Source organism: Tropicimonas sediminicola (assembly GCF_900188335.1).
Taxonomy (GTDB): domain Bacteria; phylum Pseudomonadota; class Alphaproteobacteria; order Rhodobacterales; family Rhodobacteraceae; genus Tropicimonas; species Tropicimonas sediminicola.
The window spans coordinates 57,257-113,423 of sequence record NZ_FZOY01000004.1 but is presented as its reverse complement, the minus strand read 5'-3'; the positions used below and the strand labels follow the sequence as shown (position 1 = coordinate 113,423).

52 protein-coding genes (1 of these 52 only partly in view) are annotated in these 56,167 nt (G+C 66.6%); 23 read left to right on the top strand and 29 right to left on the bottom strand.

Translation table 11 applies throughout. The features are described from left to right. Positions 1–21: 21 nt before the first annotated feature. The 4 genes from fcl to parA form a co-directional block, all read right to left on the bottom strand. Positions 22–984 (bottom strand): GDP-L-fucose synthase, encoded by a 963-nt coding sequence (gene fcl, locus CHB86_RS11490; protein ID WP_089233201.1) that lies wholly within the window; start codon positions 982–984, stop codon positions 22–24. A 10-nt stretch (positions 985–994) separates the two neighbouring features. Beyond that, positions 995–2,116, bottom strand: a complete 1,122-nt coding sequence (gene gmd / locus CHB86_RS11485; RefSeq protein WP_089233200.1) for a GDP-mannose 4,6-dehydratase — start codon at positions 2,114–2,116, stop codon at positions 995–997. Positions 2,117–2,131: 15 nt separating this feature from the next. Continuing rightward, positions 2,132–2,872 carry a glycosyltransferase family 2 protein gene (locus tag CHB86_RS11480; protein ID WP_089233199.1) on the bottom strand — a complete coding sequence of 247 codons (741 nt, stop codon included), beginning with the start codon at positions 2,870–2,872 and terminating at the stop codon, positions 2,132–2,134. A gap of 168 nt (positions 2,873–3,040) precedes the next feature. Then, the gene (gene parA / locus CHB86_RS11475) at positions 3,041–3,679 is read right to left on the bottom strand and encodes a ParA family partition ATPase (RefSeq protein ID WP_089233198.1); all 639 of its coding nucleotides are present in this window, start codon (positions 3,677–3,679) and stop codon (positions 3,041–3,043) included. 259 nt (positions 3,680–3,938) lie between these two features. Here parA and CHB86_RS11470 point away from each other — a divergent pair, with 259 nt between their 5' ends. Beyond that, positions 3,939–5,816, top strand: coding sequence for an autotransporter assembly complex protein TamA (locus CHB86_RS11470; protein ID WP_141134881.1), 1,878 nt, complete (start codon positions 3,939–3,941; stop codon positions 5,814–5,816). Then, positions 5,816–10,348 (top strand): translocation/assembly module TamB domain-containing protein, encoded by a 4,533-nt coding sequence (locus CHB86_RS11465; protein ID WP_089233196.1) that lies wholly within the window; start codon positions 5,816–5,818, stop codon positions 10,346–10,348. The genes CHB86_RS11470 and CHB86_RS11465 overlap by 1 nt, the downstream gene beginning before the upstream one ends. Positions 10,349–10,372: 24 nt before the next feature. On the opposite strand, the gene uraH is transcribed toward CHB86_RS11465, so the two are convergent. Beyond that, positions 10,373–10,726, bottom strand: a complete 354-nt coding sequence (uraH, locus tag CHB86_RS11460; RefSeq protein ID WP_089233195.1) for a hydroxyisourate hydrolase — start codon at positions 10,724–10,726, stop codon at positions 10,373–10,375. A gap of 101 nt (positions 10,727–10,827) precedes the next feature. Here uraH and puuE point away from each other — a divergent pair, with 101 nt between their 5' ends. Then, a complete protein-coding gene (gene puuE, locus CHB86_RS11455; protein ID WP_089233194.1) occupies positions 10,828–12,246 on the top strand; it encodes an allantoinase PuuE in 1,419 nt (472 codons plus the stop codon). After that, the gene (locus CHB86_RS11450; protein ID WP_089233193.1) at positions 12,243–12,734 is read left to right on the top strand and encodes an ureidoglycolate lyase; all 492 of its coding nucleotides are present in this window, start codon (positions 12,243–12,245) and stop codon (positions 12,732–12,734) included. Before puuE ends, CHB86_RS11450 begins: the two co-directional genes overlap by 4 nt. A gap of 66 nt (positions 12,735–12,800) precedes the next feature. Here CHB86_RS11450 and CHB86_RS11445 read toward each other — a convergent pair whose 3' ends face one another. The 3 genes from CHB86_RS11445 to CHB86_RS11435 form a co-directional block, all read right to left on the bottom strand. Continuing rightward, entirely contained in the window at positions 12,801–14,249 is a 1,449-nt protein-coding gene (locus tag CHB86_RS11445; RefSeq protein WP_089233192.1) for a TRAP transporter large permease, read from the bottom strand. Between the two features lie 3 nt (positions 14,250–14,252). Next, positions 14,253–15,053 carry a TRAP transporter small permease subunit gene (locus CHB86_RS11440; RefSeq protein ID WP_089233191.1) on the bottom strand — a complete coding sequence of 267 codons (801 nt, stop codon included), beginning with the start codon at positions 15,051–15,053 and terminating at the stop codon, positions 14,253–14,255. 113 nt (positions 15,054–15,166) lie between these two features. After that, positions 15,167–16,213, bottom strand: a complete 1,047-nt coding sequence (locus CHB86_RS11435) for a TRAP transporter substrate-binding protein (protein ID WP_089233190.1) — start codon at positions 16,211–16,213, stop codon at positions 15,167–15,169. Positions 16,214–16,971: 758 nt separating this feature from the next. Here CHB86_RS11435 and CHB86_RS11430 point away from each other — a divergent pair. From CHB86_RS11430 to arsB, 4 genes are all read left to right on the top strand, one after another. Further along, positions 16,972–17,829: an arsenate reductase/protein-tyrosine-phosphatase family protein gene (locus CHB86_RS11430; RefSeq protein WP_089233189.1), complete on the top strand. Its 858-nt coding sequence runs from the start codon at positions 16,972–16,974 to the stop codon at positions 17,827–17,829. Between the two features lie 96 nt (positions 17,830–17,925). Beyond that, entirely contained in the window at positions 17,926–18,936 is a 1,011-nt protein-coding gene (locus CHB86_RS11425; RefSeq protein WP_089233188.1) for an ArsJ-associated glyceraldehyde-3-phosphate dehydrogenase, read from the top strand. After that, positions 18,936–20,204, top strand: coding sequence for an organoarsenical effux MFS transporter ArsJ (arsJ, locus tag CHB86_RS11420; RefSeq protein ID WP_089233187.1), 1,269 nt, complete (start codon positions 18,936–18,938; stop codon positions 20,202–20,204). Before CHB86_RS11425 ends, arsJ begins: the two co-directional genes overlap by 1 nt. A gap of 18 nt (positions 20,205–20,222) precedes the next feature. After that, positions 20,223–21,269 (top strand): ACR3 family arsenite efflux transporter, encoded by a 1,047-nt coding sequence (gene arsB, locus CHB86_RS11415; RefSeq protein WP_089233186.1) that lies wholly within the window; start codon positions 20,223–20,225, stop codon positions 21,267–21,269. Between the two features lie 324 nt (positions 21,270–21,593). On the opposite strand, the gene CHB86_RS24190 is transcribed toward arsB, so the two are convergent. Next, entirely contained in the window at positions 21,594–21,941 is a 348-nt protein-coding gene (locus CHB86_RS24190; RefSeq protein ID WP_141134880.1) for a hypothetical protein, read from the bottom strand. Positions 21,942–22,162: 221 nt separating this feature from the next. Between CHB86_RS24190 and CHB86_RS11410 the strand changes: the two genes are divergently transcribed. Beyond that, complete coding sequence (locus tag CHB86_RS11410) at positions 22,163–23,557, top strand: O-antigen ligase family protein (RefSeq protein ID WP_176442852.1); 1,395 nt, start codon at positions 22,163–22,165, stop codon at positions 23,555–23,557. Positions 23,558–23,633: 76 nt separating this feature from the next. Here CHB86_RS11410 and CHB86_RS24185 read toward each other — a convergent pair whose 3' ends face one another. Then, positions 23,634–23,903, bottom strand: a complete 270-nt coding sequence (locus tag CHB86_RS24185; protein ID WP_141134879.1) for a hypothetical protein — start codon at positions 23,901–23,903, stop codon at positions 23,634–23,636. On the opposite strand from CHB86_RS24185, the gene CHB86_RS11405 reads away from it, so the two are divergent. Next, positions 23,902–24,609 (top strand): VPLPA-CTERM sorting domain-containing protein, encoded by a 708-nt coding sequence (locus CHB86_RS11405; protein WP_141134878.1) that lies wholly within the window; start codon positions 23,902–23,904, stop codon positions 24,607–24,609. The genes CHB86_RS24185 and CHB86_RS11405 overlap by 2 nt on opposite strands. 69 nt (positions 24,610–24,678) lie before the next feature. Here CHB86_RS11405 and CHB86_RS11400 read toward each other — a convergent pair whose 3' ends face one another. The 6 genes from CHB86_RS11400 to CHB86_RS11375 all read right to left on the bottom strand — a co-directional run bounded on the left by CHB86_RS11400 (position 24,679) and on the right by CHB86_RS11375 (position 30,819). Then, on the bottom strand, positions 24,679–25,101 hold the full coding sequence (locus CHB86_RS11400) for a VanZ family protein (RefSeq protein ID WP_089233183.1): 423 nt from the start codon (positions 25,099–25,101) through the stop codon (positions 24,679–24,681). Next, on the bottom strand, positions 25,094–25,861 hold the full coding sequence (locus tag CHB86_RS11395; RefSeq protein WP_089233182.1) for a metallophosphoesterase family protein: 768 nt from the start codon (positions 25,859–25,861) through the stop codon (positions 25,094–25,096). Before CHB86_RS11395 ends, CHB86_RS11400 begins: the two co-directional genes overlap by 8 nt. Positions 25,862–25,890: 29 nt before the next feature. Further along, complete coding sequence (locus tag CHB86_RS11390; protein WP_176442851.1) at positions 25,891–28,161, bottom strand: GumC family protein; 2,271 nt, start codon at positions 28,159–28,161, stop codon at positions 25,891–25,893. Positions 28,162–28,323: 162 nt separating this feature from the next. Beyond that, positions 28,324–29,487: a PqqD family peptide modification chaperone gene (locus CHB86_RS11385; RefSeq protein WP_089233180.1), complete on the bottom strand. Its 1,164-nt coding sequence runs from the start codon at positions 29,485–29,487 to the stop codon at positions 28,324–28,326. A 2-nt stretch (positions 29,488–29,489) separates the two neighbouring features. Then, positions 29,490–30,455: a nucleotidyltransferase family protein gene (locus CHB86_RS11380; RefSeq protein WP_217898297.1), complete on the bottom strand. Its 966-nt coding sequence runs from the start codon at positions 30,453–30,455 to the stop codon at positions 29,490–29,492. A 124-nt stretch (positions 30,456–30,579) separates the two neighbouring features. Then, entirely contained in the window at positions 30,580–30,819 is a 240-nt protein-coding gene (locus CHB86_RS11375) for a hypothetical protein (protein WP_089233178.1), read from the bottom strand. Positions 30,820–31,254: 435 nt separating this feature from the next. On the opposite strand from CHB86_RS11375, the gene CHB86_RS11370 reads away from it, so the two are divergent. Then, on the top strand, positions 31,255–32,169 hold the full coding sequence (locus CHB86_RS11370; protein WP_089233177.1) for a YegS/Rv2252/BmrU family lipid kinase: 915 nt from the start codon (positions 31,255–31,257) through the stop codon (positions 32,167–32,169). A gap of 9 nt (positions 32,170–32,178) precedes the next feature. Here the strand turns inward: CHB86_RS11370 and CHB86_RS11365 are convergent, their stop codons facing one another. The 6 genes from CHB86_RS11365 to CHB86_RS11345 form a co-directional block, all read right to left on the bottom strand. Further along, the gene (locus CHB86_RS11365) at positions 32,179–32,742 is read right to left on the bottom strand and encodes a L,D-transpeptidase (protein WP_089233176.1); all 564 of its coding nucleotides are present in this window, start codon (positions 32,740–32,742) and stop codon (positions 32,179–32,181) included. Positions 32,743–33,024: 282 nt separating this feature from the next. Beyond that, positions 33,025–33,231, bottom strand: coding sequence for a cold-shock protein (locus tag CHB86_RS11360; protein WP_089233175.1), 207 nt, complete (start codon positions 33,229–33,231; stop codon positions 33,025–33,027). A 211-nt stretch (positions 33,232–33,442) separates the two neighbouring features. Then, complete coding sequence (locus CHB86_RS24625) at positions 33,443–33,580, bottom strand: hypothetical protein (RefSeq protein ID WP_176442849.1); 138 nt, start codon at positions 33,578–33,580, stop codon at positions 33,443–33,445. Positions 33,581–33,684: 104 nt separating this feature from the next. Continuing rightward, positions 33,685–34,011 carry a divalent-cation tolerance protein CutA gene (cutA, locus tag CHB86_RS11355; RefSeq protein WP_089233174.1) on the bottom strand — a complete coding sequence of 109 codons (327 nt, stop codon included), beginning with the start codon at positions 34,009–34,011 and terminating at the stop codon, positions 33,685–33,687. A gap of 1,003 nt (positions 34,012–35,014) precedes the next feature. Continuing rightward, positions 35,015–36,670 carry an energy-dependent translational throttle protein EttA gene (gene ettA / locus CHB86_RS11350; protein WP_089233173.1) on the bottom strand — a complete coding sequence of 552 codons (1,656 nt, stop codon included), beginning with the start codon at positions 36,668–36,670 and terminating at the stop codon, positions 35,015–35,017. 84 nt (positions 36,671–36,754) lie between these two features. Further along, positions 36,755–37,672, bottom strand: coding sequence for a trypsin-like serine protease (locus CHB86_RS11345; RefSeq protein ID WP_089233172.1), 918 nt, complete (start codon positions 37,670–37,672; stop codon positions 36,755–36,757). Positions 37,673–37,793: 121 nt separating this feature from the next. Here CHB86_RS11345 and CHB86_RS11340 point away from each other — a divergent pair, with 121 nt between their 5' ends. Beyond that, positions 37,794–38,390 (top strand): nicotinate-nucleotide adenylyltransferase, encoded by a 597-nt coding sequence (locus tag CHB86_RS11340; protein WP_245837917.1) that lies wholly within the window; start codon positions 37,794–37,796, stop codon positions 38,388–38,390. 96 nt (positions 38,391–38,486) lie between these two features. Beyond that, positions 38,487–39,995 (top strand): D-alanyl-D-alanine carboxypeptidase/D-alanyl-D-alanine endopeptidase, encoded by a 1,509-nt coding sequence (dacB, locus tag CHB86_RS11335; RefSeq protein ID WP_089233170.1) that lies wholly within the window; start codon positions 38,487–38,489, stop codon positions 39,993–39,995. A gap of 10 nt (positions 39,996–40,005) precedes the next feature. Here dacB and CHB86_RS11330 read toward each other — a convergent pair whose 3' ends face one another. Then, positions 40,006–40,428, bottom strand: coding sequence for a tellurite resistance TerB family protein (locus CHB86_RS11330; protein ID WP_089233571.1), 423 nt, complete (start codon positions 40,426–40,428; stop codon positions 40,006–40,008). Positions 40,429–40,569: 141 nt separating this feature from the next. On the opposite strand from CHB86_RS11330, the gene CHB86_RS11325 reads away from it, so the two are divergent. After that, positions 40,570–42,153, top strand: coding sequence for a lysine--tRNA ligase (locus CHB86_RS11325; RefSeq protein ID WP_089233169.1), 1,584 nt, complete (start codon positions 40,570–40,572; stop codon positions 42,151–42,153). A gap of 45 nt (positions 42,154–42,198) precedes the next feature. Here the strand turns inward: CHB86_RS11325 and CHB86_RS11320 are convergent, their stop codons facing one another. Continuing rightward, positions 42,199–42,828 (bottom strand): hypothetical protein, encoded by a 630-nt coding sequence (locus tag CHB86_RS11320; protein ID WP_176442848.1) that lies wholly within the window; start codon positions 42,826–42,828, stop codon positions 42,199–42,201. A 228-nt stretch (positions 42,829–43,056) separates the two neighbouring features. Between CHB86_RS11320 and CHB86_RS11315 the strand changes: the two genes are divergently transcribed. Beyond that, a complete protein-coding gene (locus CHB86_RS11315; RefSeq protein WP_089233167.1) occupies positions 43,057–43,473 on the top strand; it encodes a DUF4864 domain-containing protein in 417 nt (138 codons plus the stop codon). 19 nt (positions 43,474–43,492) lie between these two features. Here CHB86_RS11315 and CHB86_RS11310 read toward each other — a convergent pair whose 3' ends face one another. Then, positions 43,493–43,687, bottom strand: a complete 195-nt coding sequence (locus tag CHB86_RS11310; protein ID WP_089233166.1) for a SlyX family protein — start codon at positions 43,685–43,687, stop codon at positions 43,493–43,495. Positions 43,688–43,793: 106 nt separating this feature from the next. Here CHB86_RS11310 and hisS point away from each other — a divergent pair, with 106 nt between their 5' ends. From hisS to hisG, 3 genes are read left to right on the top strand one after another with little or no spacing between them, the layout of a single operon-like run. Next, complete coding sequence (gene hisS, locus CHB86_RS11305) at positions 43,794–45,272, top strand: histidine--tRNA ligase (protein WP_089233165.1); 1,479 nt, start codon at positions 43,794–43,796, stop codon at positions 45,270–45,272. Between the two features lie 3 nt (positions 45,273–45,275). After that, positions 45,276–46,391 (top strand): ATP phosphoribosyltransferase regulatory subunit, encoded by a 1,116-nt coding sequence (locus CHB86_RS11300; RefSeq protein WP_089233164.1) that lies wholly within the window; start codon positions 45,276–45,278, stop codon positions 46,389–46,391. Next, entirely contained in the window at positions 46,388–47,086 is a 699-nt protein-coding gene (gene hisG / locus CHB86_RS11295; protein ID WP_089233163.1) for an ATP phosphoribosyltransferase, read from the top strand. Before CHB86_RS11300 ends, hisG begins: the two co-directional genes overlap by 4 nt. Positions 47,087–47,093: 7 nt before the next feature. Here the strand turns inward: hisG and CHB86_RS11290 are convergent, their stop codons facing one another. After that, positions 47,094–47,525, bottom strand: coding sequence for a DUF1489 family protein (locus CHB86_RS11290; protein ID WP_089233162.1), 432 nt, complete (start codon positions 47,523–47,525; stop codon positions 47,094–47,096). A gap of 204 nt (positions 47,526–47,729) precedes the next feature. On the opposite strand from CHB86_RS11290, the gene CHB86_RS11285 reads away from it, so the two are divergent. The 4 genes from CHB86_RS11285 to CHB86_RS11270 all read left to right on the top strand — a co-directional run bounded on the left by CHB86_RS11285 (position 47,730) and on the right by CHB86_RS11270 (position 51,241). Continuing rightward, positions 47,730–48,698, top strand: coding sequence for an NAD(P)-dependent oxidoreductase (locus CHB86_RS11285; protein WP_089233161.1), 969 nt, complete (start codon positions 47,730–47,732; stop codon positions 48,696–48,698). 20 nt (positions 48,699–48,718) lie between these two features. Continuing rightward, entirely contained in the window at positions 48,719–49,474 is a 756-nt protein-coding gene (locus tag CHB86_RS11280) for a class II aldolase and adducin N-terminal domain-containing protein (protein ID WP_089233570.1), read from the top strand. Positions 49,475–49,499: 25 nt separating this feature from the next. Continuing rightward, the gene (locus CHB86_RS11275; RefSeq protein WP_089233160.1) at positions 49,500–50,651 is read left to right on the top strand and encodes a TauD/TfdA family dioxygenase; all 1,152 of its coding nucleotides are present in this window, start codon (positions 49,500–49,502) and stop codon (positions 50,649–50,651) included. 95 nt (positions 50,652–50,746) lie between these two features. Continuing rightward, the gene (locus tag CHB86_RS11270) at positions 50,747–51,241 is read left to right on the top strand and encodes a SixA phosphatase family protein (RefSeq protein WP_089233159.1); all 495 of its coding nucleotides are present in this window, start codon (positions 50,747–50,749) and stop codon (positions 51,239–51,241) included. 10 nt (positions 51,242–51,251) lie between these two features. Here the strand turns inward: CHB86_RS11270 and CHB86_RS11265 are convergent, their stop codons facing one another. The 3 genes from CHB86_RS11265 to CHB86_RS11255 are packed head-to-tail and all read right to left on the bottom strand — an operon-like array spanning position 51,252 to position 55,556. Beyond that, on the bottom strand, positions 51,252–52,682 hold the full coding sequence (locus tag CHB86_RS11265) for an aldehyde dehydrogenase family protein (RefSeq protein WP_089233158.1): 1,431 nt from the start codon (positions 52,680–52,682) through the stop codon (positions 51,252–51,254). A 17-nt stretch (positions 52,683–52,699) separates the two neighbouring features. After that, the gene (locus CHB86_RS11260) at positions 52,700–53,908 is read right to left on the bottom strand and encodes a mandelate racemase/muconate lactonizing enzyme family protein (RefSeq protein WP_089233157.1); all 1,209 of its coding nucleotides are present in this window, start codon (positions 53,906–53,908) and stop codon (positions 52,700–52,702) included. After that, positions 53,898–55,556: a GMC family oxidoreductase gene (locus tag CHB86_RS11255; protein WP_089233156.1), complete on the bottom strand. Its 1,659-nt coding sequence runs from the start codon at positions 55,554–55,556 to the stop codon at positions 53,898–53,900. Before CHB86_RS11255 ends, CHB86_RS11260 begins: the two co-directional genes overlap by 11 nt. Before the next feature lie 211 nt (positions 55,557–55,767). On the opposite strand from CHB86_RS11255, the gene CHB86_RS11250 reads away from it, so the two are divergent. Beyond that, positions 55,768–56,167 carry the 5' end (the start) of a LysR substrate-binding domain-containing protein gene (locus tag CHB86_RS11250; protein WP_245837916.1) on the top strand. It continues 488 nt past the right edge of the window, so 400 of the gene's 888 nt are visible here — the first part of the coding sequence; the start codon lies at positions 55,768–55,770; its stop codon lies beyond the right edge, outside the window.

Sequence of the window (56,167 nt, the reverse complement as noted above, 5' to 3'; positions counted from 1 at the left end):
GCCGCCCTTCCGCCCTGCGGCCTAGCCCCTGAGGTCGGCCGCGTTCTCCAGGTACCAGTCGTAGGTTTCGCGGATGCCGGCCTCCAGCGCGATCTGGGCTTGCCAGCCCATCTGCGCGAGCCGGGAGACGTCCATCAGCTTGCGCGGCGTTCCGTCCGGCTTGCTGCGGTCGCAGACGATGCGGCCCTGAAACCCTGTGACGCCCGCAACCATCCCCGCCAGGTCCGCGATGCTGATGTCCGTGCCGGTGCCGACATTGATGTGGCTCAGCATCGGGTCGGTGTTGGCCGCGTAGGTCTCCCGGTCCAGCCCAAGCACGAAGAGCGAGGCGCGGGCCATGTCGTCGACGTGCAGGAACTCCCGCCGCGGCGTGCCTGACCCCCAGATCACCACCTCTTCCGCACCCTCGCGGGCCGCTTCGTGGAAGCGCCGCATCAGCGCCGGCAGGACATGGCTGTTGGACGGGTGGAAGTTGTCGCCGGGGCCGTAGAGGTTCGTCGGCATGACGGACCGGTAGTCGACGCCGTATTGCCGGTTGTAGCTTTCGCACAGCTTGATACCCGCGATCTTCGCGATGGCGTAAGGCTCGTTGGTGGGCTCCAGAGTGCCGGTGAGCAGCGCGTCCTCGGCCATCGGCTGCGGCGCCATCTTTGGGTAGATGCAGGAGCTGCCGAGAAACAGCAGCCGGCGAACTCCGGCCTCATAGGCGTGATGGATGACATTGGCCTCCATCATCAGGTTCTCGTAGATGAACCCCGCCGGGTAGGTGTTGTTGGCGTGAATGCCGCCGACCTTGGCCGCGGCAAGGATCACCTGATCCGGCGTCTCCTCTCGGAAGAAGGTGCGCACCGCCGCCTGGTCGGTCAGGTCGAGCTCCGCGTGGGGCCGGGTCAGGATCTGCTCCGCCGGCGTGCCGGCCGCCAGCATCTGGCGATGGATGGCAGAGCCGACCATGCCGCGGTGACCGGCGAGAAAGGTCTTCATCGCATATCCCTCAGAGTTCGAGCGATACCGGCATATCCATGCCGTGTTCGCGCAGCAGGGCGTGGCGGCGGGCGGATCTCAGGTCTTCCGCCACCATCTCGGCGCACATCTCCTGGACGGTGATCTGCGGCTCCCAGCCGAGCCGCTCCTTGGCGCGGCTCGGGTCGCCCAAGAGGGTCTCGACCTCTGCGGGGCGGAAGTAGCGCGGGTCGATCCGGACGATGACCTGGCCGGGCTTCACCGCCGGGGCCATGTCGCTGGTGACGGCGACGACGGTGCCGATCTCGCTCTCGCCTTCGCCGGAGAACGCGATCTCGATCCCGAGTTCGGCCGCCGACCAGGTGATGAAGTCGCGCACGGAATACTGCACGCCGGTGGCGATCACGAAATCCTCAGCCACGTCCTGCTGCAGCATCATCCACTGCATCCGCACGTAGTCCTTGGCGTGGCCCCAGTCGCGCAGCGCCGAGATGTTGCCCATGTAGAGGCAATCCTCGAGGCCCTGGGCGATGTTGGCGAGGCCGCGGGTGATCTTGCGGGTCACGAAGGTCTCGCCGCGGCGCGGGGACTCGTGGTTGAAGAGGATGCCGTTGCAGGCATACATCCCGTAGGCCTCCCGGTAGTTCACCGTGATCCAGTAGGAATAGAGCTTGGCGACGGCATAGGGCGAACGCGGGTGGAACGGCGTCGTTTCCTTCTGCGGGATCTCCTGGACGAGGCCGTAGAGTTCCGAGGTCGAGGCCTGGTAGAAGCGCGTCTTTTTCTCCAGCCCGAGGAAGCGGATCCCCTCCAGCAGCCGCAGCGTGCCGATGGCGTCGACGTCGGCGGTGTATTCCGGCGCCTCGAAGCTCACCGCGACATGGCTCTGCGCGCCGAGGTTGTAGACCTCGTCAGGCTCCACCTCGCGCAGGATGCGGGTGAGGTTCGATGTGTCGCTCAGGTCGCCGTAATGCAGCTTGAGGCGCGGGTTCGGCTCGTGCGGGTCCTGGTAGATGTGGTCGATCCGCTGGGTGTTGAACATCGAGGCGCGCCGCTTGATGCCATGCACCTCGTAGCCCTTCTCAAGCAGGAACTCCGCGAGATAAGATCCGTCCTGCCCGGTGATGCCGGTGATGAGTGCCGTCTTCGTCATACGTCCCAAAATCCCTTAAAAGAACTGCCCGACCTTGCTCAGGTTCTTGCGTGCCAGGACCCCGATACCGCCGACCCCGTTCTTGCGCAACGCGCGGTAGTCCTCGAGGCTCTTGCGCATCACCCGCTCGACCGAGCGGTTGCTCTCGCCGCCGACGCGCATCTTGACGAACACTTCGGGCACATAGACCGCCCGGAACCCCGGCTGGCTGAAGTAACGCAAGACGGAGTCGTAATCCGCCGCGATCGAGAAGCTGGTGTCGTAGGCGCCGCGCGCCTCGACCACACGGCGGCGCAGGAAGAGCGCGGGATGCGGCGGCATCCAGCCGGCCTTGAGCCGGGCGGGCGTGAAGGCGCCGGAAACCCAGTTGCGTACCACCCGGTCGGGGTCGTCCTTGCGGACATAGTGGAGATCGCCAAAGACGGCGTCCACCTCGGGATCCGCAAAGGCGGCGGCCGCCAGTTCGAGTACACGGTCGCTCGCCAGGAAATCGTCCGAATGCAGGAGCCCGATGACATCGCCGCTGGCCCGAGCGGTGGCGCGGTTGAGCGCGTCGTAGATGCCGCTGTCGCGTTCCGAGACCGCCCTGGTCCGGTGGTCCGCCATCTGCTCGACGATGGCCATCGTGCCGTCGCGCGAGCCGCCGTCCTGCACGAGATGCTCGTAATCGGCGTAAGTCTGGCTCTGCAGGCTTCGAATGGCGTCGGCGACTGTCGCTTCGCGGTCGAACGTGGCCGTGATGATGGAGAATTTCATCGCTGATGCGGTCTTTGCAATGCCTTGGCTGGGCGCAGGTGACACGGCACGGCCCGGCTTGGCCAGCCTTCGGATGCGCAAGGAAGGGCAGGCGTGGCCGGGAAACCTCAGTCAGCGGGCCTCTGGTTGCGCGACGCCTGCAAACCGGGCGCGCCGCGCGGCCATCGGTCAGGCTTCGAGCATCCCGGCGATTTCCGCGGCGAGCGCCGCGATCTCCCCGGCGGCCGCCCCGCGGCGCTGCCGTTCGGTGACGCCGAAGCCCAGCCCGAGCGCCTCGGCAAAGACCACCCGGTTGCCGAGGATGGTCTCGGCCACCGGCGCCTCCAGTCCGCGCATCTGCTCGACGATGTCGGCCGCCAGGCGGGTGCCGGTCCGGGCCCGGTTCAGCACCGTCAGGGCCGGCTTCCGGGTTCGGTCGACCAGTTCGAGCACCGCTTCGGTGGCCCAGAGATCGAGCTGGCTGGCGGAGACCGGCACGATCACCAGGTCCGCTTCGCGCAGGGCCGGGCGCAGGTCGCTGTCGGCCTTGGGCGGCGTGTCGACGATCACGAAGTCATTGGTTCGCTTGAGCTTGTCGCATTCGTAACCCACCCCCCAGGCCGAGGCGGTGGAGAAATCCATGCCCGGCGCGCCGCCCGTCGCCTCGTTCCGGGTCATGAACCAGCGCCCCATCGACCCCTGCGGGTCGGTATCGAGCACCGCCACGGAATGGCCTGCGTCCAGAAGATGGACAGCCAGATTGACGGCGACGGTTGTCTTGCCCGACCCGCCCTTCTGCTGCGCCACGGTGATCGTGTATCCGGCCATGTCGTCCCCCGGGCTGACCTGCGCGACTCGCCAAGATATCGTGGCGTAACTGTCGGGGTTCCACAATAGGCGGTGATGCGGTGGCATCGTACGGTTCGGCTGCAGCGGCTCCGCAACTGTGGGAAGCAGAAGGACGTAACGGCAACAATCCGGCTCGACGCCGCATGTTGTATCGCTGTAACAAGAATGCGCGAAACCCCGACGACGCCGCCGCGCCAGCATTGGCAAGCCGGTTTGGCACAGGCTAGGAATGGGCGCGATGAGAAAACCTAAGCTCTCCCTGACACCGCTCGGCACCGCGATGCTGCTGACGGTGGTCGCACTGCCCGCCGCGGCGCTCGAAACCGTTACCGTGAATGTCATCGGCGGCGACGAGGAACTGCAGAAGGAGCTCCAGGGCTCCTCCAAGCTGATGCGCACGCTCGACGAGCAGCAGGCGGCGGAGAAACAGGCTCAGCGCAAGCGGTTCTGGCAACGCAACCAGGAAACCCCGGAACCGCCGACAAGCTCCGAAGTGCTCGCCACCGCCCGCGCGGAATACAAGCAGATGATCTCCGTGCTCTACGGAGAGGGCTATTATGGCGGCGTCATCAACGTCACGCTCGACGGGCGCGAAGCAGCGGACATCTCTCCGCTGAACGCCCCCGCGAACATCCGCAATGCCGTTATCACGGTGCGGCCCGGGCCGATCTTCAAGTTCTCCGAGGCCAGCGTCGGACCGCTCGCGCCCGAGACCGAGATCCCCGAAGGCTATGCTCGCGGCGAGATCGCCCAATCCTCGCTGATCAGCGACGCGGCGCGCACCGCGACGACCGCCTGGCGCGACGCCGGGCATGCCAAGGCCGACCTCGCCGCCGAAAGCATCACCGCGAACCACGGCAGCTCGACGATCTCCTCCCGCCTGACGGTGGAGCCCGGCCCGCGCCTGCGCTTCGGCCCGACCGTCGTCAGCGGCAACCAGCGGGTGCGCACGGAGCGGGTCGTCGCGATTGCCGGCATTCCGACCGGCGAGGTCTACAGCCCCGACGAGGTGAACGACGCCGCCGAGCGCCTGCGCCGCTCGGGTGCGTTCCGCTCGGTGTCGCTGCGCGAGGCCGAGGTCGTCGGCCCCGGTGACCAGATCGCAATCGAGACGAACGTGCTGGAGGATAAGCGGCGGCGGATCGGCGCCGGCGCCGAGATCTCCACCCAGGAAGGCGGACGCTTCAACGCCTACTGGATGCACCGGAACCTGTTCGGCGGGGCGGAGAACCTGCGCTTCGACCTCGATATCGAGAACATCGGCACGACGGTCGCCAACAACGGCGTCGACTACATCCTCAGTGGTGTTCTTCGCCGTCCGGCGACCTTCCGCCCGGATACCGACGTGTTCTTCGGCGGCTATATCGAGCACGAGGACGAGCCCGGTTACCTTGCCGACACGGCCGAGATCGGCGGCGGCCTGACCTGGATCGTCTCGGACACGTTCGAGCTGACGGCCGGTCTCAACTATCGCGCCAGCTCCGTCGAGGATGCCTTCGGGGAACGCGACTACCAGATGATTTCCTTCCCGCTGAACCTCGAATGGGACACCCGGGACGAGGAGTTCGACGCCACCGAGGGCTTCTACGTCGACACCACGCTCACGCCGTTCGCCGGCATTGTCGATATGCCCAACGGCGGTCTGCTGGAGCTCGATGCCCGGACCTACTGGGGTTTCGGCGAGAAGCGCAACACGGTGCTGGCCGGACGGATGCAGTTCGGCAGCCTCTACGGTCCCGAGATCTCCGAAGCGCCGGCAGATTACCTGTTCTTCGCCGGGGGCGGCGGATCGGTCCGCGGCCAGCCTTACCAGTCGCTGGGCACCGGAGAGATCGACGACACGATCATCGGTGGCCGGTCCTACGTGGCGCTCTCGGGTGAGATCCGCAGCTACGTGCGCGGCAACCTCGGCGTGGTGGGCTTCATCGACGCGGGCTACGTGGGGGCCGAGGAATTCTACGACGGCTCCGGAAGCTGGATGAGCGGCGGCGGCATCGGCGTCCGCTACAAGACCGGCTTCGGCCCGATCCGCGTGGATATCGCGACCCCGATCGACGGCGGCCCCGACGATGCCGATTCCGTGCAACTCTACATCGGCATCGGGCAGGCATTCTGATGACATTGGTTCGCTACGCCGCCCCGACCGCCCTGATCCTGCTCGTCGCCGCCCCGGCCGGGGCGCAGGATGACGACGGGGGCTTCATCCAGCGTTTCTTGCAGGACAAGCTGTCCAGCGCCGGCCGCGAGGTCTCCATCAGCGGGTTCGAGGGGCTTCTGGCCGGTCAGGCCCGCCTTGGCGAGCTGACCATCGCCGATGACGACGGCGTCTGGCTGATCCTGCGCGGGGCCGTTCTGGACTGGAGCCGCGCCGCGCTGCTGCGGGGCAACCTTTCGGTCTCGGAGCTGTCGGCGGAAGAGCTGATCGTGGTGCGCAAGCCGATTCCGGGCCCGGACACCGCCGTGCCCGAGGCGCCGAGCGCGGAGGCCTCGGGCTTCGCGCTGCCGGAACTTCCGGTCGCGATCCGCGTGGACAAGCTGGCGATCGAACGCGCCGAACTGGGCGAGGCTCTGCTCGGCCAGGCCGCGGTTCTGTCGCTCGATGGTTCGGTCCAGCTGGCTGGCGGTGACGGCAGCGTCGACATTCGCACCGCGCGGCTGGACGGGCCGTCCGACACGATCTCGCTTCAGGGCGCCTTTGCCAACGAGAGCCGCGAGCTGTCGCTCGACCTCGCACTGAAGGAAGAATCCGGCGGGCTCGTCGGCAACCTGATCAACCTGCCCGGCGCGCCGTCGCTCGACCTGTCGGTCCAGGGGGCCGGGCCGCTGAGCGACTTCGGCGCCGACATTGCACTGCGCACCGATGACCAGGACAGGATCGCCGGTACCGTGACCCTGACTGGCACCGAGGCTGGCGGCACCGATTTCGCGGCCGATATCGGGGGCGACATCACCCCGCTCCTGCCGGCCGAGTTCCACGACTTCTTCGGCGAGGACATCCGCCTCGCGACCCGTGGCAACCGCAGCGCCGAGGGCGCGATCGACCTGTCCGAACTCACGCTCGCTGCACAGAGCCTGTCGCTGGAGGGCAGCGCCCGGATCGGCGCCGACGGCCTGCCCGAGGCGTTCACCCTCGACGGCACGATGGCGAACCGGGACGGCAGCGCCCTGCGCCTTCCGGTTTCCGGCCCGGGGATCTTCGTCGATGGGGTGACTCTTGACGCGTCGTTCGATTCCGCCACCAGCGACCGCTGGACGCTCGAAGCCGACCTGGCAGGGCTCGAGACGGAAACCGCGACGCTGGGCAGTCTCGATCTGAACGGCGAGGGGACGATCACCACCGAGCCCCGCTCCGTGACCGCGAACCTGCAATTCGACCTCGCGGACCTGCTGCTCGCCGACGCCGCCCTGGCCGAGGCAGTGGGCGACGCCCTGAACGGCTCGGCCGTTCTGTCCTGGGAAGACGGCGCGCCGCTGAACATCTCCAGCCTGGAGGTCAACGGTGCGGATTATGGCCTGACCGTGGCCGGAGATCTGCAGACCGAAGGCCGGAGCATGCAGGTCGACGGCGAGGCCAGCCTTCGGGCGGACGACCTGTCCCGCTTCTCCACGATCTCGGGCCAGACGCTCACAGGCCAGGTCACCGCGGACCTAACCGGCACGGCCGACGTGCTTGGCGGCCAGTTCGATATCGCGCTCGACCTCGAAGGCGACGGTCTGTCGATCGGCCAGGAGACGGCCGACCGGCTGCTGACCGAACCGGTCACGCTCTCCACCGCAGTGCGCCGCGACACCGGCGGCACCACGCTCGACAAGTTCGAGCTGCGCAGCCGCGCGATCACCGCGGATGCCGAGGGGGCGGTCGGAGGCGGCACGTCCGACATCGGTTTCACCGCCGCGCTGAGCGACATCGGGCTGGTGATGCCCGGCCAGGAAGGCGCGCTGACGCTTTCGGGCGACGCGCGCGAGGAGGCCGCCGGCGACTGGCAGGTCGGCCTCGACCTCGACGGACCCTGGGATCTGACCGGCACCGTCGATGGCCGCGTGAAGTCCGGCGAGAGCGACGTGACGCTCGACCTGTCGCTGCCCGATATCGCGCCGCTAGTGCCCGGCCATACCGGCCCCGTCAGCGTGAAGGGCCAGGCGGCAGAGACCGGAGCCGCGGGTGCCTGGGACCTCGATCTCGATGTCGGCGGTCCCTATGACCTCGCCGCCGCGGTCGAAGGGCTCTACGCCCCGGGCGAGACCGACGTCTCGCTCGACCTGTCGCTGCCCGATATCGCCCCGCTCGTCCCGGGCCATGAAGGTGCGGTGAACCTCTCCGGTAACGCAGCCGAGACCGACACCGGCGGCTGGCTGTTCCAGTTCGGCGGCACCGGCCCTTACGAGGCCGAGCTCGATCTGGGCGGCAACATCGAACCCGACCAGCCCGGCAAGATCTCCCTGAGCGCCGGCCTGCCCGACATCGCGCCGCTGGTGCCGAGCCTCTCCGGCCCGGTCCGCGCCGAGGGCACGGCGACCGACGCAGGCGATGGCCTGTGGCAGATCGATTTCGACGCCGGCGGGCCGCTCGATGCGGAAGCCTCGGTGGATGGCGTGGTCGGTGGCGGTCAGAGCGACCTGTCGCTCGACGTCTCCGTGCCCGACCTTTCGCCGCTGGTTCCGCAGCTCTCCGGCCCGCTCGACGCGAGCGGCACCGCGAAGGAAATCGGCGATGGCCGTTGGGACGTCGATTTCGACGTGGACGGCCCGAACGGCGCGACCGCCGGGATCGCCGGCGCGGTGGGAAGCACCGGCACGGACGTGGACCTGAGCATTGCCGTGCCCGACGTCTCGCCCTTTGCGCCGGGCATCAACGGCGCCCTGCGTGCCGATGCCTCGGCCGCGCAGGCAGAAGACGGTGCCTGGGATCTCGCGGTCGATGCGACCGGCCCCTACAGCAGCACCGTCTCCGCCGGCGGCACTTACGGAAACGGCGCCTCCGAGCTGTCGTTCGAAGCCGCGATGCCAAATGTCGCGCCGCTCGCCGGCAGCATCTCCGGACCGCTCTCGCTCAGCGGCACCGCGAGCGAGGCCGAGGCCGGTGCCTGGAACGTGGCTGTCGATGCGGGCGGCCCCTACAACACCACGGCCACGGTCAACGGCCAGGTGGGCAACGCGGCGACGGCGCTCGACCTCGCCCTCTCGGTGCCCTCGTTGTCGCCCTTCGCGCCCGGTGTCACCGGCGGCGTCGATGCCACGGGCAGCGTGCGCCAGCAGGACAACGGCTACGCCGTGGACCTGACGACCAGTGGGCCGCAGGGCGCCTCCACGGCCATCGGCGGCACCGTCGCCAGCGATTTCTCGACCCTCGACCTGTCGGTCAACGGCAACGCCCCGCTCGGCCTCGCGAACCTCGCGATCCAGCCGGCCGCCATACTCGGAACGGCCAATTTCGATCTGGCCGTCAATGGCCCGCCGTCGCTGGACGCTGTCTCGGGCACCGTCACGATCAATGGCGCACGGCTCACCACCCCCGGCACGCCGCGCGGTCTGGACGGCATCAACGTGCAGGTGAACCTGAACGGCCAGTCGCTCCAACTCGACGCCAGCGCCAACGGTCCGGACGGCGGCAGCCTCGGCGCGCAGGGCTCGCTGCAACTGGACACCATGAACGCCGACCTTCAGGCGACTCTCAACGAATTCGTCCTCACCGACCCGCTGCTCTATCGCACATCGCTCGGCGGCAGGGTCTCGGTCACCGGTCCGCTGACCGGCGGCGCGACGATCGACGGGCGCATCAACGTCGGGCGCACCGAGGTCCAGATCCCCGAGGGCAGCCTCGGCTACGGCGGTGCGATCCCGGACATGACCCATATCGGCGAGCCGGGCGACGTGTTCCTCACCCGCGAGCGCGCCGGGCTCGTCGTCACCGAGAAGGACTCGGGGTCGGGCAGCGGCGGTGGCGGTGGCCCGGTCTACAACCTCAACGTGCAGGTGAACGTCCCCGGCCCGGTCTTCATCCGCGGGCGCGGTCTCGACACGGAGATGGGCGGCGGCCTGCGGGTGACGGGCACCACGGCGAACCCGAACCCGGTTGGCGAGATCGACGTGATCCGCGGTCGCCTCGACATTCTCGGCAAGCGTCTCGACGTGGATGACGGGCAGGTCTCGCTCGCGGGCGGTCTGCAGCCCTATATCGACATCACCGCCTCCTCCTCGCAGGACGATTTCGAGTTCGTCGCGCGGATCTCCGGCCCGGTCGATGATCCGGAATTCGATCTGACCTCCGTGCCCTCGCTGCCCGAAGACGAGGTGCTCGCGCATTTCCTGTTCAACAAGGGCCTCGACGACCTGTCGCCCCTGCAGGCGGTGCAGCTTGCCAACGCGGTCGCGACGCTTTCCGGACGCGGTGGTGTCGGTGTTCTCGGCAACCTGCGCGAGGGTCTCGGCCTCGACGACCTCGACCTCGCCACGACCGCGGAAGGCGACACCGAAGTGCGCGCGGGCAAGTACATCAGCGACAATGTCTACACGGAGTTCGTCGCCGACAGCGATGGCGACACCGAGGTCGACATCAACATCGATCTCACGAAGAACTTCACGATCAAGGGGACGGCCGAGTCTTCGGGCGACAGCTCGATCGGCATCTACTGGGAGCGGGATTACTGATCCCGCGCCCGGGGCCGTAGCCGCTCAGCTTCCCCGATAGGTCGCGTAGCCGTAGGGCGAAAGCAGAAGCGGCACGTGGTAGTGGTCGGCTTCGGCCATCCCGAAGCGGATCGGCACCGCGTCGAGAAACAGCGGCTCGGTCCCGGCCTGTCCGGTGCGTCGCAGGTAGTCCCCGGCGTGAAAGACCAGTTCGTAGCTGCCGGTCTGGAAGGCGTTCTCCGGCAGGATCGGCGCATCGGTCCGCCCGTCGCTGTTGGTGACCGCTTCGGCGATACTCTCCCGATCCGCCCCGGAAATCCGAAACAGCTCGATCCTTATGCCTTCGGCCGGTCGGCCAAGCGCGGTATCGAGCACATGCGTCGTCAGGTATCCTGCCATCGGGGTCTCCAGCTTGCGTTGCCCCCATGAAGGCGGGAAACTGCGGCCCAGGCAAGCCGCCATCCGGCGGAGCGGAAAATTCAGGCAGAAGAGGGACTTTGATGGAGCGTTACACCCGCGACATGCACGGACACGGCGCCATGCCGCCAGCCGCCGACTGGCCCGGAGGCGCGAAGATCGCCGTGCAGATCGTCCTCAACTACGAGGAGGGCGGCGAGAACTGCCTGTTGCATGGCGATGCCGCCTCCGAGGCGTTCCTCTCCGAGATCGTCGGCGCCGCGCCCTGGCCAGGGCAGCGTCACTGGAACATGGAGTCGATCTACGAATACGGCGCCCGCGCCGGTTTCTGGCGGCTGCACCGGCTGTTCACCGCAATGGGAATCCCGATCACCGTCTACGGCGTGGCCACCGCTCTCGCCCGCTCGCCGGCCCAGGTGAAGGCGATGCAGGAAGCCGGTTGGGAGATCGCTTCGCACGGGCTGAAGTGGATCGAATACAAGGATTACTCGCCCGAGGACGAGGCCGCCCACATGGCCGAGGCGATCCGGTTGCACACCGAGGTCACCGGCGAACGCCCGTATGGCTGGTACACCGGGCGCAGTTCCATGAACACAGTGGAGCTTGCCGCCCGCGAGGGAGGCTTCGACTACATCGCCGATATCTATTCCGACGATCTGCCCTACTGGATCCGCGTCGACGGCCGCGACCAGTTGCTTGTGCCCTATACGCTCGACGCCAACGACATGCGCTTCGCCACGCCGCAGGGCTTCAACTCCGGAGATCAGTTCTATTCCTACCTCAAGGACAGCTTCGACTGCCTGATGGCCGAAGGGGAGGCCGGCGCGCCCAAGATGCTCTCGATCGGTCTGCACTGTCGCCTGATCGGCCGCCCGGGGCGGTTCATGGCGCTCAAGCGGTTCCTCGACTACGCCGCCGGCCATTCCGGCGTCTGGTTCGCGCGCCGCGTGGACATCGCCCGCCACTGGGCTGAACGGCACCCACCCCGCAAGGCCCCGCGCCCCAGCGAAATGCCGCGGGACGCCTTCGTCGCGCAGTTCGGCGGCGTCTTCGAGCATTCCCCGTGGATCGCCGAGCGGGCGCATGGCCTGGAACTTGGCCCGGCGCACGACACCGCCACCGGGGTGCACTCGGCCCTTGCCCGCGCCTTCCGCTCCGCGAGCGATGAGGAGCGGCTCGGCGTGTTGCAGGCCCATCCCGACCTCGCCGGAAAACTCGCCGCCGCGAAACGGCTCACCGCCGACAGCACCGCCGAGCAGGCGAGCGCGGGCCTCGACGCCCTGACCGACGCCGAGCGCGACGCCTTCACCGGGCTCAACGCCGCCTACACGGCGAAGTTCGGTTTCCCCTTCATCATCGCCGTGCGTGACCACGACAAGGCCGGCATCCTCGCCGCCTTCCGCCGTCGCCTCGACAACGACCGCGCCACCGAGTTCGCCGAGGCCTGCACCCAGGTCGAGCGGATCGCCGAGTTGCGCCTGAAGGCGATGGACCTCGCATGAGCCGCCTCACCGCCAAGCCGATCACCGCCGCGGCCTTCTCGCCCTTCGGCGACCTGCTGGAGGCCTCGGGCTCGCCGGACAAGTTGATCAACGAGGGGGCCTGCGGGCGCTTCCACGACCGCGCGAAACTCGATTTCGCGGATGGGCGCGCCGGCATCAGCCTGTTCAAAGCCGAACCCCGCGCCTTGCCCTACAGCTTCGATCTTGTCGAACGCCACCCGGAGGGCAGCCAGGCCTTCGTCCCGATGTCGCGGCATCCGTTCCTGGTGATCGTCGCCCCCGACGAGGACGGCCGCCCCGGCACGCCGCAGGCCTTCCTCACCAGTCCGGGCCAGGCGATCAACTACCACCGCGGCACCTGGCACGGCGTTCTCACCCCGTTGCACGCGCCCGGCCTCTTCGCCGTAGTCGACCGCATAGGCGCGGGCGCAAACCTCGAGGAATACCGCTACCCCGCCCCCTGGACGGTCGAAGGGGGGCCGCGTTAGGCCCCCCTCCATTCTTCTTGGCGAAATTACCCCCGCCGGAGGCAGGCCGCGCGAGCGGCCTTCCCGTCAGTTTCCGTAGGCCACCGAGGGCAGCCAGGTCACCAGCGCCGGGAACTCGAAGACGATGAACAGCCCCAGCAATTGCAGTGCCACGAAGGGCACGACCCCTCGGTAGATATGCCCCAGGGTGATCCCCGGCGGGCAGACGCCCTTGAGGTAGAACAGCGCGAATCCCACGGGGGGTGTCAGGAACGAGGTCTGCAAGGTCACCGCGACCAGGATCGCGAACCAGACGATCGAGGGATCGCGCACCACGTCATACCCCGGCACCGCCAGTTCAAGCCCGCTGATGATCGGCAGCATCAGCGGCATGATGATGATGGTGATCTCGATCCAGTCCAGCAGGAAGCCCAGGAGGAACACGATGAACAGGATGAAGACGACGATCATGTAGGGGTTCTCGAAGGTCGAGAGGACCATGTGCTGAACGATCTCGTCCCCGCCGTAGCGTCGCAGGATGAAGGCGAAGAAGTTCGCTGCGAGGAAGATGCCGACGATGTAGCCGGAGGTGTTCAGGGTCGAGCGGCTGACCTCCTTCAGCACCTTGTAGTTGAGCTTGCCGTTGAAGAGCGCCAGCAGCGTCGCGCCCAGGGCGCCAAGCCCCGACGCCTCGGTTGGCGTCGCCACCCCGGCAAAGATCGAGCCGAGCACCAGCAGGATCAGGAACATCGGCGGCACGACGGCGAGCAGGACCTCCTTCACCACCGGCCAGCCGACATGCTCGGACTTCTCCGGCGGCGGCATCGAGCTGGGCGAGATCAGCCCGTAGACGACGATGAACACGATGTAGAGCGCGCCGAGGATCAGGCCCGGAAACAGCGCTCCCATGAACAGGTCGCCCAGCGAGATCGCCAGCTGGTCGGACATGATGACCAGCATGATCGACGGGGGGATCAGGATGCCCAGCGTGCCGGCGCTCGCGATGGTGCCTGTGGCGATCGGGCGGGAGTAGTTCTGCGCCATCATCGACGGCAGCGCCATGACGCCCAGCAGCGTCACCGAGGCCCCGATCACGCCGGTGGAGGCGGCGAGGATGATCCCGATCAGCAGAACGGTCAGGGACAGGCCGCCGCGCAGGCCCCCGAAGAGCTTCTGCATCGACTGCATCATCCGTTGCGCCACGCCCGACTGGTCGAGCATCAGCCCCATGAAGATGAACATCGGCAGGGCCACCAGCACCGGGTTCTTGACCGTCGAGCCGAAGATCCGGCCCGAGATCGCGGCGAGCCGGCGGTAGTCGATGCCGATCCGGTCGAAGTCGATGATGTCCTTGAACGTCGAGCGGTGCGGGTCGAGCAGGATCTCGGCCACCAGCGCGAAGATCAGGCTGACGCCGACCAGCGCGTAGGCCACTGGCACGCCGCGGAAGAGCAGGAAGATGAAGGTCAGGAACATCGCCAGCACGGCGAGCTCGTTGAGGGTCAGCAGGTTGCCGATCGCTTCAAGAAGTCCCATCGGTCACTCCCCCGAGGCGCGATCGCGCAGCCAGAATACGCCGATCAGCAGAAGTGTGAGCGCCAGCGAGATCAGGATCGTGAAGGGAATTTCCTGGCTGCCCACGTCCCAGGTGCCGAAGATCGGCTGCTTTGTGACCTCCCGATCATCGACCTCGACCGGCAGGCTCAGACGCGTCCCCCACCAGAGCGCGTAGTAGACCGCCAGGTTGACCAGGTACATCGTCGACGGGAAGGCGTAGAGCAGCCGTCTCCAGCGCGCCGGACGGGTCAACCGCCTCAGAAGCCGCACGTAGGCCGCCCAGGCCGCGACACCCATCAGGATGAAGCACAGGTTCATCAGGATCTTGAGGATCCACAGGTTGTGCAACCCGTTCGGGCTGTCGGAGCGCTCCCAGGCCGAAACCGAAGATATCGCGTAGTGCAGGGTCATGTCCCAGCACAGGATCACGAAGGGCAGGAACAGCCAGACGAGTCCGAAGATGTCGATCCGGGCCTTCCGTTCGGGGGAGTAGTTGTCGAACAGGATGTCCACCCGGACATGGCTGTTCGTGGTCACCGCATAGGCGACGCCCGTCAGGACGGCGATCCCGTAGAGCCACCACTGCAGATCGTCGAGCCACGCCTGGTTGTGCCCGGCGGAGCGGAGCACCACCTGCGCGCAGATCGCCACCACGAGGATCGGGAACAGCCAGGCCACGATGTTGCCGACACCGATGACAAATCTGTCGGCGCGGTTGTGTTCCTCCCGTCCGATCTCACCCGGATCGTAGAGTGCAACGACAGATTCCTGCTGTTCGGACATCGCGGGGTGCCTCGTATGGCTGAGAAAAGGATTTCAGAGGCATCGGGCCGCGCCGGGCCCGTGCCTGGAGGACGGCGCCCGAAGGCCCCGTCCGATCGATGCGTGCCTGCGGCTCAGCGCGGGCGCGGCAGGTAGATGTTATTGAACCAGGTGGCGTAACCTTCGCGGAATTCCTGAAGGTCGGCCCAGGTCTTGGCGAAGTGCTCGTCCTCGGCGGCCAACTCCTCGGCAACTTCGAGCCAGGCGCCTTCGAAGGCCTCGAGGAACTCGGGCTCCCACTGCTTGATCGTCACGCCGTGCTGTTCGACGTTCTCGACCATGGCCGGGAAGTTCTTGGCCTCGCCCTCGGCGAAGTTGGTGGCGAGGTTCGCGGTGCAGGCGATCTCGACCTGCTTCTGGGAGAGTTCGTCGAGATCTTCCCAGCGGTCCTTGTTCACCAGGAGTTCAAAGATCGTCGCCGGCTGGTGCCAGCCGGGGAAATAGTTGTACTTCGCGATCTGGTAGAAGCCGAGACGGGCGTCGACCAGCGGCATCGAGAATTCGGTCGCGTCGATCGCGCCGCGCTCCAGCGCCGGGAAGATGTCGCCGCCGGCGAGCAGCGAGGTCGAGACGCCGAGCTTCTGCATGACCTCGGCGCCGAGGCCGAAGAAGCGCATGTTCAGGCCCTGGAGGTCGTCGAGGGAGGTGATCTCCTCCTTGAACCAGCCCGAGGTTTCCGGCGCGTACATGCCGCAGGGGATGACGTGAACGTCGTAGCCGTTCATGTCGTACATCTCCTGGTAGAGCGCGAGCCCGTCGTCATACATCATCCAGGCCAGCATCTCGCCGGGCTCCGGGCCGAACGGTACGGCCGCGAACAGGCCGGCGGAAGCCATCTTGCCCTGCCAGTAGCCTGCCGTGGTGAAGGCGGCGTCTACCGAGCCGTTGGATACGGCGTCCAGTGCCTCCAGCGTCGGGACCAGTTCGCCGGGATCGAAATGCTCGAACTCCACGCCTTCCGAGATCGAGTTGATCTTGTCGACGAAATCGACGGCGGCCGTGCCGAGGATCGGGAGGTTCTTCCCGAAGGCCGAGGTCATCTCGAAGGTTTCCTGTGCCGTGGCGGTCCCCGCGACCGCGACAGTCGTGCCGGCAAGGAAGCCGAAAAGCTTGGTGTTCATTGGTGTCCTCCCTAGACATTCGATATTGGTCTGTTTTTCTTGCCAATATCCTCTGTTCTGCCCGGTGTCGGTGCAGAATTTCAATACCCACAAACCCGTAAGCGGCTCTGGCGGCCGTCTTCGCGGGTTATGTGGCTGATCTCCCCTCGTTTTTGCCGGCGTTGCGTTTCCGCCTCGCCGGCTCTCCCTGGTCCGAGTATGGCCGTCTCGACCCGCGCCCTGTCAACCGCGCGCGCGACAGCGCATTGGCCATTCCTCAAATCAATCGATTGACCTGATCGGTTTGCGGCCAAGCGCAATGCATATCTGGGGGATGTCGATTGAACGACGTGCGCCGGATACGACGAAGGCCGCCGGGGGACCGGCGGCCTTGCGTTCGATCAGGATCTGACGGCCCGCCACATAGTGCGGATGGGCTCGGCAAGATCCCTCATGCTGCCGAACATCATCTTGGCGCCGCGGCGCCGGACTCCGGTCAGCATCTGGTAGCCATGATTCGGATGCATTGTGCACCTCCTGCTCTGATTGCTGCCTTGCCGCATAGGATATAGCCCGGGGCCTCGGAATGGCAACCCAGAAATTATTTAAATATACCCTGGGTATCAAATCTGGTTCCGGAGGCGGTGCTGCAAAGCCGCATGAAGCCAGCAAGGCCCAGTGGCTTGAAATAGACGTAACGCTCGAAACCGGAGATGGTTCCCACGCCCGAGAGCGGAATCCCAATTGACCGGCTCAGACACTTCCATTATTCGTGAATTATGGAAAAGCAGACGGCATCCGCAGCGTTCTTCGCCCTCTCCCAGCCACTGAGGCTCGATATCTTTCGAATCCTCGTGCAATCCGGCACGCATGGCCGTCTGCCGGGAGAGATCGCCGACACGCTGGGCATTCGCCTCAACACCCTGTCAAACAACCTGTCGGTCCTGCTCAACGCCGGGTTGATCCGGCGGGTCCGGGAAGGCCGGAACCTCCGATACACCGCCAATACCGACGAGATCCGGGAACTGCTGTCCTTCCTGCTGGAGGGCTGCTGCCTGTCACGCCCGGAGCTCTGCTACCCCGTCGCCGAACGTTCCAAGAAATTGTTGGAGGCCCCCATGGCCCAAGATACTTACAATGTCCTCTTTCTCTGTACGGGTAACTCCGCCCGCTCCCTGATTGCCGAATCCATCATGAACGAAGAGGGGGAGGGCCGTTTCCGTGCATTCTCCGCCGGGTCGATGCCCGCCTCGACAGGGCCGCATCCGTTCACCATGGAGCTGCTTGCGAACCTCGAGCACGACACCTCGGCGCTCCGCACCAAGAACTGGGAAGAGTTCTCTGGCGTCGACGCGCCGCGGCTCGATTTCGTCTTTACCGTCTGCGACAAGGCTGCCGCCGAGATCTGCCCCGTCTGGCCCGGCCAACCGATGTCGGCCCATTGGGGCGTTCCCGATCCGGTTCGGGTCGAGGGCAACGAGGCGGAGCGGCGGCTCGCCTTTTCCGAGACCTACCGGATGCTGCGCAACCGGATCTCGATCTTCATGAACCTGCCAATCGCGACGCTCGACAAGTTCTCGCTGCAGGTGCGGCTGGACGAGATCGGGCAGGTCTCCGATATCCCCGAGCGGGCGTAGTCAAAGCTTCATACGGAGATCACGGCGCGGCCTGCTATGCGTGGCCGTGCCGACCTTTGAAATTCCAGGAACACAAGTGAAACGGACGACGACACCATGACGAGAATCGCGATCAACGGGCTGGGGCGCATGGGCAAGCTGGCGATGCGGTCCTTCATCGACCGGGGCCTGAACGGCGAGATCGTGCTGCTGAACGACGCGGCAGGCGACCCGGAACAGCACGCGCTGCTGATGGAGTTCGACACCGTCCACGGCCGCTGGCTCGCCGATATCTCGCATGACGCGGACAGCCTGACCATCGATGGTCAGAAGATGCGGCTGACCCGTGAGACGCGGATCGAGGATCTGCCACTCAAGGAGATGGGGATCGACATGGTGGTGGACTGCACCGGGGTCTTCAAGACCGGCGAGAAGGTGCAGCCCTATTACGATGCCGGCGTGAAGAAAGTCGTCGTGTCCGCCCCGGTCAAGGACGGTGGCGCGGTGAACCTCGTCTATGGCGTCAACCACGACATCTACGACCCCGCGCAGCACAACCTCGTCACCGCCGCTTCCTGCACCACCAACTGCCTCGCGCCGGTGGTAAAGGTCATCCATGAGGGGATCGGCATCAAGCACGGCTCGATGACCACGATCCACGACGTGACCAACACCCAGACGATCGTCGACAAGCCCGCCAAGGACATGCGCCGCGCCCGCTCCGCGCTGAACTCGCTGATCCCGACCACCACCGGATCGGCCACCGCGATCACGCTGATCTACCCGGAGCTGAAGGGCCGGCTGAACGGCCATGCCGTGCGGGTGCCGCTCCTGAACGCCTCGCTCACCGATTGCGTGTTCGAGGTGGAACGCGAGACCACCGTCGAAGAGGTCAACGCCCTTTTCAAGGCCGCCTCGGAGGGCGAGCTTGACGGCATCCTCGGCTACGAGACCCGCCCGCTGGTGTCCTGCGACTACATCAACGACGAGCGGTCCTCGATCATCGATGCGCTGTCGACCATGGTCGTGAACGGCACCCAGGTGAAGATCTATGCCTGGTACGACAACGAATACGGCTATGCCTTCCGGCTGGCCGATGTCACCCGGCTTGTCGTGGACAACCTGTGATGGACGACCGCAAGCAGGGCCTCTCGGCCTATATCGCCGTTACCGCCGCCTACTGGGCCTTCATGCTCACCGATGGCGCGCTGCGGATGCTGGTGCTGCTGCACTTCCACACGCTGGGCTTCTCGCCGATCCAGCTGGCCTACCTGTTCCTGCTCTACGAGTTCATGGGCATGGTGACGAACCTCTCGGCGGGCTGGATCGCGGCGCGGTTCGGGCTGACCTCGACGCTCTACGCGGGGCTCGGCATCCAGATCGTGGCGCTGCTGGCGCTCGCCGGGTTGGACCCGGAATGGGGGCTTGCGGCCTCGGTCGTCTACGTGATGGTCGTGCAGGGGCTGTCCGGCGTGGCCAAGGACCTCTCCAAGATGTCCTCCAAATCGGCCGTGAAGCTGCTCGCGCCCAGCACGGGCGACGGGCTGTTCCGCTGGGTCGCCTATCTCACCGGGTCGAAGAACGCGGTGAAGGGCGTGGGCTTCCTGCTCGGCACGGTGCTGCTCGGCACGGTCGGGTTCATCGGATCGGTCATCGCCATGGCGGCGGTGCTGGCGGCGATCCTTGTCGCCATCGCGATCTTCATGCCGAGCGGCCTGCCGCAGGGCCGCAAGGGGGCGAAGTTCAAGGAGGTCTTCTCCAAGGACCGCAACGTGAACCTGCTCTCGCTGGCCCGGGTGTTCCTGTTCGGCGCGCGCGACGTCTGGTTCGTGGTCGGCATCCCGATCTACTTCTACGCGGTGCTCTCCGACGGCTCCGAGGCCGGCAACCGCATGGCCTTCTTCCAGATCGGCACCTTCATGGCGCTCTGGATCATCGCCTATGGCGCGGTGCAGGCCTGGGCGCCCGGGCTGCTGAAGGCGAAGGACAAGACCACCGACCAGATCGTCGCGCTGGCAGTGCAATGGGTGGGTCTGCTCACGCTGATCCCCGCGGCTCTTGCGCTCTGCGCGCTGATGGCCGGGGAACCGACCCAGTGGCTGACGATCACGCTGGTGGCGGGGCTGATGGTGTTCGGCTTCGTCTTCGCCATCAATTCCTCGGTCCATTCCTACCTGATCCTTGCCTTCACGCGAGATGACCGGGTCACGATGGACGTGGGTTTCTACTACATGTCGAACGCCGCCGGGCGGCTGCTCGGCACCCTGCTGTCCGGTCTGAGCTACCAGGTCGGCGGCTTGCCCCTGACGCTGGGCACTGCCGCGTTGATGGCCGGTCTCTCCTGGCTCGCGACGCGCCAGCTCCACGCGGGCGCTCCCCGGACTGCCCCTACCTAATTCATCGAAAGTCCTCAGATGTCCCGTTTCGAACGCTACCTCACGATCTGGGTCGGGCTGGCCATGCTCGCCGGCCTTGTCCTTGGCAATATCGCCCCCGGCCTCGTCACCTTTGTCGCCGGTGCGGAGCTCTTCTCGGTGAACCTGGTGGTCGCGGTGCTGATCTGGGCGATGGTCTACCCGATGATGATCGGCGTCGATCTCGGCTCGATCCACGATGTCGCCAAGGCCCCCAGGGGGCTGATCATCACGCTGGTGGTGAACTGGCTGATCAAGCCCTTCACCATGGCACTGCTCGCCGTGCTGTTCTTCGAGCACATCTTCGCCCCCTGGATCGCCCCCGCCGACGCCCAGCAATACATCGCCGGCCTGATCCTGCTCGGCGCCGCGCCCTGCACGGCGATGGTCTTCGTCTGGTCGAACCTGACCCGGGGCGATCCGAACTACACGCTCGTGCAGGTGACGGTGAACGACCTCATCATGGTCGTCGCCTTCGCCCCGATCGTGGCATTCCTGCTGGGCGTGACCGAGATCGCCGTGCCATGGGAGACGCTGCTGCTGTCGGTCGTCCTCTACATCGTGCTGCCGCTGATCGCCGGCCTGATGACCCGCCGCCACCTCGGCACGCCCGAAGCCATCGCCGCCTTCAAGGCCAGGGTCTCGCCCGTCTCCGCCGTGGCGCTCGCCGTGACCGTGGTGATCCTCTTCGCCCTGCAGGCCGAGACCATCGTCGCGCGGCCCGCAGCGATCCTGCTGATCGCGGTCCCGATCATCCTGCAGAGCTACTCGATCTTCGCGCTCGCCTACGGGGCCGCGTGGGCGCTCAAAGTCCCGCACCGGATCGCTGCGCCCTGCGCGATGATCGGCACGTCGAACTTCTTCGAACTGGCCGTCGCCGTGGCGATCAGCCTCTTCGGCCTCGGCTCCGGCGCGGCCCTGGCGACCGTGGTCGGCGTGCTGGTGGAGGTCCCGGTGATGCTCTCGCTCGTGGCCTTCGCAAACCGCACGCGGCAGAGGTTCGACGCGGGGGACGGAGAAGAGGCCCGCGCGACCGAGGGAAAGTGAACTCAGATCCGTGCCCCGCGCCCCGCGCATATCCACAAGGACGGCGGAAGGCCCGTGGCAAGGGGCGGAACAGTCGCGGCTGCCGAAATGGCATGACTCCGGTGGGACAGAGCTTTCGAGACCGGCTCATTGGGGCATTCACCCCCCAGATATCACCGATTGTCAGGACGAAAGCCGCATTGACTTGGGAGCGACCCGGCGCGCACCGAATTCAATCCGGCGTGTCCGCCAAAAACAATTTGGCGGACTGGGTCCTACAGCAAGATCTGGTTGCACTTGTGAGGTCTGAGCGCTCGGTCGTTACCTTGCGCTCAGTTCACGACCTCAGCCTGTTGTGCACTGGTTCTGATTGTACTGCGAAGAAGCCGAACTTGCGATGTACGGGCTATGGCAGGCGCACAGCTTGTCATCCGAAGGATTGTTGTTGCTGGAACAGCAGGAGTTCAGCCAGGTCGCCTGATCCGCGTAAATCTGTTGAGCCACGGGGTCGTTGGGCGAGTTAGTATACAGAACAAAAAGCTGGTCGTATGCCGCCTTGGCGCCGCTACCGTTGCATGTGTTGCTCGGGAATGCGACTTGACCAAAGGCGCTTCCGCCAAAGATGGCGAAACAGGCGCTTGCGAAAAGGATGGATCGGGAATGGCTCACACGTGAAAGTACAAGCTTCGTCATTTCAAACGGCTCCTGTCGACGAAATTGAAATCCGGGTACCATGCCTCCATCCTGGCGGTCAAACGATCATTGGTGTTGCAGCAATCTCATGCTCGGAACTGGCCATTTGCCAACAATTCGATACCTTCTCCGAGCCCGTTGCCATATAGCCGTTGCATGCAAAATAAGCATTGGGGCGCGGATTGATGGCAGGTGGACGTTTCGGTTCGAAAAGCGCTTCGTTGAGTCGCGGTCGACCGGAAGTGTTGTGGCGCCAGCTCGCACAAGCAACTGTCGGATGGGCCGCGCTGGCTCTTGTGCTTGCGGTCGCCTTCCTGAATGGCGGCATCACGCCGATCGCATGGGTCGTGCTTTACGCCGGCATCCTGCTCTTGTTTGCCTTCCAGCTTGTGCTCGACCTTGCGACCGAGGTTCCCCTGCCTGCCCGGCGTGTGCTGCCGGTGGGCATTCTATATTTCGCGGCGCTAGTCTGGCTGCAGGTTCAGACTGTCGGCGGTATGGCGGAGCCTTTGGCGCATCCGATCTGGCAGATTGCCCCGGGTGGCGGGGGGCAGTCGATCTCGGCCCGGCCGGAGCTCGGGCAGCAGGTGGTGTTGCGGCTGACCTGCTACGCGATGATCTTCTGGGTCATCCTGCGCAGCGCGGGGTCGGGGGCCCTGGCGACGGATTTCATCCGGGCCATCGCCATCTTCTCGATGGTGCTGGCCGTCTACGGCATCCAGGCGCAGGTTTCCGGGGTCAACCCGCTGATCGGGTCGGAGGTCGAGGGCAACGCCGTGCGGGCGAGCTTTACCAACCGAAATTCCTACGCGACCTATGCGGCCTTCGGCGTGCTCGCCAATTTCGCCGCCTACACCGGCATCACGGCGGGGGGCGAGGGCGGTACGGCGCTGGCGAGCCTGCGCAATTTTCTCGAACGTTTCTTTGCCGGTGGGTGGCTGTTCGGGCTCGGCGGGCTGATCTGCCTTGCGGCGCTGATCCTGACCGGTTCCCGGGCCGGCGGCGCCTCCGGGCTGATCGGTGTGCTGGTGTTCGCCCTGGCGCTCCGCAGCCCGAAGGGCGGTAACATGCGGATGGTCTGGGCGATGGTGGCGGCAATCGCCGCCTTCGTGCTCCTGACGAGTTCCGGGTTCCTTCTGGAGCGACTGGAAACCACGGGCCCGGATCTGCGCTTCGAGGTTTATCCCTACGTCGTCGAAGGCGCGCTCGATCGGCCTTTGCTCGGGCATGGCGCCGGGGCATTCCACGACACCTTCCGGGCCTACGTGCCGCTCGTCGCGGCGGGTGCCGGCGAATGGGCAATGGCGCACAGCAGCTACCTGGAGAATGCCTACGAATTCGGCCTGCCGGCGGCAGCGGCTTTCTATCTCGCGCTCGGGATGATCGGCTGGCGGCTGATGCTCGGCGTGCTACGCCGGCGGCGGAACCGCGTCGTGCCCGCCTTTGCGCTGGCCTGTTTCGTCGTCGCGGCGCTCCATTCGCTGGTCGATTTCAGCCTGCAGATCCCGGCGGTCCCGGCTGCTTTCGCGGCCATCCTCGGTCTTGGCTGGGCGCAGAGCTTTTCCTCCTCGGAACTCGACCGAGGCTCCGGCAGACGCAAGCGCTCCGGCGCTTAGCGACCTCAGCCGGACCGCAGAATCGCATGCCGCCGATTCGCCGACCGGGACGGAACAGCGCTGAAATGCCGGGCTTTCATCTGCCAATCTTTGCGGCGTTCGCGCTCCGACTGTGCCGAATTTGCGCCATTCCATGGAAACCTCGAAACTTGGACGACATGGGGAGAAAATCGTTAATGAAGATTTGACCTGGTCGGGATGTCCAAATATGGATTGGGTCGTGGGCGAGCGCCGCGCTTTGGTATTTTTGGGGCACTATGATGTTTGCACGATTTCTGACGACTTTGACGATCTCTGGTGGATTGGCCTTGGCCGCGTCGGCCGTTTCTGCGAGCAGCTTCAACATGTCCTGGACGCCGGGACCGTTCGGCTACCCGGGTGACTACAAGTGGGACACCTTCAAGACGCGCGCGAACCTCAGCGGGGGCCAGGCCACGGCAGGCGCCTTCGAGCTGACCGCCACGCTTCCGGACACGTCGAGCTTCGATTTCACGGCATTCTCGCTGGATCTCGAGAAGCCCCTGATCGCCAACCAGCAATACACCGTCACCAACTGGCCGTTCAGCAACGGTGGCGTGGACCTCACCGATCAGCAGGAAACCGCGATCCAGGCGCTGTTCGACATCGCCGATCCGATGTCGCTCGATTTCACGACCAACGAGATCTATTCCTCGGGCTTCCAGCTGGCGCTGTACGAAGTGGTCTACGAGACCTCGGGCAACCCTTACACGCTCGCCTTCGAGAGCAGCGGCACGACCACCTTCTACGCCGAGCCGACGGATTACTCCGATACCGGTGAAGTCGGGGCGGTTGCTTTTGCGAACTCGATCCTGTCGACGCTCAACTCCGGCACCGGCTGGGTGAGCGGCGCCTACGAGCTCTTCTGGCTTCAGAACACCAACAACGTTGGCGAGAACCTTGTCAGCGGTTACACCGTCGGTTCGAACCCGGGCTTCCCGGCCGCGCCGATCCCGCTCCCGGCGTCCGGCCTGCTGCTGATTGGCGGTCTCGGGGCGCTTGCCGTGGCCCGGCGCCGGCGCAAGGTCGCCTGATCCGGACCGGGAACGGTATCACATCGCGATACGAATGAACGGGGCCTCCAGCGGGGGCCCTTTCTCGTTCTAGCAGTCGGGGCGGCTGCCGTGACCCTGCAGAACGAAGCCGCGCACGGCGAAGATGAGACCGGAGCCGAGGATGGCGCCGCACAGATTGGCGGCCAGGTCCCCGACAGAGACCTGTCGCGTCAGCGTGGTGGTCTGCGCCAGCTCGACCGCGACGGCGAAGGCCAGAACGCCAAGAAAGACGCGCAGCGGACGGCGCGGGAACGCCAGGGCGGCAAGCGCGGCGAGGAAGGTGTGCATCCCGAAATGCGCCATTTCCTGTCGGCCCTGCACTGTCCGGACCAGCATCCGGGGCAGGTGGTCCGACAGGCTGAGCCAGAGCGATGCTGCGAGCGCCAGCATGAAGATCGTCAGGCAGAGCAGCCGCGTGAGTGCGCCCGCATCGGCCGGCGATGCGGCCACTGCGATCGGCCGTTCAGTCATCCAGAACGTCCACGGTGATGATCTTGACGTCCTCGTCGATGCGCGCGGCGGTCAGGCGACCGGAGTAATAGGCGCCGGTGTCGAGACAGATCCGGCGCGATGTCACCACGGGATCGGGGGCGTCGTAATGCCCGTGGACCACGAGCATGCCGTTGACGCCGCCGGTCTCGACGAAGTTCGAGCGCCCCCAGAGCACCGCTTCCTCGTCGGTCGTCGTCGGGTCCTGCGGGTCGAGCCCGGCATGAACGCAGACCACGTCGCCCGAGCGGTAGGAGAGTGGCATATTCCGGAGGAAATCCACATGCGCGCCCATCTTCTGGCGCAGCTGGATTGCGGTATCGCGCAGTTCATGGCGCGGACCGTCCATCGAAGGGAAGCGGATCTGGTAGCTCGCGAGGGTCTGCAGCCCGCCAAAGCGCAGCCAGGACTTGTTGCGCTCCGGATCCTCCAGGAAGGCGAGCAGGGCGGCTTCGTGGTTCCCCTTGAGGAAGATCGGCTCGTTACCGAACCGCATCATTGCCTCCAGCACGTCCCGCGAACGGTCGCCGCGGTCGATGTAGTCGCCGAGGAAGACCAGCTTCGGCTTTCGTCCGTCGCGCGGGGCCTTCTCGTGATCGGCCGCCAGCCGCGCCATCATCGACCGCAGGAGGTCGAACCGGCCGTGGATGTCGCCGACCACGTAGAGCCGATCTCCCGCCGCCGGATAATGGGGCGCGGTTTCGGTCTTTTTCTGTTTTCGGCTCAGCAGGCTGCGGATCATCGGTGGTTCCGTGTTCTCCCTTGTACGGGTCAGGTCTCGTAGTAGTCGCGGTAGCGGCCCTTGTAATAGCCGTAGCCATCATAGGAATACCGCGCCGCCTTGGTCTCGTTGACCATCGTCATCACGACGCCGGTCAGCTTGATGTCGAGCGACGTCAGTTCCCGGACACCTTCCAACACGGCCGCGCGGGGCGTGCTGTCCCAGCGGACGGCAAAGACGATCGCATCCGCCATCGAGGCGACGATCCGGGAATCGGTGACGACCAGCGTCGGCGGCGTGTCGAGAACCACGAGGTCGTAGCTCTGCGACAGGTGTTTCACCAGGTGCTCGAACCGGTGCGAGGACAGCACGTCGGCGGCATTGATGTTGGCGTTGCGCTCCGACGACTTGGTCATCAGAACGTGCAGCCCGGTGTTCGGCTCCTTGTACACCGCCTCTTCGAGCGTGGCGGTGCCGTCGATCACCGAGAGCAGGCCGTGCTCGTCGTCCTTGATGTTCAGCACCTTGCTGAGGGCAGGCATCCGCAGGTCGCAATCCACGATGATCGCGGACTTGCCCATCTGGCGGCTGGTCAGGGCCATCAGCATCGAGGTGGTCGACTTGCCCTCGCGCGGCACGGAGGAGGTGAACATGATCACCTTCGGCGGCTTGTCGACATTCGAGAACAGGATCGAGGTGCGCAGGTTGCGGATCGACTCGGCGAGCGAGGAGTTCGGCTTCTCCCGCAGCAGGCTGATCACGTCGTGGCGTTTCATTCGGCTGCCGGCGAGCGGAACCGTCGCCAGCACGTTCTGCCCGACCATCTGCTCGAGCTGTTGCGGCGAGCGGAAGGTGTTGTTCAGGCGGTCGAGCAGGAACACGATGCCGACGCCGGCCATCAAGCCGACGATGAGCGAGAGCATCTGCGTGCGCTTGGCGGCGGTCGTCAGCGGCCCGAGCGGCACCTCGGCGGGCGACAGCACCCTGGCGTCGACCGTCTGCAGGCTCTCCTCGGCCGCGGTTTCCTGCAGCCGCGACAGCAGGTTCTCATAGAGCACGCGGCTGGCTTCGGCCTCCCGTTCGAGCTGGCGGATCTGGACTTCGCTGCGGGCCTGTTCGGCGGACTTGTCCTCGAGCTCCCGGACCTCCATCGACAGCGTCTGCGCGGTCGCCCGCATCGCCTCGATATCGACCTCGATGGCCTGGATGATGCGATCGGCCTCGGCGCGGATGTTGCGCTGCACCTCTTCGATCTGGGCCTGGACCCGCGCGATCGCGGGGTGGCCTTCCGGCACCGTGGACCGCAGCGTCGTCAGGTTCGCCATCAGGTCGCTTTCCTCGGCACGGAAGCCGGCGACGATGGGAGAGGAGCGGAACTCGGTGAGCGCGCCGAGGTCGCGCCCTTCCGCGACGGCCTGGGACAGGCGCTGGAACTGGGCCTCCTTGGCGGAAAGCTCATTGCGCGTCACCGCCAGCGAGGCGTTCAGGGCCTGGAGCTGCTGCTGCGTGACCTCGACGCTCTGGCCCGTGTCCGTGGACAGACGGGCACGCGCATCCTCGACAGCGCTCTCGGCTTCCTGCACGCGGTTCTTGAGCTGCTCCACCCGGTCGGTGAGCCAGGTCGCGGCGGAACGCGTGGTCTCCAGTTTCCCTTCCAGCTGGTCGACGAGGTATTGCTCGGTGATCTCGTTGGCCACCATCGCCGAGAGGCGCGGGTTGCCCGAAGTGAAGGAAACGGAGATCACCCGGCTTTCCGGAACCGGTGCGAGCGAGATGCCGGATTCGACGCGGCTGATCAGCGCCAGGTGCCGGCGGCGTTCGATCTCGTCCGTCGGCAGCGGCGGGCCCGGAGGCGCCTTCAGGCCCACGTCCATCATCCATTCGGTCACCGCCAGCGGCATCGAGGGGCGCCATTGCCACCAATGCGTCTCGATCTCTTCCTTGGCGCGCGGGCGGTATTCCGGATGGTTTGACAGGTCGAGGTTGTCGATCACCCGCTCGATCAGCTTGGTGGAGCGCAGGATCTCCGAATGGGTCGGCAGCGTGGTGTCGCCGAAATTCGCCTGCACCATGACCCCCTGGTTCTGGAGGACGTCGGCCGTCGGGATGCCGATCAGCAGCTTGGCCGTGGCGCGGTAGCGCGGCTCGATCTGCGAGGCGGACAGGTAGCCCATCACCGCGCCGATCAGCGCGCAGACAAAGATGATCCACTTTCCGCGCCAGAGCGTCCCGAAGATCGCGCGCAGATCGATGACGTCATCATCATCTTCCACGACCTGGGACGAATAATGCTGTTCCGGACGCGAATTGGATTTTGTCATGTCAAGCATATCGGCTCGCAAGGGCTTCGGTTGTCAGTAACATCGGTTCCCCGTGGTTGCGAGGGGGCACCGACACGACGCAGGGGCGGCGGCGCCTTGCGGTCGCGCGCAGGGGTAAGGAGAAAAGGAAGACGACCACGTAAGTAACTATTCCACATTAGACTATTCGGCCGGCAGATGCCGCAAGCAATCCGTCACAGCGGCGTGAGCGGCCCCGCTGCTGCCATAGTGCAACGCAAACGCCGGGGTCGTCGTCGCGAAGGACAGGAAGCTGTCGCCGGTATCCGCCGCGAAGTCGATATAGCTCTCGTCGTTGAAAAAGAGTTGCATCGTCTCGATCGGAGACAGGCGTCGCGTGGCGTGGTCCTGAGGCGGCAGGTCGGGGCGAAACCGGATGTCGAGGATCACGTCCGGGCGCACCGGCGCCGTGGCGCGCGCCTCGGCGGGCAGGGAGTGATAGCGCACGTCCCGCAGGCCGATCCGGTGTGTCCTGGCGCTTGCGAGGCCGGGAAAGGCCGGCTGAAGCAGAGACCAGGCGCCTGATTTGAAGCTGAAGGCGAAAGGCATCGGGGTGGCCTTCATGCCGCTGTCGAAGGCGCCGCAATCCTCGGCCACCAGTTGCCAGCCGCGGGAGACCAGTTCCGCCGACAGGGTCGACTTGCCGGAACCGCTCCGGCCGGTCAGCAGCAATGTCCGTCCATTCCGGGTGAGGACGGAGGCGTGCAGCACGGCCGTCCATGCAGTGTCGGACATCAACCGGATGATCTCGGCCACGACGATCCCGCGCGCCTCCACCATGTCCTGTGCCGGGCGGTGAAACGCGCCGTCGAGGCAGATCCGCCAGCCGCCCTCGGGGCCGACCGCCTGAAGGCGAACGTCTGGCGTGGCGTTCGTGACCGGGAAATCGACCGTCAGGTCGGCGATCGCCGCTGCGAGCTGGCGGTCCTCCACGCCGATCCCGACCGGCCGGCCGGCGAGGCGGACGGTCCGCGACAGGGCCCAGGTCTCGCGGCCGGTGACGCCGTTTGGGGGTGTGTCCGAACGGTTGGAGGGGCTGGGCTGAGCAGTCAGCCCCTGACGCTGCCAAAGATCGATGCAGAGCGCCACGTCTTCCGCGGCTTGTTCCCGCCGCGCAGGCACGGCGTCGGCATAGGCCCGCGCGGCGCGCTCCCGGTCGGCGGTGTCGATCAGGGCGTCCCAGATCGCGGCGGCTGCGGGGTTGAGGCCGACCACCGCATTCAACGCCGGGTAGAGCCCGATTATGCCGTCCTCGATAGGCAGGCTCTTGCGCCAGTGCCGGCAGGCCGACAGATCCTCTCCCGGCATGACTAGCGTGCCTCTCCGAGGATGTAGCGCCGATAGGCCCGGCGGTAGGTTTCCGGCTGGACAAGGTAACGCAACGCCCGTCGGCGGGGTTCACCGCCGGCGGCCAGACTGCTCACCGCTTCCTGCGACAGGTTCGCGAAGGCGCCGAGCCGCTGCGTCCAGCGCCGGTCGAGCTGCCAGCGCCAGCGGGCGGCGTCGAGCCGGGCCAGCCGCCCCATGGGGGAGAAGGGCGTGGGCATCCCGGTGAATTCCTCGAGGCACGAACCGGTGATCTCGACCAGCTCCCCACGGCCATGTTTCACCAGATGCGCCTCGATCGAGCGCCAGTCGATGGACGTGCCATGACGCTTCGAAAGGAAGTTGATGTCGAGCAGGTCCCGCATCTGTACCAGCGGCGCGAGGTAGCCGCCGCCACCAAGCGGCCCGTGCAGCATCGCGATCAACACCTGGTCTGTCGGGCTGGGCACCAGGGCCTTGCCCTGTCCGACCGCCACCGGGGTAGCGCGGGCAATGATCTCCTCCGCCGGCGCGAACTTGCGCAGGGCTTCGCGGAACAGGGAATGATGCAGCTCCACCGGCGCCGTGCCGCCCGCGCCCTGCACTGGCAGCGCATGTTTGTGCCGGTTAGTCAGCTCGCTGTCGCCACTGTCCTGCGGGCCGAGCCCGGCGAGGGCTTCGAGCGCCTCGAAGGCGGCCTCGAGCTTCTCTGCCGGCACAAGGATGTCGATGTCGCCCAGCAGCCGCGCGCCCCGGTCCGGCCAGAGCTCGCCGACCAGTTGCGCCGCGCCCTTGAGCAGCACCGGCACCGCGCCTGCCGTGTTGAGCGCCCGCGTCACGGCTTCGATCTGAGAGAGAATGGCGGCGTTGCGCTCGCAGTTGAGCGCGTACGCGAGTTCCAGCCCTTCCACGGTGTCGGATCGATGCGCGCGCTCGGTCTCGGTCAGGCTAGGCCAGATCGACGGCAGCAAAACCCCCGTCAGTCCTATCAGGCGAGGATCGTCCGTTTCGATCGGGGGGCCGGTGCGGCCTGCAATACGGTGGCCGAGTGCAGCTTGGGTTCGAAGGTAATCCTTCATCAAGCTCCGTTGGGTGTCACAGCTGGGGGCCGCTCTGCTGGACCGAGTCCGGATCGCCAACATCGGGGCAGGTCCAGTCCACGCAGGAACCGCCGCGCCATTCCGCACGGGATTCCGACGGCGTCAGCAGCATAACAACTGCAGGCGCCGCCCCGGCCAGCAGGCCGATCTTCGACAGCGCCGCGCGGCGCCCGAGATCCGCCGTGTCTCCGGCTTCAACCGAAGCGTCTTTCCGTTCTTCGAAATCGCCAGACATGTCCTATCGACCTATTCACAAAATCCAAGAGTGTTGGCGCCAAACTAGCGTTCAAAGGTTTTCGAAACAAGGCCCTCTGCGCTGCAGCGCCAATTCCGTGTGACCCTGTTTCCCATGGATGCCGCAAGTCGGCAAGACCTGGCCGGTCTGGACGCAGGGGAAGACGAAACATGCCGGGATTTGTCGCGAAGTCGCACGCTGATCGCTGGATTGTGCACGCTTCGTGCATGACCGCGAAGTGCCTTGGTGTGGCCCTGCTGCACCACGCCGTCGCCGTCATCCCGGGCCGTGTGTACGGATCCGCATGTCGCCATGGGCGCCGCGAATCGCGAATGCCGGGGTTTCGGCCGGCCTCGGCGAAGGCGGTCGCCGCGACGTGTTGTGCCTTGAAATGCCTCGCCAAAAGGTGACACTTCCGCCGAACGATGGCGGATCATGCAGATCGCCAAAGACAGCGCGGGGCCGGATATGGCAGCGAAAAACCTTCTGATCCTCACGCGGAAAGCCGCGGCGAACGACGATCTGAGGGCGGCCATCAAGGCGCTCAAGGCCGACCATGATCTTGATGTCCGGATCCCCTGGTCCCAGAAGCAGATGCGCAAGGATCTCGGCCGCGAGATCGACCGCGGCTGTCGCCGGGTGGTGGCCCTGGGGGGGGACGGCACTCTGAACTCCGTGGTCAACGCGATCTGGAAGCTCAAGGCCGGCAAGGAGGTCGAGCTTGGCCTCGTTCCTCTCGGCACGGCGAACGACTTCGCCCGCGGTTGCGGCCTGCCGCTGCGAGACCGCGACGCCGCGCTGCTGCAGGCGCTGATGGGCAAGACGCGTCCGACCGACCTTGGCCGCGTGAACGGGCGGCACTTCATCAACGTCGCGTCCGGCGGGTTCGGCGCCATGGTCACGGCGACCACGCCGCGGGACATGAAGAGCGTGCTCGGCGGCCTGGCCTATACGCTGCACGGGCTGGCGCGTCTTGGCGACCTGCGCTCGCAAACCTGCCGGATCGCGCTGGATGGCGGCGGCGCGCGGGTGGTCTCCCTTGCCTTCGCGGCCATCGGAAACGGGCGCTTTGCCGGCGGCGGGTTCGACGTCGCGCCCGAGGCGGAACTGGATGATGGTGTCCTTGACCTGTCTATCGTCAGCCACGACTGGCAGGGGGCTCCGGGCTTTCTCATGCGGGAATTGATGGATCCCACCAACCCTGAAAACGAGGCGGTGGTCTATCGCACCTTCGAGCATCTGGTGCTCGAGACGGACCAGGACTTCCACCTCAATCTGGACGGCGAGCCGATGGTCGATCGCCGTTTCGAGATCTCCGTCGTTGCGGCCGCGCTCCGTGTCGTGCGCTGACCGCGTCGGTCAGAGGACGGTCACGATGGTGCCGATGGGCACGCGCTGATAGAGATCGATCACGTGCTCGTTGAGCATCCGGATGCAGCCGTTGGAAACCGATTGCCCGATGGACTGCGGTTCGGTGGTGCCGTGGATCCTGAAGAACGTGTCCCGCCCGTTCTGGAACAGGTAGAGCGCGCGCGCGCCGAGGGGATTACCCGGGCCGCCGGGCATCACGTAGTCGTTGTCGACGAACTTGGAGTAGGACAGCGGATCGCGCTCGATCATCTCCTGGGTCGGCCGCCAGGTGGGCCACTCTTTCTTGACGTCGATGGTCGCCGTGCCGGTGAACTCCAGCCCTGCGCGGCCGACGCCGACGCCATAGCGGATCGCCTTGCCGGGTTCGGTGACGAAGTACAGGAAATGGCTGCGCGGCAGGATCAGCAACTGGCCGGGCAGGAACTCCTTCTTGATGTTCACGTACTGCGGCTGGAACTGCGGCGGGATGACGAAAGGTTGGGCTTCCTGCGCGATGGCCGGCGCGGCGACGGCCGCGAGGCTGGTGGCGAGGAAGGAGCGACGATTGAACATGTGATCTGACCGGGATGTGACTGTTTTCCGGATCAGACTGCACTCCAAGCGGGCGGAGAATCAACAATCGGGCCGGAGGGCCGCGCGTAACGGTCGATCACGACACCGCCAGAACACAATCGCGCAAGGGATGTCGGCCGGATTTCGGCGGCAATCGAAACGATCGGGGCTGTCGGGGGAGTTTGTTGGCCTGCTGTGAACGGGCACGGCCAGTCCGGGAGCAAGGCCCGGAAACGATTCGGCCCGCGGTGTCGCGGGCCGTCGTGGTGCTGAGGGCTGGCCTCAGAGAGCTTCGAGGTTGATCGCAGCTTCGCGGCCGTCGCGGCCGGCTTCGATGTCGAACGACACCTTCTGACCATCGGCCAGGCCGGTGAGGCCCGAACGCTCGACGGCGCTGATGTGCACGAACACGTCGCGCTTGCCGCCTTCGGGGGCGATGAAGCCGTAGCCTTTGGTGGTGTTGAACCATTTCACGGTGCCAGTGGCCATCCGTCTATCTCCTTTGAGGTTCGCTGCCCGCGACAGTGCGGCAACGTCGGCGTCAGTCGTGGCAGTCGAGACTGAAGCCTGAGAGGAGACAGTTGGTCGAAATGCGGTAACGGTCGCATATCGGGATATGGAGACTCCCGGCCGATCTAGCAAGAAAAATCTTCGAGACCGCTGCGCCGGCCGGGAGCTTTTCCGGGCGGGAAATTCCGCCTCAGATCGACGCCCAGTCCGTGAAGATCGGACGCGGCGCGGGTTTCTCCGGGCGCTTCGCCTCGGACCGCCGGGGCGGTTGCTTCGCCGAAACCGGCGCGGACTTCTCGAGCTTTGGGGATTTGGGTTTATCAGGCATCACAAAACCTCCTACACACTAACAACACCACGAGTATTGCACATTTTGGGGGCTTTGTCTCGTTTTTGACGCGGCGGCAATCGGGCAGGGGCGGGGCCGCCCGCCTAACCCGTGTTGTCGCCCGAGGTCTCGGCGGCGATCCAGGACAGGTAGGCCACGCTGGCTTCCATCGAGACCCGGGTGATCGGGGGCACCTCGTAGGGGTGCAGGCGGTTGATCTCGGCCTCGACGAGGTCGCGCAATTCCTGCCGGGTCTTGAGCATCAGCGGATGCTGCTCGGCGGTCTTGATCTCGTCGCGCCAGTGGAATCGGGCGAGCACCGGCGGGTGCCGGTTGGCCGAGGCGACGAGCCTCTGGGAGAGCAGGGCGTCGGCGATCTTGTCGGCGGTCGCGGCGTCGGGGCAGTTCACGATGAAGGCGAGGAAGGGCATGGTCGGCTCCTTTCGGTTCGAGCCTACGCCGCCCGCAGGAGAGCGCAATGCGACGCGGCGGCGCTGCGGACCCGGGAAACTTTCGTGAAACAATCGGGGCCCTGCCCGCGTTGTCCCCGCAATGCCAATCCCAGGAGAGGGTCGATGACCGACAAGCGCAACCGCCAGCAATCCCCCGACCGCCGCGCCCACCCCCGCGACGACCGCACCCCGCCGAGCAAGTGGCAGTTCACGGATTGGGCGGCGATTTGAGGGGGGGACCCTGTTAGAGTCCAAGTTAGGAATACTGGATCGGACCGCCACAGACTGTGAGATGCTGCTTCGAAATGTGCAGTGTACTTCATAGGAGGGAAGGGCGGCCGCAGCCGCCCAACGCTACAGCTACAGGAGAAATCCAAGTATCGTCAGCAAGAGTGCCAAAGTCCCGACTACGTCGGAATACTGCACTCGCCCTTCCAATCTGATCGAGAGGCGCATGGGAATAGCCCTAGCGATGCTCGACCGGTCGAGCGATTTAAACCGCTCAGTACTTCTATCCCGCCCCTTAGTTGGCGGCTTGGTGCCCCCTGATGATCACTTGGAGGCTCCTGTCGATGGCAACACGAGAGCTTGTCGCTGCCGTTCCACCTTAGCGAGTCCGGGCTGGGGACCCACACAGCGCCGCTAAGCGCTTCCCAATTCGTGAGCCGGAATCGCGGTGCCCTCACAAAACGAGAGTCGCTCACCCGCCCAACAGCCGGCCCTGCCGACCTCCAAGGGCACATCATATATGTGTTGAGGCGAGCGATGTGTCAATATCTTGATCGCGGTTGCGCGCTCCGGACGGGAATGCCAAGTGAGCCAGAGCATGCCATCGGTCCGCTTTGAGAGAATGAACCCGCAAAGTCCGGTGCCGTTAAGGCTTCGACCGATGCTTCAGAAAACCAGCAGATCGCCCCCCCCCCAAAAAAACCGCGCCCTCCCGAGGGAGAACGCGGCCTTGTGTTTCGCGGCGTGAACCGACTTAGCGGGTGAACTTCTTGTACTTCACCCGTTTCGGTTCCACCGAGTCCGGTCCCAAACGGCGGATCTTGTCTTCCTCGTAGGCTTCGAAGTTGCCCTCGAACCATTCCACGTGGGCGTCGCCTTCGAAGGCGAGGATGTGGGTGCAGAGGCGGTCGAGGAAGAAGCGGTCGTGGGAGATGATCACGGCGCAGCCGGCGAAGTCTTCCAGCGCGTCCTCGAGGGCGCGGAGGGTTTCCACGTCGAGGTCGTTGGTCGGTTCGTCGAGCAGCAGCACGTTGCCGCCTTCCTTGAGCAGCTTGGCCATGTGGACGCGGTTGCGTTCACCGCCCGAGAGCAGGCCGACCTTCTTCTGCTGGTCGCCGCCCTTGAAGTTGAAGGCGCCGCAATAGGCGCGGGAGTTGATCTGGGCGTCGCCCAGCTCGATCACCTCGCCGCCGCCGGAGATCTCTTCCCAGACGGTCTTGTTCGCGTCGAGCGCGTCGCGGGACTGGTCGACATAGGCCAGCTGTACCGTGTCGCCCATGGTGATGGAGCCGGTGTCCGGCTGCTCCTGCCCGGTGAGCATGCGGAACAGCGTGGATTTGCCGGCGCCGTTGGGGCCGATCACGCCGACGATGCCGCCGGGGGGCAGGGAGAAGGACAGGTCCTCGATCAGCTGCTTGTCGCCGAAGTGCTTGGACAGGCCCTCGACCTCGATCACCTTGCCGCCGAGGCGCGGCCCGTGCGGGATGATGATCTGCGCCTTGCCGACCTTTTCGCGCTCGGACTGGTTCGCCATTTCCTCGTAGGACGCGATCCGGGCCTTGGACTTGGCCTGGCGCGCCTTTGCGCCCTGCCGGATCCACGCGAGTTCGCGCTCCAGCGTCTTCTGCTTGGCCTTGTCCTCGCGGGCCTCCTGCTCCAGCCGCTTGGCCTTCTGCTCCAGCCAGGCGGAGTAGTTGCCCTCGTAGGGGATGCCCCGGCCACGGTCGAGTTCGAGGATCCAGCCGGTGATGTCGTCGAGGAAGTAGCGGTCGTGGGTGACGATCAGGATCGTGCCCTTGTAGTCGATCAGGTGCTGCTGCAGCCAGGCGATGGTCTCGGCGTCCAGGTGGTTGGTCGGTTCGTCGAGGAGCAGCATGTCGGGGGCTTCGAGCAGCAGCTTGCAGAGCGCCACGCGGCGGCGCTCACCGCCCGAGAGGTTGGCGGGCATCGCGTCGTCCGGCGGGCAGCGCAGCGCCTCCATCGAGACGTCGACCTGGGCGTCGAGGTCCCACAGGTTCTGGCTGTCGATCAGGTCCTGCAGCTTGGCCATCTCCTCGGCGGTCTCGTCCGAGTAGTTCATCGCCAGCTCGTTGTAGCGATCGAGGATGTCCTTCTTGGCCTGCACGCCCTGCATGACGTTCTCGCGCACCGTCAGGCTCTCGTCGAGCTGCGGCTCCTGCGGCAGGTAGCCGACCTTGGCGCCCTCGGCTGCCCAGGCCTCGCCGGTGAAATCCTTGTCGATCCCGGCCATGATCTTCATCAGGGTCGACTTGCCGGCGCCGTTGACGCCGACGACGCCGATCTTCACGCCCGGCAGGAAGCTCAGGCGGATGTTCTCGAAGCATTTCTTGCCGCCGGGATAGGTCTTGGAGACACCATCCATGTGGTAGACGTATTGATAGGAAGCCATTGGGGCCCTCGTGCATGCGCTGTTTCGCCCCTGATAGCCAAGGGGCGCAGGGGGAGCAATGGGGGCGGGCAGGGCTGCGGGCGGTCAGTCCTGGGGCGGCAGGTGCTCCGCTTCGGGGACCATCCGCCGAAGCCAGGCGCCGATGTCGGTGGCCTCGGTGCCGGGGATCGGGCCGCGGAAGGTCGGCGTGTAGCTGCCGTGGCGCTGTGGCAGTTGCGGCAGGAACGGGCCGCAGGCCTCCGGATCCGGAATGCCCGAGCCCCAGAGCACGCCGACGAGCACCTCGCGCCCGTCGAGCTCGATCAGCAGCGGCGCGCCGCTGTCGCCGGGGAGAATGCGGCGGCTGTCTTCGCGGGTCGGCGGCAGGGCGGCGAGGTGGCAGGTGTTGTGGCCCCAGTAGCCGGCCGGCCCGGACTGGCGGTGCCGGCTCGGCGCATCGGCGAAACGCGGCATGCCCCAGCCGGCATGGCGCAGGCGCGGCAGGGCAAAGGTGCGCTCGATATCCTTGGGCGCGCCGGTCATGACGGGAACCGGGCGGGCCGCCTCGGCAGGCGGCGGGGCCTCGAGCCGGAGCAGGGCGAGGTCGGCGCAACGAGGCAGGGCATAGGCCACCACCCGGCGGCTCGCCAGCGGGTGGGCGGCGGTACTGCCGAAGGAGACCCGCTTCACCCGGAGCAGGCCGCCCGAAGGATACCAGCTGTCGGGATCCTCCCAGCTCCGGCGCTGCAGCTCCGCCTGTTCCTCCAGCCCCTCGCACTCCGCATCCGGGGCGCCGGCGGGCCGGGCGGCGCGGAACTCGTGGGTGAAGCAATGGCCCGCGGTGAGGACCTCGCGCGGGCCGATCAGGGTGCCGGTGCACTTGCCCACCCGCACCACGGCATTGCGGGCGGGGCTGTTCGTGTCGTCGCTGGTCGCCGCTTCGGCGCCCGTTGCCGCAAGCGCGAGGCACAGGCCGGCTAGAAGGGGCGGCAGGATCCAGGAGCGGGAGGGGCGGGCGCACATGGGCGGGAGCCTAGGCAGCGCCCGGGCCGGTGTCGAGCCGGCGCGGAAGAGCTTGCGATTGACATGCCTTGCGTTCTTTCCGATCAGGGGCAGCAGTCAATGCGCGGTCGGAGGTCCGGGTGTGAGATACGAACTTCCCCACGCCGGGCCCGGGCAGGCAGTGGGTCTGCTGGGAGGCTCCTTTAACCCGCCCCACGCAGGCCATGCTCACATCACCCGAGAGGCGCTCAAACGGTTCGGGCTCGACCGGGTCTGGTGGCTGGTCAGCCCCGGCAACCCGCTGAAGACCGACGGGCCCGCCCCGATGGAGCGCCGCCTCGAGGCCGCGCGCGCGGTGATGCAGCACCCGGCGGTCGAGGTCACCGACATCGAGGCCCGGATCGGTACCCGCTTCACCGCAGAGACGCTGGAGCGATTGCTGGCGCTCTACCCGCGCACCCGGTTCGTCTGGCTGATGGGGGCGGACAACCTTGCCCAGTTTCATCGCTGGGAACGCTGGCAGCAGATCATGGAGATGGTCCCGGTGGGAGTGCTCGCCCGCCCCGGAGACAGGCTGCCTGCCCGGACCTCGCCCGCTGCGGCGCTTTACGAACGCTGGCGCATCCCGGCGGCGCAGAGCCAGATGCTGGCGCAGGCGCGGCCCCCGGCCTGGTGTTTCGTCAATGTGCCGATGCGCACCATCTCCTCCACCCAGCTCCGCGCCAGCGGCCATTGGTGATGCCGCGCCGCGGCGCCGACGGGGCATCGTGACAATGCGGTGAGACGGCTCCGCGATGGCTTGCCCGAAAGGGGGGGCAGCGGTTACCAAAGTCGCATGTCGAAGCCAAAGACGCATATTTCACGCCGCTGGGTGCTGGCCGGATTGCTTTCCGGCGGCGCCAGCGTTGCGCTTGCCGAGCCGCCGCTGCGCTCCCTGCGCCCGACGCCCCGTCCGGGTGGCAAGGGCGGACGAATGGCACCGTCGGCAGAGTATCTCGTCGAACGCGCCAGGCTTGGCACCGCGACGGTCGGATTCGTGGTGGCCGATGCCGAGACCGGCGAGGTGCTGGAGGCCCGCAAACCCCTTCTGCCGCTGCCCCCGGCCAGTGTTGCCAAGGCCCTGACCACACTCTACGCGCTCGATGCGCTGGGACCGGAGCACCGCTTCGCGACCCGGCTCGTGGCGACCGGCCCGGTGGAGGGCGGGGTACTCAAGGGCGATCTGGTGCTGATGGGATCGGGCGATCCGACACTCGACACCGACCGGCTCGCGGAACTCGCGATGAAGCTGAAGGCCGCCGGCGTCACCTCTGTCGAGGGCGCGTTCCTGACCTGGAGCCGGGCCTTGCCGACCCTGACGGAGATCGACCCCGAGCAGCCCGTCCAGGTCGGCTACAACCCGGCGGTTTCCGGGCTGAACCTGAACTTCAACCGGGTGCATTTCGAATGGCGCCGCGCCGGGGCAGGATGGAACACGGCGATGGATGCCCGTTCCGCGACCCACCGCCCCGATGTGCGGGTGGCGCGGATGGCGATCGTCAAGCGCCGCTACCCGATCTACACCTACGAGGACGATGGCACGGCGGATCTCTGGACGGTCGCCAGCGGCGCGCTCGGGCAGAACGGCAGCCGCTGGCTGCCGGTGCGCAAGCCTGAGTCCTATACGGCCGAGGTCTTTCAGAGCTTTGCCAAGGGGCAGGGGATCAGCCTCGGCGCGGCGAAGCCGGTCGACGAGCCGCCCGCGGGCACCGAACTTGCCCGGGTGGAGAGCCAGGATCTGCGGGCGCTGCTGCGGGACATGCTGAAGTACTCGACCAACGTCACGGCGGAGGCCGTCGGCCTGGCCGCTTCGGTTGCGCGCGGGCCGGTGCCGGCCACGCTGGTGGAGTCGGGGGCGCGGATGTCGGACTGGCTGGGGGGCGAGATCGGGAGCCCAAGGCCCGCGCTCGTCGACCATTCGGGCCTCGGCGGGGCGAGCCGGATCACCACGCGGGACATGGTCCGCGCGCTGGTGGACCTCGGCCCCGCTGTGGATCTGGAACCGCTCCTTAAAGAGATCCGGATGAAGGATGCCAACGGCCGCCCGATGGACAGCTACCCGGCCAGCATCATGGCCAAGACCGGTACGCTGAACTTCGTGAGCACGCTCGCGGGCTACGTCACCCTGCCCGGCGGCCGCAAGCTGGCCTTTGCCAGCTTCATGGCCGACCCCGAGCGGCGGGATGCGATCCCGGTGGAGCAGCGCGAGCGCCCCGAGGGCGTGGCAAGCTGGACGGCCCGGGCCCGGACCCTGCAGCTGCGCCTGATCGACCGCTGGGTGACCACCTACGACATGACGACCTGAGGCGCCCGCCTCAGACGGTCATGTGCCGCGCGCGGGCGCCGCGCTCGATCGCCGCCGCGTTGAGGCGCGGGATCTGGAAGTAGTGGCGCATCTCCTGCAGCATCCGCAGTTCCTGGTCGGTGAGCCGGCCATCGGCGGCGGCCACGTCGCAGCACAGCGCATAGAGCGTCTCGTGAAGGCGTTCCGGCAGCGCGTCGTCGGCCAGCCCGAACAGCGCGTCGAGCCCATCCTCCTCCTCGAACAGGTCGAAGACGAGGTTGGCCATGGCCCGAATGTGGTCGGGGTCGTACTCGGCGAAGACCGGGAGATGGTTGACGATCCGTTCGATCGTCACGAGCTCCGAGGTGCGGATGTTCTCGTCGCTGACCGAGGTGGCGATCATCAGCGCGACCAGGGCGTCCTGGGGCGAGATCGGGTTCGGGTCGTTCGACATCATCGGTCCTCCGCAATATTGACTGATCGCAGATTTATTGACGCAAGCCCCGGCTCGCAATAGGGAGTGGCCCGGTCGGGCCCTCGGGGCCTTCACCAATGCGTGGCATGGGGCCGCGCCTCACCAGGAAAGACCGTTTCAATGTCCGAGATGCGCGAAGCTGCAATGACTTCCAAGGCCTGGCCCTTCGAAGAGGCGCGCCGGGTCCTGAAACGCTACGAGAAGGCGCCGCCCGAAAAGGGATACGTGCTGTTCGAGACCGGCTACGGTCCCTCCGGCCTGCCGCATATCGGCACCTTCGGCGAGGTGCTGCGGACCACGATGATCCGCCGCGCATTCGAGGTGATCTCGGATATCCCGACCCGCCTGATCTGCTTTTCGGACGACATGGACGGGATGCGCAAGGTGCCGGGCAACGTGCCAAACCAGGAGATGCTGCGCGAGCACCTCCAGAAGCCGCTGACCTCCGTCCCGGACCCGTTCGAGGAGTTCGAGAGCTTCGGGCATCACAACAACGCGATGCTGCGCCGGTTCCTCGATACCTTCGGGTTCGACTACGAGTTCTATTCGGCGACCGAGTATTACAAGTCGGGCCAGTTCGACGAGGTGCTGCTGCGCGCCGCCGAACGCTATGACGACATCATGAAGGTCATGCTGAAGTCGCTGCGCGAGGAGCGTCAGCAGTCCTATTCGATCTTCCTGCCGATCCACCCGGAAACCGGCCGCGTGCTCTATGTTCCGCTGAAGAACGTGGACGCGAAGGAAGGCACCATCACCTTCGACGACGAGTCCGGGCGCGAATGGACGCTGCCGGTGACGGGCGGCCAGGTGAAGCTGCAGTGGAAGCCGGACTTCGGCGCCCGCTGGGCGGCCCTCGGCGTCGACTTCGAGATGTACGGCAAGGACCATTCGACAAATACGCCGATCTACGATTCGATCTGCGAGATCCTGGGCCAGAAGGCGCCGGAGCATTTCACCTACGAGCTGTTCCTCGACGACAAGGGTCAGAAGATCTCCAAGTCGTCCGGCAACGGCATCTCGATCGACGAGTGGCTGACCTATGCCTCGACCGAGTCGCTGAGCTACTTCATGTACCTCAAGCCGAAAACCGCGAAGCGGCTGTTCTTCGACGTGATCCCGAAGGCGGTGGACGAGTACCACCAGCAACTGCGCGCCTACCCGGATCAGGACGCCAAGGCGCAGCTCAACAACCCGGTCTACCACATCCACAACGGGGATGTGCCGGCCTCGGACATGGTGGTGAACTTCGCCATGCTGCTGAACCTCGCCTCGGTCGCCGGTGCGGAGGACAAGGAGGCGCTCTGGGGCTTCATCCGCCGCTACGCGCCCGATGCCAGCCCGGAGCACAATCCGCAGCTCGACGAGGCGGCCGGCTTCGCCGTGCGCTACTACAACGACTTCGTGAAGCCCGAGAAGGTTTTCCGCGCCCCCGACGAGAAGGAGCGCGCCGCGCTCGAGGATCTCGCCGCCCGCCTGCGGGCCTGGGACGGCGGGCTCGATGCCGAGGAGTTGCAGAGCGTCGTCTTCGCGGTCGGCAAGGATCACGGTTTCGAACCGCTGCGGGACTGGTTCAAGGCGATCTACGAGGTGCTGATGGGCGCGAGCCAGGGCCCGCGCTTCGGCGGCTTCATCGCGCTCTACGGTGTCGAGGAGACCATCGCCCTGATCGAGAAGGGCCTCGCCGGCGAACTCGCGGCCGCCTGACCAATCAAGCATAGGCGGGCCGGCCTTCGGGCCGGCCGCAGTCGTTCAATGTTGCTCCGCCGACGGGGTCTCGGCGGATGCGGCGGTCCGGCATCGATGCGCGGTGAGCGCGAGCCAGAAACCGAACCAGCCACCGAAACTCGCGACCTTCAGAAGATCCTCGATGACGTAGGAGGCGTGGCCGAGATCGGCCACGACCGCCAGCCCCATGATGCCGATCGCCACGCAAAGCCCCTGCGTCCAGGCGCGCAGAGGGCCGCGCCAGAGGCACCACAGGATCACGAGCCCGATCAGGCCGTAGATGCCCATCAGCACCTCTTCCTCGATGCCGAGGCGCGGATAATGGCGCTCGTGCAGGATGAAGCGGTCGTCCAGGGCGAGCATCATCGAATATACGCCCACCAGGAGGAACAGGCGCCGGTGCGGCCGGTCCACCGCCGCGGCCAGCGCCAGGCATCCGCTTGTCAGGATCAGCATCGTGATGCCGATGAACGAAATGCCGCCGGCATAATGCGGCACGTCGAACTCAGAAGACGGGTCCCGCAGGATCGAAGAAATGTCGATGCCCTGGCTGTCCGCGAGGGCGACCATGGCGGCAGAAAACAGAAGGCAGAGTCCAGCGGCAAGCAGCGGTGATTTCCAGGCGCCGGGTGCGTACCCGAGCACTTCTGCCACGCGTTGCTTCAGGTGCTTTTGGGGGGATGTCGGTGTCATTTTGCCCATTTTTGCAAGGTGAAGCGAGCACGGTAGCTCGATTGCCGCGCCGCCACAAGAAGGCGGCCAGCGCCGGGTCGAGCGTGTCGAATGCGTCTCCGTTGGTTGGTCGGGTTCGCTTCTCGATTCCTCACGCGCGTTTGAAAGGTCCGCGCGCTGCACTACCGTTTCTCGTGGGAGGGCCGGATCATGTACCGCGTCAGATCACTCGTTCTTTCACTCGCGCTCGCGATCTTGGCGGGCCAGCCACAGGCGCAGGAGGCCACCCCTTCCGCGATCGAAGCGGTCATCCGCGATCAGATCTCCGACTTCGAGTCAGGGGATCTGTCGGGGGCCTTCGAGCACGCCTCCCCGATGATCCGGCAGATGTTCCGCACCCCCGATATCTTCGGCCAGATGGTGCGCGAGGGCTATCCGATGGTCTGGCGGCCCGAGGCGCTCAGCTTTGGCGCGCTGGAATCGCAAGGGCCGCGGATGCTGCAACGCGTGGTGATCCGCGACGCGCAGGGGCGGGTGCATTTCCTTGAATACGAGATGATCCAGCTCGGGGACGGCTGGAAGATAAACGGCGTGCGATTCCTCGAGCCGCCGCAGGTCGGGGCCTGAGCGCGTTCGGTAAAGCGGTTCAGTAATGCGGGGGGCGCTCGTCGCCGAGCACGACACCGCCGCTCCCCTCCGCCTCCTGTTCCGCCGCGCGTTGCAGGAGCAGCGTGACCTGACGGGTCAGCTTTTCTATGTCGCGCGCCTGTCGGGCGACGACTTCGGACAGGTCTTCGGTCGTGCGGCGCAGGTGTGCCAGCTCTTCCTCGATACGATCCATGCTCACCGTGTCATCCTTCCGATTGCGACCTTTTCCCGGCGCTCCTTGCGGCACGGACCCCCTTGGGCTAGACGCTGCCGCGACGACAGACCCGAGGAACCCCGTCATGGCCAAGGACAAGAAGCCCCGCCGCCCCAGGGCCGAAACGCCCAAGGGCTTCCGCGACTATTTTGGTGCGGAAGTGGCCGAGCGCAACCATATGCTCGGTCAGATCGCCGAGGTCTATCATCTTTACGGTTTCGACCCTCTGGAAACCTCTGCCGTGGAGACGGTGGAGGCGCTCGGCAAGTACCTGCCGGACGTCGACCGCCCGAACGCCGGGGTCTTTGCCTGGGAGGAAGAGGGCGACTGGCTGGCGCTGCGCTATGACCTGACGGCGCCGCTCGCCCGCGTGGCCGCGCAGTTCCGCAACGACCTGCCGAGCCCCTACCGCCGCTATGCGATGGGCCCGGTCTGGCGGAACGAGAAGCCGGGGCCGGGACGCTTCCGGCAGTTCTATCAATGCGATGCCGACACCGTCGGCGCGCCCTCCGTCGCCGCCGACGCCGAGGTCTGCGCGATGCTCAGCGACGCGCTGGAGCGCGTGGGCATTCCGCGCGGCGACTACCTCGTGCGGATCAACAACCGCAAGGTCCTGAACGGCGTGCTGGAAGCGGTGGGCGTCAACCCCGCCGAGGACCGCGAGACCGCCGACGCGGTGCTGCGCACCATCGACAAGTTCGACAAGGTCGGCCCGGACGGCGTGCGCGAGCTGCTGACCACCGGCCGCAAGGACCAGAGCGGCGCCTTCATCGACGGGGTCGGGTTGAGCAATGACGTGGCCGACACGGTGCTGGCCTTCATGCAGGCCAAGGGCGCCGATGCCGGCGCCACCATCCGGTCGCTGCGCGAGGTCGTCACCGGCTCCAGCATTGGCACTGCCGGCGTGGACGAGTTGGAACAGATCGGCGAGCTGCTGGCGGCGCAGGGCTATGGCCCGGACCGCACCGAGATCGACCCGTCGGTCGTCCGTGGTCTCGGCTATTACACCGGTCCGGTTTTCGAGGCGGAGCTGACCTTCGAGATCACCGACGAGAAGGGCCGTCCGCGCCAGTTCGGCTCGGTCGCAGGCGGCGGACGCTACGACGACCTCGTGAAGCGTTTCACGGGGCAGGCGGTGCCGGCGACCGGGGTCTCCATCGGCGTCGACCGGCTGCTGGCCGCGCTCCGCGCCAAGGGGCGGCTCGACGGCGTGACCAGGGGGCCGGTCATCGTGACGGTGATGGATCGCGCCCGCATGGCCGACTACCAGGCGATGGTGGGCGAGCTGCGGGCCGAGGGAATCCGGGCCGAGGTCTACCTCGGCAACCCGAAGAACTTCGGCAACCAGCTCAAGTATGCCGACAAGCGGCTCTCGCCGGTGGCGGTGATCCAGGGCGAGGACGAGGCGGCGCGCGGCGTGGTGCAGGTCAAGGACCTGGTGCTGGGCGCGAAGATCGCCGAGAACGCCAGCCTCGAGGAGTGGAAGAGCCAGCCCGCGCAGCGCGAGGTGCCGCGCAACGAGATGGTGGCCGAGATCCGGCGCATCCTCCAGGCGGGGGGCTGACCCATGCAGCCGACCAAGGACCAGGTCCGCGCCGAAGCCGGGCGGCTCCGCTCGGTGTTTCTCGAGGCCGGAGCACGGATCGTCGATCCCGACATCCTGCAACCCGCCGATACGCTGCTCGACCTTTACGGCGAGGATATCCGCGCCCGTGCCTACGTGACGGGCGACCCGCTGAAGGGCGAGCAGATGCTCCGCCCCGACTTCACCGTGCCGGTGGTCGAGATGCACATGGCCTCGGGCGAAGGGGCCGTGCGCTATACCTACGCCGGCGAGGTTTTCCGGCGGCAGGAGGTGGCCGAGCCCGGACGGGCCAACGAGTATTTCCAGGTCGGGCTCGAGATCTTCGACGCCGCCGACCCGGAAGAGGCCGAGGCCGAGGTCTTTGCGCGGTTCGCCAGCGTGCTGGCGCCGCTGTCCCTGCGGGCCGCGATGGGCGATATCGGGCTGCTGACCTCGGCGGTCTCCGGGCTGACTGCGAGCGCCCCGCGCAAGGCGGCGCTGATGCGGCACATCTGGCGCCCGCGCCGGTTCCGCGCGCTGCTCGAACGGTATTCCGGCCGCTCCCGCGTGCCGGCGAGCCGGGCGGAGCTCCTGCGCCGGTTGAAGGCGGAAAGCGCCGAAGCGCTGCTTGCCGCCAACGGGCCGCAGATCGGCCTGCGTTCGCCGAAGGAGATCGAGGCGCGCCTTCGCACGCTGCAGGACGACGCCGCCGAGCTGCCGATTTCCGCGGCCGAGGTTGCGCTGATCGACGACCTTCTGGATATCCGCGAGACGCCCGGCAATGCGCTGGCGCGTCTGCGCGACATCGCGGTCGACATGCCCGCGCTCGACCCGGCGCTCGACCGGCTGGAGCGGCGCTTCGACGTGATGCAGTCGCATGGCGTGGATCTCGACGCCGTCGAGTTCGAGGCGAACTACGGCCGCACCACGATGGAATACTACGACGGCTTCGTCTTCGGCTTCTACGCCGGCCGCCAGCCGCACCTGCCGCCGGTGGCCTCCGGCGGGCGCTACGACGCGCTGACGCGGGTGCTGGGGCAGGGGCGCGAGATGCCGGCGGTGGGCGGGATGATCCGCCCCGGGCTGGTCCTGGAACTTGGGCGCGGAGGCGCGGCATGAGCCTTAAACTCGGAGTGCCCTCCAAGGGCCGGCTGATGGAAAAGACCTTCGACTGGTTCGGTGCGCGCGGGCTCGATATCCGGCGCACCGGTTCGGAGCGGGAATACGCGGGCGCCGTGGGCGGGATCGACGGTGTCGACCTGGTGCTACTCTCCGCGGGCGAGATCCCGCGCGAGCTGAACGCCGGTCGGATCCACCTCGGCGTTACCGGCACCGACCTCGTGCGCGAGCGTATCCCCGCCTGGCAGGACCGTGTCGAGGAACTGAGCGGTATGGGCTTCGGGCAGGCGGACCTGGTGATCGCGGTGCCGAAGTGCTGGGTCGATGTCGACACGCTGGAGGATCTGGACGCGGTCGCCTCGGCCTTCCGGCAGCGGCACGGGCACCGGCTACGGATCGCCACCAAGTATCACCGGATGGTGCGGGAGTTCCTGCGCGAGGCGGGAGTAGCCGATTACCAGCTGGTCGACAGCCAGGGCGCGACCGAGGGCACCGTCAAGAACCTGACCGCCGAGGCCGTGGCCGACATCACCTCCACCGGTGACACGCTGCGCGCCAATCACCTCAAGGTGCTGTCCGACGGGCTGATCCACCGCAGCCAGGCAACGCTGTTCCGCTCGAAATCCGCCGCGTGGAACGATCGCACCCGGGCGGCGCTCGATATTCTGTCAGAGCGGCTGGAAGAAAACGTCTGAGCCGCGCTCAGCGCACCCCGATCTCGGCCAGCGCCAGTTCCAGGTCCATCGGCAGCTGGTCGTCGGCCGTCCGGCTTTCGGGCAGGTCGCGGGGGCTGTCCTCTGCAGGCAGGTAGCGCCAGCCCTGGAACGGGCGGCGCGGCACCGCTTCGGTGCGGTGGACCTCCGGGTCCAGCACCAGCGCGCAGCGAGAAACCCCGTCCGCACCCGTTGCCTCGTCCAGCCGCAAGATCTTCTGGCGGGCCAGGATCGTGCCCTTGAACACCCAGTAGATCGAGCCGCCCGCCAGCAACTCCGTCTCGCGGCGCGGCCACATGCGGGTGATGTGCCGGGGCAAACCGTCCGGCCCCTTGGCCCGGGCGCTCTGCTGCCAGGCGATGAGGTCGTCGACCGCTTCGGCGCCGACGCACAGCTTCACGAGGTTGACGTAGTTTTCCACAGATTCCCTTTCGCACGCGGCACATAATGTAGGGGGGATTGGCGGCATGGCCAATCCTTGTGGCGCGGTTTCGCCTGTCGTCGCCCTGTCCCGCGCGGCTGCTTCAACCGCAGTTTGGCCTGAGCGCGCAATCAGATCGTTTCTCAGCTCCCGGTCTTTTTGCCACCATCCCTGAAATGGAAACGGCGAAGTGGATCTTGGAACATGAAAGTCGGGTTTATCGGCCTGGGGAACGTGGGCGGCAAGTTGAGCGGCAGCCTGCTGCGGAACGGCTTCGATCTGACGGTGCTCGACCGCAAGCCCGAGCTGGTCGCAGGTTTCGTGGGCCGCGGTGCGGCCGCGGCCGGCGATGCGGCGAGCCTGATGCGTAACTGCGACGTGGTCATCACCTGCCTTCCTTCGCCCGCTGCCTCTGCGGCGGTGATGGAGGAGATGCTGCCCGAGGTCGTCCCCGGCAAGATCTGGCTCGAAATGTCCACCACCGACGATGCGGAGATCCGCCGCCTTGCCGCGCTGGTCGAGGCGAAGGGCGGCACCGCCGTCGACTGCCCCGTCTCGGGCGGATGCCACCGGGCCGATACCGGCAATATCTCGATCTTCGCAGGTTGCGAGCGCGAGACCTTCGAGCGCGTCCTGCCGTTGCTGATGACGCTTGGGCGCCGGGTCCTGCATACCGGTCCCGTGGGCTCGGCGTCGGTCCTCAAGGTGGTCACCAACTACCTCGCCACCGCCAACCTCGTCTCGGTCTGCGAGGCGCTGGTAACCGCAAAGGCCGCCGGGATGGACATGAACACCGCCTACGAGGCGATCAAGATCTCCTCCGGCACCTCCTTCGTGCACGAGACCGAGAGCCAGGTGATCCTCAACGGCTCGCGCGACATCTCTTTCACCATGGATCTCGTCTCCAAGGACATCGGCCTGTTCCAGGCGATCGCCGATCGCGCCGGCGTGCCGCTGGAGATCTCTCCGCTGCTCAACGAGATCTTCCGCAACGGGCGGGAACGGTATGGCCCGCGCGAGCTGTCGCCCAACATCATCCGCCGCCTTGAGGACGCAACCGGCCTCGACATCCGCGCGCCCGGCTTTCCGCCCGAGATGGTCGACGACGAGCCCGAGGAGCCGGGCTACGAGGTCGTCCCGACCGGCATCGCCCGCCCCGTCGCCGCCGAATGATCGCCGAAGGGACGACAGCCGTGAGCCTCGACGACACCCGCCCCAACATCGCGTTTTGGCAGGAACGCACCGACCTCGCCGCCGCCTTCCGCTGGACCGCGCGCCTGAACATGCACGAGGCGGTGGCCAACCACTTCAGCCTCGCCGTGAACGACGCGGGCACGCAGTTCCTGATCAACCCGAACCAGGCGCATTTCTCGCGTATCCGGGCCTCGGACCTGCTGCTGCTCGACGCCAACGACCCCGCCGCGCTGGACCGCCCGGATGCCCCCGATCCCACGGCCTGGGGGCTGCACGGCTCGATCCACCGGCGTTGCCCCCACGCCCGCTGCGTGATGCACGCCCATTCGATCTTTTCCACCGTGCTGGCCTCCCTCGCCGACAGCACCCTGCCGCCGATCGACCAGAACACCGCGACCTTCTACGGCCGCACCGTGATCGACGAGCAGTTCGGCGGGCTGGCCTTCGAGGAAGAGGGCGAGCGCTGCGCGTCCATGCTCACGGACCCGAAGAAGAAGGTCATGATCATGGGCAACCACGGCGTCCTCGTCCTGGGTGACAGCGTCGCGGATGCCTTCAACCGGCTCTATTATTTCGAGCGCGCGGCCGAGACCTATATCCGCGCGCTGCAGACCGGACAGCCGCTGCGCGTGCTCTCCCACGAGATCGCCGAGAAGACGGCCTGCGAGCTCGAGGATTACCCCGGCCAGGCGGAGGCGCACCTCTCCGCGATCCGCGAGATCCTCGACACCGAGAATTCCGATTACGCAACCTGAACCAGCGACGGGAAGGCACCGAGACATGACTGACAGCCCGATCGAACTGACCGAGACCGGCATGATCGTTCCGCTGGCCACCGGGCCGGCCTATTTCAACTTCTGCTGGTTGCGCGATGCCTGCCCGTCCTGCATCGACCCGCAGACGCGCGAACGGATCTTCGACGTCTCTGCGCTGCACGACCTTCCCCGTGCCGCCGCGGCGCGGATCGACGGCGGCGAGCTGGTCGTCGACTGGCTGGGCGAGGATCACGTGAGCCGCATCCCGCTCTCCTTGCTCGACACATTCGCCACCCGGGGCAAGCCCGAGGACCCGGCGGATCTGCCGCGCCGCCTCTGGTACGCCGACCATGCGCCGGCGATGACGCGCCTGCCGCAGGAGGCCGTGCTGAACGACTCCGAAACCCGCGCCCGCCTGCTCCGCGCGCTGATCGAGGACGGCATCGCGATCGTCACCGACATGGCGGACGACGAGGGCAGCCTGGCGCGCCTGGTCAACGCCATCGGCCCGATCACGCCCTCCGCCGAAGGGCTTTTCTTCGATGTCCGCGTCGAGATCGCGCCCACGAACCTCGCCTTCACCGCCGGGCCTCTGGAGATGCACACCGACCTGCCCGGCGAGGAGGCCGCGCCGGGGGTGCAGTTCCTGCATTGCCTCGAGAACACCGTGGAAGGCGGCCGGTCGCTCTTTCTCGACGGGGCTGCGGTGGCCAATGCCCTGTACGACGAGGACCCGGAGGCCTATCGCCTGCTGGCCAGCCACGACATTCCCTTCTTCTACCGCCACGAGACCTGGGACTACCGCGCCCACCAGCGGGTGATCGAAACCGACCCGGAGGGCCGCGTGACCGGCGTTACAATCTCCCAGCACCTGCAGGACATACTGGACCTGCCGCAGGAACTGCTCGACACCTACTACCCGGCGTTCGTCAAGTTCATCCGCATGATGCAGGAGGAGCGCTTCCTGATGCGCTTCCGTTCGACTGCGGGCCAATGCGTGATCTTCGACAACCACCGGATCGTGCACGGGCGGGAAGGCTACGTGGCCGACAGCGGCATGCGCCACCTGCGCGGCTGCTACACCGATCGGGGCGCCCTGCGCAGCGCCTACCGGGTGCTGGCTCAGCAGGGGCACACCGGCGCATCGGCCCCGGAACCGACGCTGAAGAGCGCCTGAGGCTCGGGCTGTTGCCTTGGAGGGGCCAACTTTGCCGTTGCGTAAACCCGTTGCTTTGCGTTTGATCGAAGGATGGCAACACGAGGCGTTCCGCTGTGAAGACGATCCTCCTGCTGACGGCGATCCTTGCCTCCCTCGGCTGGGGATCGGCTGCGGCGGCGCAGGAGATGGTGTTTGTCATCCGGCATGCTGAAAAGGAGGCGGAGGGCGATGATCCGCCACTGACCGCCGCAGGGCGCGGCAGGGCCGAGGCCTGGGCCGACCTCCTGAAGACATCCGGTATCGACATCGTCCTGCACACCGACGCGGCGCGGTCCCGGGAGACCGGGGAGATCATCGCGGCCTCGCTCGATCTGGAACGGACCGAAGTGCCGATGACCGATACCGCGGGGCTCATGGACCTGTTGGCGTTCGATCATGACGAGGACACCGTCCTCGTCATTGCGCATACCGAAACGATCCCGGGCATCCTTTTTCAGCTGGGTGTCGAGACGCCGCCCGACGTGAAAGACGACGACTTCGCCAACCTGTTCCTCGTCGCGCCCGTTGGTGACGGCGCTCCCGTCTTCGTTGCGCTGCTGATGCCCTGAGGCGCGCCCGTCAGGTGGTGAAGGGCGCGCGGACCTTGATCTCCTGGTAATCCTCCAGCCCGAAGATGCCACCCTCGCGGCCGATGCCGGATTTCTTGTAACCGCCGAACGGGGAGCCGTAGCCCGAGGCGCGGCCGTTGACCTGGATCACCCCGGCGCGGAGCCTGTCGCCGACCCTACGGGCGCGCTCCGGGTCGCCGGTCTGCACATAGGCGGCGAGGCCGTAGTCTGTGTCGTTGGCGATCCGGATGGCCTCCTCCTCGGTGTCGAAGGGGATCATCACCAGGACCGGGCCGAAGATCTCCTCGCGCGCGATCCGCATGTCGTTGGTGACATCGGCAAAGATCGTCGGGCGGACGAACCAGCCCTGTTCCAGCCCCTCCGGCTTGCCCGGCCCCCCGGCGAGAAGGGTTGCGCCCTCGGCGATGCCGGCCTCGATCAGCGCCTGCACGCGGTCGTACTGGATGCGGTCGAAGAGCGGGCCGATGTGGTCTCCTTCCTCGGCGGGGTCGCCCACCGCCTGGGCCTCCGCGGCCTGACGGGCGAGCTCCAGCGCGCGCGGGTAACAGCTTCGCTCCACCAGCATCCGGGTCGGCGCGTCACAGGATTGCCCGGTGTTGTAGAAACAGGTCGCGACGCCCTCTGCAATACGCGTCTCCAGATCGCAATCGGCGAAGACGAGGTTCGGGGACTTGCCGCCCAGTTCCAGCGTCACCCGCTTGATGCCCTCGGCGGCATTGCGCGACACCTCGACCCCGGCACGGGTGGAGCCGGTGAAGGAGACCATCGCCACGTCCGGATGGCGCGCGATGGCGGCGCCCACGGTCGGCCCGTCGCCGTGCACGAGGTTGAAGACCCCCGCCGGGTAGCCCGCCTCGTGCACGATTTCGGCATAGATATCGGCCGAGAGCGGCGTGTGCTCGGAGGGTTTCAGGACGCAGGTGCAACCGGTGGCGAGGGCCGGGATCACCTTGAGCGCGATCTGGTTGATCGGCCAGTTCCAGGGCGTGATCATGCCCACCACGCCAATCGGCTCGCGGGTCAGGATGTCGCCATTGTCGAGCGTCAGCTCTTCCTCCTGCGCCTCCAATGCGGCGATGAAGGCTTCGAGATGCCCGATGCCGGATTCCGCCTGCACCTCGCGCGACATCGTCGCCGGCGCGCCCATCTCGGCTGTCATCGCGCGGGCGAGGTCGTCCTGGCGGCGCCGGGTGATCTCGAGCAGCCGCTGCAGCATGTCCAGACGCTCGGCCCTCGGGGTGCGCGAGAAGCCGTCGAAGGCAGCCTGCGCGGCCGCTACCGCGCGGTCGACATCCACGGCATCGCCGAGGGTGAGCGTGCCGATCCGGCTGTCGGTGGCGGGGTTCATCACCGGCATCGTTTCCGTGCCTTTCGGGGCGACCCAGTCGCCGCCGATGTAGAACCTGTCGAGGCTGTGCATGTCTGTCCTTTCGGGTTTCAGGGAACGACCGGGGCGCGGGCCATGTCGAGGTGCAGTTCCCGGCCGGTGTAGGGCGAGGCCGCGATCGCGGCGTCGTCGAGCTCGACGCCAAGTCCCGGCGCGGCAGGGGGCACGACGTAGCCGTCCTCCCAGGCGATTTCCGTCTTGAGGGGCGTCATGTAGGGGCCGTCGAAGGTCCCGATGCTTTCGAGGATCAGGAAGTTCGGGCTGCAGGTGGCAAGCTGGATGTTTGCGGCGGCCACCACCGGGCCGCAGTAGAGATGCGGCGCGATCTGGGCCTGGCGCGTCTCGGCCATTGCGGCGATCTTCTTGGCTTCGAGGATTCCGCCCACGCGGCCGAGATTCATCTGCAGGATCGAGGCGGCGCCGGCCTCCAGCAGGCGGGCGAACTCGTGCTTGGTGCAAAGCCGCTCGCCGGCGGCCACGGGGATCGAGGTGAAGCGCGCGATCTCGGCCATGTCGGCGGCGTTCTCGGGGGTGGTCGGCTCCTCGAACCATAGCGGATCGTAGGCTTCCAGCCGCCGCGCCATGCGCTTGGCGCCGGAGACGGTGAACTGCCCATGGGTGCCGAAGAGCAGGTCGGCGCGGTCGCCCACCGCCTCGCGGATCCTCTTGCAGAACATCTCCGAACGGGTCAGGTCCTCCAGCCGGGGCTGGTGGCCGTCGTAGATCGTGTAGGGGCCGGCCGGGTCGAACTTGATCGCGGTGAAGCCCTTCTCGACCATCTGCATGGCCACCTCTGCGGCGAGGTCCGGGTCGTCGTAGACGCTGGGCGCGCCCGGGTCCGGATAGACGTCGCCCTCGGTCGGATAAAGATAGGTGTAGCTGCGAAGGCGCTCGTTCACCTTGCCGCCCAGAAGCTGGTAGACCGGTTGGTCCGCCGCCTTGCCGACGATGTCCCAGCAGGCCATCTCCAGCCCGCTCAGAACGCCCATCACCGTCACGTCCGGCCGCTGGGTGAAGCCGGCGCTGTGGCACTGGCGCCAGAGCCGCTCGATGTGGTGCGGGTCCGCCCCCTCGAACTGGCGTTCGAACATCTCCACGGCCATCGCGGCGCAAAGCTCCGGGCCGAAGGTGGCATTGTAGATCTCGCCGACCCCGGTGATCCCGCAGGCCGTGGTGAGCCGCACGAAGATGAAATAGCGTCCGCCGTGGCGCGGTGGCGGGTTGCCGAAGATGAAGGTTTCGATCTTTTCAAGTCGCATGGGCCAGCTCCCGTTCCTGGCGACCCGTCGCGGCATCCTCGAGGATCATCTCCGCCGCCCGTGTCGCAAGCATCATCGTCGGTGCATTGGTATTCCCCGATGTGACGGACGGAAAGGCGGAGCTGTCGACGACCCGCAGTCCGCCGATGCCGTGGACCCGCAACCGCGGGTCGAGTACCGAGGTTCCGGGCCCGCTTCCCATCCGGCAGGTCGAGGTCGGGTGAAAGACGGTGGAGGCCCGCGCGCGGTAATCGTTCATCAGCTCCTCCGGGTCGGTCATGGCCGGTTCCGGCACCAGCCGCTCGCGGACGACCCCGGCCAGCGAGGGCGCGGCGGCGAGCCGGTCGATGATCCGCAGGCACCGGCGGGCGCCGTCGCGGTCGTGCTCCGTGGCGAGCGAGTTGGCGCGGATCACCGGGGCATCCTCGGGGTTCGCGGAGCGGAGGACGATCTCACCCCGGCTGTCCGGCCGGCAGAGCTGTGCGCTGAGCAGGAAGCCCGGCTCGCGGTCGAGCACCGGCCTGCCGGCGGGCGAGGACCAGTAGGACAGCGGGTTGCAATAGATCTGCAGGTCGGGCACCGGCTGGCCGGGATCGGAGCGCAGGAAGCCGCCGACCTGGTTGACCGGCACGCCGAGCGGCCCGCGCCGCGTCGAGAGATAGCGCATCCCGGCCCAAAGCCGCGGCGCCATGCGGCCAAGCACGTTATTCAGCGTGGGTGCGGTGGCCCGGAAGAGATGCGAGATCGCCAGATGGTCCTGCAATCCGCGCCCGACCTCGCCCAGATCGTGGCGCGGCGCGATCCCGTACGATTTGAGCAGTTCGGCCGGGCCGATCCCGGAAAGCTGCAGCAACTTCGGCGAATTCACCGCCCCGGCGCTCAGGATCACCTCGCGCCCGGCCCGGACGGTGAGGCGCACGTCGCGAAGGCGCAGGGTCACACCGGTGGCGCGGCGTCCCGCGAAGGTGATGCGCTCGACCACTGCCTGCGAGACGACCTTCAGGTTCGCCCGGCGACGCGCCGGGGCAAGGAAGGCGTCGGCCGACGAACAGCGCAGGCCGTTCCGTACGGTGCTGCGGTAATAGCCCACGCCTTCCGCGGTCGCGGCGCTCAGATCCTCGCATTGCGCCCAGCCGCATTCTCCTGCGGCGGCGAGGAACCGTCGCGAGAACGGGTTCATCTGGTCGCTGAGGTCGCTGACCCAGAGCGGCCCGTCCCAGCGTTGACGCGGCCGGCCCTCCGCGTCGCGTTCGAGATGGCGCTCCATCCGTTCGAAGGCCGGGCGCACGGCCTCCCAGGACCATCCTTCGGCGCCTTGCGACACCCAGTCGTCGAAATCCTGCGGCAGGCCCCGGACATAGGCCATGGCGTTGATCGAGCTCGACCCGCCAATGACACGACCGCGCGGCCAGTAGACCTCGCGGCCGTTCAGCGCCGGGTCCGGCTCGGCATGGTAGCCCCAGTTGAGCCGCGGGTTGGCGAAGTTGACGCCATAGCCGATCGGCACCTTGATCCAGAACTTCCTGTCCGATCCCCCGGCCTCGATCAGCAGCACGCTGTTCCGGCCGTCGCGGGTCAGGCCTTCGGCGAGGGCGCAGCCCGCAGAGCCCGCCCCAACGATGATGTAGTCGAAGATCGATCCGTCCATGCCGGTGCTGGCCCCGCTCTAGCCGGTGGATGACACCGCAACGGCCGCGCACCTTCAAACAACCGCTGTTGCGGCTATGGGGCGGTTCATTTTAACGCTGCCGGGGCTTGATGCGGCGTGGTTTACGGCACATCCTTCCGCAACGCGCGACACCGCCCCGGCCCGGGCGACTATTCACAGGTGCCCCATCCGGATTCCCCATGTCATATGGTTGAGGGCCTTCGAGGCCGCGGCGCGTCACAGCAGTTTTTCCGACGCGGCGGCCGAACTGAACCTGACGCCCGCGGCGGTGAGCCAGCAGATCCGCCTGCTGGAACAGCACCTCGGGATTCAGCTGTTCCGGCGCCTTCCGCGCGGTGTCGAGCTGACCGACATGGGGCAGGCCTACGCGCTGCCGATCCGCAAGTCCTTCAGCGAGATCCAAGAGGCGACCGAGGGGCTCTTCACCGTGCGCCGCAAGCGCAAGCTGCGGGTGCGCGCCTCGATCAGCTATGCGACGCTGATCCTCGCGCCCCGGCTCAAGGCGTTCCACGACCTGCATCCGGAGATCGAGATCCAGCTGTCGACGGCGGTCTGGTCGGACCGGATGGACAACGAGTCGATCGATCTCG

Excerpts from the sequence above, each read along its gene's own strand:
- ettA (WP_089233173.1), bottom strand. The coding sequence starts at position 36,670 with ATGGCTTCCTATCAATACGTCTACCACATGGATGGTGTCTCCAAGACC.
- hisG (WP_089233163.1), top strand. The coding sequence starts at position 46,388 with ATGAGCCTTAAACTCGGAGTGCCCTCCAAGGGCCGGCTGATGGAAAAG.
- arsJ (WP_089233187.1), top strand. The coding sequence starts at position 18,936 with ATGGACGACCGCAAGCAGGGCCTCTCGGCCTATATCGCCGTTACCGCC.
- CHB86_RS11345 (WP_089233172.1), bottom strand. The coding sequence starts at position 37,672 with ATGTGCGCCCGCCCCTCCCGCTCCTGGATCCTGCCGCCCCTTCTAGCC.
- CHB86_RS11330 (WP_089233571.1), bottom strand. The coding sequence starts at position 40,428 with ATGTCGAACGACCCGAACCCGATCTCGCCCCAGGACGCCCTGGTCGCG.
- puuE (WP_089233194.1), top strand. The coding sequence starts at position 10,828 with ATGGAGCGTTACACCCGCGACATGCACGGACACGGCGCCATGCCGCCA.
- CHB86_RS11385 (WP_089233180.1), bottom strand. The coding sequence starts at position 29,487 with ATGCCGGGAGAGGATCTGTCGGCCTGCCGGCACTGGCGCAAGAGCCTG.
- CHB86_RS11325 (WP_089233169.1), top strand. The coding sequence starts at position 40,570 with ATGTCCGAGATGCGCGAAGCTGCAATGACTTCCAAGGCCTGGCCCTTC.
- CHB86_RS11315 (WP_089233167.1), top strand. The coding sequence starts at position 43,057 with ATGTACCGCGTCAGATCACTCGTTCTTTCACTCGCGCTCGCGATCTTG.
- CHB86_RS11440 (WP_089233191.1), bottom strand. The coding sequence starts at position 15,053 with ATGTCCGAACAGCAGGAATCTGTCGTTGCACTCTACGATCCGGGTGAG.
- CHB86_RS11395 (WP_089233182.1), bottom strand. The coding sequence starts at position 25,861 with ATGATCCGCAGCCTGCTGAGCCGAAAACAGAAAAAGACCGAAACCGCG.
- CHB86_RS11285 (WP_089233161.1), top strand. The coding sequence starts at position 47,730 with ATGAAAGTCGGGTTTATCGGCCTGGGGAACGTGGGCGGCAAGTTGAGC.
- CHB86_RS11310 (WP_089233166.1), bottom strand. The coding sequence starts at position 43,687 with ATGGATCGTATCGAGGAAGAGCTGGCACACCTGCGCCGCACGACCGAA.
- fcl (WP_089233201.1), bottom strand. The coding sequence starts at position 984 with ATGAAGACCTTTCTCGCCGGTCACCGCGGCATGGTCGGCTCTGCCATC.
- uraH (WP_089233195.1), bottom strand. The coding sequence starts at position 10,726 with ATGGCAGGATACCTGACGACGCATGTGCTCGATACCGCGCTTGGCCGA.
- dacB (WP_089233170.1), top strand. The coding sequence starts at position 38,487 with ATGTCGAAGCCAAAGACGCATATTTCACGCCGCTGGGTGCTGGCCGGA.
- CHB86_RS11465 (WP_089233196.1), top strand. The coding sequence starts at position 5,816 with ATGACATTGGTTCGCTACGCCGCCCCGACCGCCCTGATCCTGCTCGTC.
- CHB86_RS11365 (WP_089233176.1), bottom strand. The coding sequence starts at position 32,742 with ATGTTCAATCGTCGCTCCTTCCTCGCCACCAGCCTCGCGGCCGTCGCC.
- parA (WP_089233198.1), bottom strand. The coding sequence starts at position 3,679 with ATGGCCGGATACACGATCACCGTGGCGCAGCAGAAGGGCGGGTCGGGC.
- CHB86_RS24625 (WP_176442849.1), bottom strand. The coding sequence starts at position 33,580 with ATGCCTGATAAACCCAAATCCCCAAAGCTCGAGAAGTCCGCGCCGGTT.
- CHB86_RS11360 (WP_089233175.1), bottom strand. The coding sequence starts at position 33,231 with ATGGCCACTGGCACCGTGAAATGGTTCAACACCACCAAAGGCTACGGC.
- CHB86_RS11405 (WP_141134878.1), top strand. The coding sequence starts at position 23,902 with ATGTCCTGGACGCCGGGACCGTTCGGCTACCCGGGTGACTACAAGTGG.
- CHB86_RS11275 (WP_089233160.1), top strand. The coding sequence starts at position 49,500 with ATGACTGACAGCCCGATCGAACTGACCGAGACCGGCATGATCGTTCCG.
- hisS (WP_089233165.1), top strand. The coding sequence starts at position 43,794 with ATGGCCAAGGACAAGAAGCCCCGCCGCCCCAGGGCCGAAACGCCCAAG.
- CHB86_RS11390 (WP_176442851.1), bottom strand. The coding sequence starts at position 28,161 with ATGACAAAATCCAATTCGCGTCCGGAACAGCATTATTCGTCCCAGGTC.
- CHB86_RS11450 (WP_089233193.1), top strand. The coding sequence starts at position 12,243 with ATGAGCCGCCTCACCGCCAAGCCGATCACCGCCGCGGCCTTCTCGCCC.
- CHB86_RS11430 (WP_089233189.1), top strand. The coding sequence starts at position 16,972 with ATGGAAAAGCAGACGGCATCCGCAGCGTTCTTCGCCCTCTCCCAGCCA.
- CHB86_RS11470 (WP_141134881.1), top strand. The coding sequence starts at position 3,939 with ATGAGAAAACCTAAGCTCTCCCTGACACCGCTCGGCACCGCGATGCTG.
- CHB86_RS11400 (WP_089233183.1), bottom strand. The coding sequence starts at position 25,101 with ATGACTGAACGGCCGATCGCAGTGGCCGCATCGCCGGCCGATGCGGGC.
- CHB86_RS24190 (WP_141134880.1), bottom strand. The coding sequence starts at position 21,941 with ATGACGAAGCTTGTACTTTCACGTGTGAGCCATTCCCGATCCATCCTT.
- CHB86_RS11480 (WP_089233199.1), bottom strand. The coding sequence starts at position 2,872 with ATGAAATTCTCCATCATCACGGCCACGTTCGACCGCGAAGCGACAGTC.
- cutA (WP_089233174.1), bottom strand. The coding sequence starts at position 34,011 with ATGCCCTTCCTCGCCTTCATCGTGAACTGCCCCGACGCCGCGACCGCC.
- CHB86_RS11370 (WP_089233177.1), top strand. The coding sequence starts at position 31,255 with ATGCAGATCGCCAAAGACAGCGCGGGGCCGGATATGGCAGCGAAAAAC.
- arsB (WP_089233186.1), top strand. The coding sequence starts at position 20,223 with ATGTCCCGTTTCGAACGCTACCTCACGATCTGGGTCGGGCTGGCCATG.
- CHB86_RS11435 (WP_089233190.1), bottom strand. The coding sequence starts at position 16,213 with ATGAACACCAAGCTTTTCGGCTTCCTTGCCGGCACGACTGTCGCGGTC.
- CHB86_RS11300 (WP_089233164.1), top strand. The coding sequence starts at position 45,276 with ATGCAGCCGACCAAGGACCAGGTCCGCGCCGAAGCCGGGCGGCTCCGC.
- gmd (WP_089233200.1), bottom strand. The coding sequence starts at position 2,116 with ATGACGAAGACGGCACTCATCACCGGCATCACCGGGCAGGACGGATCT.
- CHB86_RS11445 (WP_089233192.1), bottom strand. The coding sequence starts at position 14,249 with ATGGGACTTCTTGAAGCGATCGGCAACCTGCTGACCCTCAACGAGCTC.
- CHB86_RS11425 (WP_089233188.1), top strand. The coding sequence starts at position 17,926 with ATGACGAGAATCGCGATCAACGGGCTGGGGCGCATGGGCAAGCTGGCG.
- CHB86_RS11375 (WP_089233178.1), bottom strand. The coding sequence starts at position 30,819 with ATGTCTGGCGATTTCGAAGAACGGAAAGACGCTTCGGTTGAAGCCGGA.
- CHB86_RS11265 (WP_089233158.1), bottom strand. The coding sequence starts at position 52,682 with ATGCACAGCCTCGACAGGTTCTACATCGGCGGCGACTGGGTCGCCCCG.
- CHB86_RS11255 (WP_089233156.1), bottom strand. The coding sequence starts at position 55,556 with ATGGACGGATCGATCTTCGACTACATCATCGTTGGGGCGGGCTCTGCG.
- CHB86_RS11260 (WP_089233157.1), bottom strand. The coding sequence starts at position 53,908 with ATGCGACTTGAAAAGATCGAAACCTTCATCTTCGGCAACCCGCCACCG.
- CHB86_RS24185 (WP_141134879.1), bottom strand. The coding sequence starts at position 23,903 with ATGTTGAAGCTGCTCGCAGAAACGGCCGACGCGGCCAAGGCCAATCCA.